The sequence below is a fragment of the Streptomyces olivochromogenes genome, from assembly GCF_021538895.1.
Lineage (GTDB): Bacteria > Actinomycetota > Actinomycetes > Streptomycetales > Streptomycetaceae > Streptomyces > Streptomyces olivochromogenes_A.
This window is the reverse complement of record NZ_JADDRL010000009.1, coordinates 1-56,542: the sequence shown is the minus strand read 5'-3', so window position 1 is coordinate 56,542 and position 56,542 is coordinate 1. Positions and strand designations below refer to the sequence as shown.

The window sequence follows — 56,542 nt, the reverse complement described above, 5'->3', positions numbered from 1 at the left end:
TGGCCACCGTAGCAGAGGTACCCCCGGGGGTATGTGGCTGGTGTGGCCGGAAAGATCCACGGGGACCGTCGCGCTCCGTGCCGTTACCGTTCGGTTACGCGTAGGGTCGAAGGACAGGTACAACGGCGGAAGGGGCCAGGCCATGGCGCAGGAAGTACGTGGCGTGATCGCACCGGGGAAGGACCAGCCGGTGCGGATCGAGACGATCGTCGTACCCGATCCCGGACCGGGTGAGGCCGTCGTCCGTGTCCAGGCCAGCGGCGTCTGCCATACCGACCTGCACTACAAACAGGGCGGCATCACCGACGAGTTCCCCTTCCTGCTCGGCCACGAGGCGTCCGGCGTGGTGGAGTCGGTCGGCGCGGGCGTCACCGACGTCGCGCCCGGGGACTTCGTGATCCTCAACTGGCGTGCGGTGTGCGGTCAGTGCCGTGCCTGTCTGCGCGGGCGTCCCTGGTACTGCTTCGACACCCACAACGCCAAGCAGCGGATGACCCTCGCCTCGACCGGGCAGGAACTCGCCCCGGCCCTGGGCATCGGCGCCTTCGCCGACAAGACCCTGGTCGCCGCCGGACAGTGCACCAAGGTCGATCCGGCCGTCTCGCCCGCTGTGGCCGGCCTGCTCGGCTGCGGCGTGATGGCCGGTATCGGCGCCGCGATCAACACGGGCGGCGTCGGGCGCGGTGACACGGTCGCCGTCATCGGCTGCGGCGGCGTCGGCGGCGCGGCCGTCGCCGGGGCGAACCTCGCCGGCGCGGCGAAGATCATCGCCGTCGACATCGACGAACGGAAGCTGGAGACGGCGCGCACCCTGGGCGCCACCCACACCGTCAACTCCAAGGAGACGGACCCGATCGAGGCCGTCCGCGAGCTGACCGGCGGCTTCGGCGCCGACGTCGTCATCGAGGCCGTCGGCCGCCCGGAGACCTACCGGCAGGCCTTCTACGCCCGTGACCTCGCCGGCACGGTCGTCCTGGTCGGCGTGCCCACCCCCGAGATGAAGCTCGAACTCCCGCTCCTCGACGTCTTCGGCCGCGGCGGCGCCCTGAAGTCCTCCTGGTACGGCGACTGCCTGCCGTCCCGCGACTTCCCCATGCTGATCGACCTGCACCTGCAAGGACGCCTGGACCTGGGGGCGTTCGTGACCGAGACCATCGCGCTCGACGAGGTGGAGAAGGCGTTCGAGCGGATGCACCAGGGCGACGTCCTGCGCTCGGTGGTGGTGCTCTGATGACCACGCGCATCGAACGCCTCGTCACCTCCGGGCGGTTCACGCTCGACGGCGGCAGCTGGGAGGTCGACAACAACGTGTGGATCGTCGGCGACGAGCGCGAGGTCATCGTCATCGACGCCGCGCACGACGCGCAGGCCATCGCCGAGGCCGTCGACGACCGCCGGCTCACCGCGATCGTGTGCACCCACGCCCACAACGACCACATCGACGCCGCGCCCGCCCTCGCGGACCTCACCGGCGCCACGATCTGGCTGCACCCCGCCGACCTGCCGCTGTGGAAGATGACCCACCCGGACCGGGAACCCGACGCCCATCTGGCCGACGGCCAGGTCATCGAGGCGCCCGGCCTCGACCTGACCGTGCTGCACACCCCCGGCCACTCGCCCGGCGCGGTCTGCCTGCACGACCCGGGCCTCGGCGCCGTCTTCACCGGCGACACCCTCTTCAAGGGCGGCCCCGGCGCCACCGGCCGCTCCTACTCCCACTTCCCGACGATCATCGACTCCATCCGCGACCGCCTGCTCACCCTCCCGCCCGAGACGAAGGTCCTCACCGGCCACGGCGACGCGACCACCATCGGCGACGAGGCACCCCACCTTCAGGAGTGGATCACCCGCGGCCACTGAGCCGGAGAAGCCGGAAGAACCGGTCGGGAGGGACCCGGGCGTCGGACCTCGCCGGTAAAGGTGACAGAAGATGTCCGGCTTTCCCGTCACCGTGGACGGCGACAGCAGTCGCAGCAGTACGGGAGGTCGGACATGTCAGGGCCGCTGGAGGGCAGGATCGCGCTGGTCGCCGGGGCGACGCGCGGAGCGGGACGCGGGATCGCGGTGGAGCTCGGCGCGGCCGGCGCCACCGTCTACGTCACCGGGCGCAGCACCCGCGCCCGCCGCTCGGAATACGACCGCCCCGAGACCATCGAGGACACCGCCGACCTCGTCACCGCAGCCGGCGGCCAGGGCATCGCCGTACCCGTGGACCACCTCCGGGCGTCCGAGGTACGGGCCCTCGTGGACCGTATCGCGGACGAACAGGGCCGCCTGGACGTCCTGGTCAACGACATCTGGGGCGGCGAGAAGCTCTTCCAGTGGGACACCCCGGTCTGGGAGCACGACCTGGACAACGGGCTCCGGCTGCTCCGGCTCGCGGTCGAGACCCACGCGATCACCAGCCACCACGCCCTGCCGCTGCTCCTGCGGCACCCCGGCGGCCTGGTCGTCGAGGTCACCGACGGAACCGCCGACTACAACCGCGACACCTACCGGGTGAACCTCTTCTACGACCTCGCCAAGTCCTCCGTCCTGCGCATGGCCTTCGCCCTCGGCCACGAAATCGGCCCGCGCGGCGCCACCGCCGTGGCCCTCACCCCCGGCTGGCTGCGCTCGGAGCTCATGCTCGACGCCTACGGGGTGCGCGAGGACAACTGGCACGACGCGCTCGCCCGCGAACCGCACTTCGCCATCTCCGAGACCCCGCACTACGTCGGCCGCGCCGTCGCCGCCCTGGCCGCCGACCCGGACCTGGCCCGCTTCAACGGCCGCTCCCTGTCCAGCGGCCAACTGGCCCGGGTGTACGGCTTCACGGACCTGGACGGCAGCCGCCCGGACGCCTGGCGCTACCTGGTCGAGGTGCAGGACGCGGGCAAACCGGCGGACGTCACCGGCTACCGCTGACTCACGCCGACGGCAGCGGCCAGCGCGCCGAGTGCCCGGGAGGCAGCGCCAGGTCCTCGCGTACGGCCGCGTAATAGCCCTCGCGGCCGGCGCGCTGGCGCTCCAGCAGCACCTGCCAGGCCTCCGGATCCCGCCGCCCGTCGCGCAGGAACCGCTCCATGTCCATCAGCGTCACGACCCATACCCGCGCCTTCTCCACCACCCGAGGGCTGCCGAGCAGCAGCAGCGCCTCCCCGGAGGGATCCCGGGCGACGGTGGCCTCGGCCAGCAGCGGCTCCGCCTCCTCGGGCGTGAGCGGGTGCGGGTGCGGATCGTTGCCGAGGTGCGCGGCGACCCGGTAGGCCAGCGTGACCGACTTCTTCAACGTCCGCGCGTAGTCCGCGTACACCGTGAGCCGCCGCTCCTCCCAGCGCGCCACCCGCTCACGCCGGTCCCTGGCCTGATCACTGCGCAGGACCGCCAGATACGACCCGAGCGCGCCGATCACGACACCGATGAGGGCGGGCAGTTGCTGTATGAGCGCGGACATGTCCGCACGCTATCGGCCCGGTTGACGGTCACAAAGCCGCCGACGCCGCCGCGAGCGCGTCGAGGACCCGCCGTGTGTCGGCATCCGTGGTCCGCCAGTTGCTGAAGGCCGCCCGCAGCGCGGGCACCCCGTCGTACACCGTCGGCGTCAGGAAGGCCTCGCCGGAGGCGGCGACGGCGTCGGCCAGGGAGTCCACCCGCTCCCGCGTGGGCTCCTCGGCGAGCGTGAAACAGACGACGTTGAGGCGGACCGGGGCCAGCAGCCGAAGAGCCGGAAGGTCGGCGATGTCCTCGCCGAGGCCCCGGGCCAGGGCGACATCGCGCTCGACGATCTCGCGGTGCCCGTCCCGGCCGTACGCGACGAGGGAGAACCAGGCCGGCAGGGCGCGCAGCCGACGGGAGTTCTCCGGGGTCAGGTGGAGGAAGTCGGGTTCCCCGCCGCTGGGCAGGCCGAGGTACGGCGAGGCGTTGTGGAACACCGCGACCTGCAGGTCCCGGCGCCGGGTGAACTGGACGGCCGCGTCGTAGGGCACGTTGAGCCACTTGTGCAGGTCGACGCAGATCGAGTCGGCCAGGTCGAGCCCCGCCACCAGGTGCGCGTGCGCGGGGGAGAGGGCGGCGAAGGCGCCGAACGCGGCGTCCACGTGTAGCCAGAAGTCGTACCGCTCCTTCAGGGCCGCGATCGCCCGCAGATCGTCGAAGTCGACGGTGTTCACCGTGCCCGCGTTCGCCACGACGATCGCGGGCCGGCCGTCCAGCCCGGCCAGCGCGGCGTCCAGCGCGGCCACGTCGACGGCCTCGCGGTTGCCCGGCAGCAGCGGCACCCGGCGCAGCCGGTCCCGGCCCATGCCGAGCACGGACAGGGCCTTGGGCACGCTGGAGTGCGGGCTGCCGGACAGCACGTCGACGGGCCCGAGCGCGGCGGCGCCCGCCCGCGAGACGTCCACGCCCAGCCGCTCGCCCAGCCACTCACGGGCGATGGCGAGCCCCACGGTGTTGGAGACGGTCGCCCCGGTGACGAACGCCCCGCTGTGCTCGGCGTCCAGCCCGAACAGCTCGCGCAGCCAGGCCAGCGTCTCCCGTTCCAGCGCCGCCGCGGAGGAGCCCGCGGCGCCGGACAGGTTCTGGTCGTACGCGGACGTCAGCCAGTCCCCGGTGATCGACGCCGGTGTCGCTCCGCCGGTGACGAAACCGAGGTAGCGGGGACCGGCCGAGCCGGAGAACCCCGGCGCCCACCGCTTTGCGAACCGCGCGAGGGCACCGTCGGCGCCCGCGCCCTCGACCGGGAGGGGAGCGCGGCCAAGATCCCCGCCGGGCCGGGCGACCGGGCGGGCGGCCAGGCCGGTCAGCTCACCGGCGGCGAAGTCACGGGCGGACTGCAGGAGTTCGGGAAGCCGGGCGAGATCGTCGGCGAGTGTGCGGTGCATGAGCCGCAGCGTACGGCGGCGGGACCGTGGAACGCCTGGTCCACTTGAGGGAAACTGGACCAATGGAAACCGGCTTCGTCGCCGCGCTCGGCGGCTGGCGCAGCCAGGAGGGCCCGCTGGCCCGGTCCCTGGCCGCGGCCGTCCGGGAGGCGGTGGTCGACGGCCGGCTCCCGGCCGGCACCGGGCTGCCGTCCGAACGGGAACTCGCCCGCGCCCTGGGGATCAGCCGCGGGACCGTGGTGACCGCGCTGGCCCTGCTGCGCGACGACGGCTGGCTGCACACCCGCCACGGCAGCGGCAGCGTCGTGCGCCTGCCCGCCCGCCTCACCGAACGCACCACCCCCTGGTCCCTGGACCGCGGCGGGGCGGGCGACGCCGACCTCGACCTGACCCTCGCCGTCACGGCCGCGCCGCACGAGGCCTACCTCGCCGCCCTGGCCCGCGCCGCCGAACGCAGCGCGCCCCTGCTCGTCGACTCCGGTGTCGCCACGGCGGGACTGCCCCGGCTGCGCGAACTCCTCGCCGACCGCTGCACCCGGGAGGGCCTCGCGACCCGCCCCGAGCAGATCCTCGTCACCTCAGGCGCACAGGCCGCGCTCACCCTGCTCCTGGACCACCTGCACACCGACCGCCGGGCACCGGTCGCGGTGGAGAGCCCGACCTACCCCGGCGCCCTCGCCCTCCTGCACGCCCGCCGGGCCCGGCTGCTGTCCGTACCCGTCACTACGCGCACCGGCTGGGACATCGAGCGCTTCGAGGCGGCCGTACGCCGACGACGCCCCCAACTCGCCTACCTCATCCCGGACTTCCACAACCCGACCGGCGCGCACATGGACGCGGCCACGCGTCGGCGGACCGCCGAACTCGCCGACCGGCACGGGGTGACGCTCCTCGTCGACGAGACGATGCGCGACCTCGACCTCAGGCCGCAGCCCGGCACCGAACCCCCGCTGTCCGGCCCGCGGGTGATCCGGATCGGCTCGGCGAGCAAGACCCTGTGGAGCGGGCTGCGGGTCGGCTGGATCCGGGCGAGCGAGGATCTCGTACGGCAGTTGCGGCGCAACCCCCTGCAAGGGCAGCTCTCCCCGCCGCCGTTGGAGCAGCTGATCGCGGCCGAGCTGTACGGCGACGCCCTTGAGGCGCTGCTCGCCGACCGCCGGGAGCGGCTGCGCGTCCAGCGCGACCACCTGGCCGGGCTGCTCGCCGGGACCGGGTGGACGTACACCGTCCCGGACGGGGGCCTGTCGCTCTGGGTGCGCCTCGGCGACCGCACGACGGCCACCCGGCTCGCGGCCGAGGTCGCCCGACGCGGCCTCGCGGTGACCCCGGGCCCGCTCTTCGCCGCCGACCGCACGACCCTGACCCACCACCTGCGCCTGCCGTTCACCGCGACACCGGAGGTGCTGACCAGGGCGGTGGATATCCTGCGCGAGTCCGGAAGTTAACCGTTTCGTCACAGCCTCGACCGCACCTACAACCGACTCCCCCGCGGACCTGTCTAGTTGTCGCAGACCGTCAGAACCGCGAAAGGGAGACACCCGCGATGGGGGACATACGCAGACGAGGCGCGATCGCGCTCGGCATCACGGGCCTGGTGGCACCGCTCGGGCTCGCGCTCACCGCCACCCCGGCCCAGGCCGCGAGTTGCACCACACAGGCCGGGCCGTACCAGAAGCAGGTCGAGAAGTTCCTCGGCCGCCCGGTCGACGGCAGGCAGTCCAGCGCCGACTGCAGGGCCATCCAGGCCTTCCAGAACAAGCACGGCATCACGCCGGCCATCGGCTACGCGGGACCCGTCACCTGGGGCGTGATGGACCTCATGAACAAGCAGAAGGCCGTCGGGAACAACCCGAACAAGGCTGGCAAGTGCCCGGTCAACAAGGGCCGGATCGCCTGTGTGAACCTCACCCTCCAGCTGAGCTGGATCCAGGACGGCGACCGGCTCGTCTACGGGCCGGTGCCGGTCCGCACGGGCCGCAACGGGTTCGAGACGCGCACCGGCCTGAAGAAGATCTACTGGCGCGACATCGACCACGTGTCGAACCTGTACCACGTGCCCATGCCCTACAGCCAGTTCTTCGACGGCGGCCAGGCCTTCCACTCGGTCAACCTCAGCATGTGGAACCCGCCGGGCTCGCACGGCTGCGTCAACATGACGACCAAGGACGCCAAGAAGTACTGGTCGCTCCTGAAGACCGGCGACGACGTCTTCGTGTACGGCCGCAAGCCGGGCACCTGAGCCGCGAACTCCCCTGCCCTCCGCGCCCTATTGACGTGATGAGCAACACGGTCCGAGATGTCCGTATCGCTCCTACTTACTCACGTCGTCTTCACGACGATCGGCATATGCTTCACAGCATGTCCACCACTGTTGAAGCCGTACCCGAGCGATCGGCCGCGGAGGTCAACGACGAGATCCGGGCCCTGTGGCTCCGGTCGGGCGGGACACTGAGCGTCGAGCAGCGCGAGGAGTACCGGCGGCTCGTCCTGGAGTGGGCCGCGGCGGCCCCGCAGTCCTCGAAGGCGGCCTGAGCGCCGCCTTCTCCCCGGGCGCTCAACGCCCTGCGAGCGTCCCGGGCAGCGGCTGCTCGAACCAGACCACCTTGCCGGTGCTCAGCCGCGTCGCTCCCCAGCGGAGCGTGAGCGTGTCGACCAGGAACAGTCCCCGGCCGCCCTCGTCGCTCGGCCGCGCGTGCCGCATCCTCGGCACCAGCGGCGAGTCGTCGCCCACCTCGCAGCGCAGCACGTCCGTGCGCACGAGCCGCAGCGTGATCGGCCGGGTCGCGTAGCGTACGGCGTTCGCCACCACCTCGCCGACCAGCAGCTCCGTCGTCTCCAGCAGCTCGTCCAGCGCCCAGCGCCGCAGGGTCCTGCGGGTCAGCCGACGGGCCTGCCCGGCGGTCTGCGGATGCGGGGCCAGGTACCAGTAGGCGACCGTCTCCGGCTCGATGCCCACGAGCCGGGCCGCGAGCAGCGCGATGTCGTCCTCCCGGTGTCCCGATCCGCGGTCGCCGAGCGCCGCGTCGCACAGCGCCTGAAGCGGGGGCGGGCCGGAGCCGGTCATCGCGGTGCGCAGCCGGCCGCGCAGCTCTTCCACTCCCGTCAGCACGTCCGCACCCCGGGACTCGACGAGACCGTCGGTGTACAGCAGCAGGGTCGCTCCGGCGGGCGCGGGCAGCTCGGTGGACTCGAAATCGCCGCCGCCGACGCCGATCGGGACCCCGGGCGGGATCCGCAGGATCTCCGCGCCGCCGTCCGGGTGCAGGAGCAGCGGGGGCGGGTGGCCGGCGTTGGCCACCAGGAGCCGGTGCAGGACCGGGTCGTACAGGGCGTACAGACAGGTCGCAAGGTGCCGGCCGCCGAGCCGTTCCGCCTGCTCGTCGAGGTGGTGCAGGACCTCGTCCGGGGGCAGGTCGAGCGCGGCGAGGGTCTCCACGATGGTGCGCAGCTGGCCCATGATCGCGGCCGAGGTCACGGAGTGGCCCATCACGTCGCCGATGACCAGCGCCACACGGTTGCCGGCCAGCTGGATCACGTCGTACCAATCACCGCCGACCCGGGCGGTCCGCGAGGCCGCCAGATAGCGGTTGGCCAGCCGCACCCCGGTCGGCTCGGGCAGCGCCGCCGGGAGCATCGTGCGCTGCAGGGCGTCCGCGACGGAGGCCTCACGTCCGTACAGCAGCGCCTTGTCCATGCCCAGGGCGGTGTGCGTGGCGAGCTGGGAGGCGACGAGCAGGTCGTCGCCGGTGAACGGCGGCCGGTCGGGGCCCCGGATCAGGACGACACTGCCCATGACCTGGCGGCGGCCGACCAGCGGGACGATGATCAGCCGCTGTCCGGGCGGCACCGTGCCGGCGGCACCCGCCGCCCCCAGCAGCTGGGCCACCGCGGCGCCGGCCCCGGGTGCGCCGCCGAACACCGGCCGCCCGTCCCGCAGCAACTCGGCGAGCGGCCCGGCGAGGGCCGGCTGCGCGGCCGAGGCGGCCGGTGGTCCGGGAACGCCGTCGGCCGGGCGCCCGGGTGGGGGCCGGTCCGTGTCGTGCGGGCGCAGGACGACCGGGCCGGGCGGGAGCTCGTCGCCCACCGGCAGGGGGTCGCAGAGGTGCACGACGATCCGGTCGGCGAAGTCCGGCACGGCCGCCCGGCGCAGCTCCCGCAGCGTCTCGTCGAGGCCCATGCCGCGGCCGATGCGCCGCGTGGCCGCGTCGAGGTAGCGGAGCCGGTCGGTCTGCGGCCCGGGGGCGTCGCGCGGCCCGTCGCTCCACGGATGCCCGACGGGTCCGTCAGGGGCTCCGAGGTGCCGTGTCACGTGTCGCGCTTCCGTCTGCAGCGCAGGAAGATCTGCTCCTCCGGCTGCACGTCCAGGCTCGCCGGCGCGTAGGTGTACGAGGACTCGTCGACGATTCCGAAGCCGCCCGCCTCGACCACCGCGCACAGGTCCTCGCGCAGATAGCCGGAGACCCGGATGGTGCTGCCGATGAACGGGATCCCGAAGTCGTCCACGTCGGCCTCCACCATCGACAGCGCGAAGAGGCCGCCGGGCGTCAGCAGGTGCGCGATGGTGTCCAGGGCGAGGGGGATCTCCGCGCGCGGCAGCATGAGCAGGGAGAAGAACGCCGTGACCGCGTCGAAGCGGCCGAGGTCGCGGGGGCCGCCCGGACGCAGGTCGGCGATGTCCATCTGGTGGAACTCGGCCCCGGGGACGTTCTCCCGGGCCAGCGCCAGCATCCCGCCCGACAGATCGACGCCGACGACCTGGAAGCCCGCCTGCGCCAGCTGGCGCGAGGTCGGCAGCCCGGTGCCGCAGCCGAGGTCGAGCACGCGGGATCCGGCCGGCAGCGACTTCACGAGCCAGTCGGTGGCGGCGATCTGCCCGTCCTTGTGCGGGAAGGCCTCGTCGTACCGGTCGCCGATGACGTCGAACGCCTCGGCCTGACCGGTGCGGTCGATCCGCAGGTCCCCGTAACCTTGCCTGCCGTTCGGGCTGTTCACGAATAATCTCCCCTTTGGAGACCTCATGGTGCGATTTTTTCACAAGTCGCAGGGCCGTGGAACGCCCGCCAGGGCCGAAGCGCCAGGTGCCGGATCGATCACCAAGGGTAGTGCGCGCCGGGTGTGGATCAACCCCAGGTGGCCGAGTAGTACCGCTGGTACGCCCGGCGGTCCTGCTCCGAGCGGATGTAGCGCGTGGCGACCAGCGCGATCAGGCTGCCCGCGATCAACAGCAGTCCGGGCCCGACGTTCCGCGTGTCGGTGATCCGGGACAGCAACGTCTCGCCGTCCGACGTGCTGGTGACCGGGGCCGAGGAGCCGGGGGAGGCCGCGCTGGGCGCGACGGCGCCCTTGGTGGGCGCGGCGGACGGCGCGGGAGCGGCGGCGCCGTTCTGGCCCTGGGCGCCGTTCTGCGCCGAGACGATCAGCCGGACGCCGAGCGCGGTCATCGCCTTGGTCACCGGCTGGAAGAACGTCGTACCGCCCGCGGTGCAGTCACCGCTGCCGCCCGAGGTCACGCCCAGCGCGACGCCCTCGGAGAAGAGCGGCCCCCCGCTGTCGCCGGGTTCGGCGCACACATTGGTCTGGATGAGCCCGGTGACGGTGCCCTCCGGGTAGTTCACGGTCGCGTTGAGCCCGGTCACCTGGCCGTCGTGCAGCCCGCTCGTGCTGCCGGAGCGGAACACCCGCTGCCCGACCGTCGGATCGGCGGCCCCGGTGATGCGTACGCCGTTGCCCTTGCCGATGGCGACCACGTCGGCCCCGTCACCGGCCTTCCCGGAGTTGTACTGGATGAGCGAGAAGTCGGCGCCGGGGAAGTTGGTGTTGACTGTCGTGCCAAGCTGCTGGTTGCCCTGGTTGTCGGCGAACCAGATGGAGCCGGCGGGCCCGCAGTGACCGGCGGTGAGGATGAAGTCGCCCTGCCCGTTGGTGACGTTGAAGCCGGCCGAGCAGCGCCCGCCGGTCGACAGGATCGGCTGGGCGCCGTTCAGCCGCGTGGTGAACCTGCCCTGGGTGCGCTCCATGTGCACGAAGGTGCCGATGCCGTTCGCGGTCCGGGACATCCGCGACCAGTCGTCGGCCGAGACCGTCTTGTCGGCCTGCACCACGACCTGGTTGGTGCGGTAGTCCACCGCCCAGGCCGTGCCCGCCACCCGGGGCGCCGAACGCAGCGTGGCGGTGGCCGCCTTGAGCTCGTTCATGCTGTGCGGGACGAGCTTCGGCTCCGCCCCGGCCCGCCGCACCGTCTCGGCGGCCTGCCGGTCGGTGACCGCGACGACCGGACGGCCGCCGGCCCCGATCCAGCTGCCCGCCGTACGCGCCGTACCCAGTTGCGACACCAGGGAGGTTCCGGTGCCTCCCGCCGTCGCCGCCGAACTGAAGGGGACGGCGGACGTGCCGGGAGTCTCGCTCGCCATGGCCTGGGTGACCATGACGCCTCCCAGCAGGAGTCCGCCGACCGCCGCCAGCTGTGTCACTCGCCGGACGACCCGTCGTCGTGCGTGCCTCATGCATGGCTCCCGAACCCCGAACGCGCGGCATCAACACCGCGGGGCCCTCCGGTGGTTGAGCGCCCTTCCCTCCATACGTGGCACGAGGCGACGGCGTTCACCGCCGGGCGGATCTTCTCGGGTTCCGTCAGGACTTGCGGGCCACCCCGCCGAACATGGCGACCTCCTCCGGCAGCGCGGCGTCGGCGTCCTCGGGCCGCCAGCGTGAGCAGGACAGCACGCCCGGCTCCAGCAGGTCGAGGCCGTCGAAGAACCGGGCGACGTCCTCGGGGGTGCGCTGGGTGAGCTTGGGCGTGCCGTGCTCGTTCCAGAACTTGACCGCCTCGTCCACGTCCGGCATCGACGGGCTGGTGATGGTGTGCGACAGCACCAGGTGGCTGCCCGACGGCAGCCGGTCCACCAGCCGCCGCACCAGACCGTACGGGTCCTCGTCGTTGCCGATGAAGATGACGACGCCGAGCAGTATCAGGGCCACCGGTTGGCTGAAGTCCAGGGACTTCGAGGCGTGTTCGATGATCGCGTCGACGTTGCGGAGGTCCTCGTCGAGGTAGTCGGTACTGCCCTCGGGGGTGCTGGTGAGCAGGGCGCGGGCGTGCGCGAGGACGAGCGGGTCGTTGTCGACGTACACGATCCGGGAGTCCGGCGCGACGCGCTGGGCGACCTCGTGGGTGTTGTCGGCGGTGGGCAGACCGGTGCCGATGTCCAGGAACTGGCGGATGCCGAGGTCGCCGGCCAGGTGCCGCACGGCCCGGCCCAGGAACAGCCGGTCCGCGCGCGCGTACTCGCCGATGCCCGGGTGCAGTTGCCGGATCTGGTCGCCGGCCGCGCGGTCGACCTCGTAGTTGTCCTTGCCGCCGAGCCAGTAGTTCCAGATACGGGCCGTGTGCGGCTGGCCGGTGTTGATGCGGGCGCGCAGCGACGCGGCGACGTCGTTGGTGGCTGCCGGGTTGTCGGTCACGGGTCGGCTCCTGGTGCCTGGGGGAGGTGCGGGGTCAACAGGCAATTTAGACGGCCGAGTTGATCTCCGCCGCCGGACCGGGGATTTCCGTCGCCCGGGCGAGCCGGGACCAGCTGTCCGCGTCGCCCCAGACCGACTCTGCGCCCACGTAGGGACGCAGCAGCGCGGTGAGCGCCGGGTCCCCGTGGCCGCCCAGTTCGTCGGAGGCGATCTTGCGGGCGATGCCGGCCAGGAAGTCGGCGATCTGCACCCGCGCGTCCAGCCGCGAGTGCACCAGCCGCAGCCCGCCGAGGGCGACGCCCTCGCGCCGCGCCCGCTCCTCGATCCAGGCGATCCGCTCCGGGGTCAGCATGTTCTGCCGGTCGTGCACCAGCGAGACCCGGTCGCCTTCGGCGCTCCAGTGGGCGGCCGTGCGCACGATGGCCGGGAAGAGGGGATTGAGCACGGGAATCAGCGTCGGCCCGTCCGCCAGCCGGGCCCGGTAGGAGTCCGCGCGCGGCCGGGCCGCGGCCAGCCGCCGCACGGTGGCCGCCGCCGGCGCGGCGGAACGCGTCCGGCACAGGGCGTCCACGGCCCGGAAGAACGCGTCCACGGCCGGCTCACCGTCCTCGCGCACGCGCAGCAGGCGATTGGCGACCGCCAGGAACTCCCGCCACCGCGGCTCCCCGAAGGTCCCCGGCCCGTCCCGGAACAGGGTCACGGCGTCCGCCGGGTCGCCGAGCAGCACGCCGACGGCCCGGTCCACCACGAAGAACGCCTTCTCGGTCAGATGCACATGGGCGCGCCCGTGGATCGGCCCGGCGGGGTCCAGCAGCCACTCCAGCACCGCCCGGTGCTTCTCCCGCAGCAGATGGTTGGCCTTGTACTCCTCGGCGGGCGAGCGGATCCGGTCCCGTATCTCCTGTACGCACGCGGCCGCGACGTCCGGCGGCAGCCGCACGCTCGCGTGCGCGAACACGTCGGTGTTCCCGCCCATGAGGTTCTCGCCGTCCGACCCCGACTCGTCACAGGCGACCTCCAGCGGACGATCCTTTGCCCCCAGCCCCGCCGCCCGCACCCCGTCCGCCCGATTCCGGCTCACTCCGCAGCCCCCTATCTTGACCCTCATGACCAGCATCCCGCACGAGACGACCGGTGAACCGAATCCCCTGCGCGTTCTCACCCTCGACCGGCTGCGACGTCGTACGAGCATGAAATGGCGCACCTACCCCGACGACGTGCTCCCCCTGTGGGTCGCCGAGATGGACGTGCCGCTCGCCCCCGCCGTGATCCACGCGCTCACGGACGCGCTCGACCTCGGGGACACCGGCTACCCGGCCGGCACCGGCTACGCCGAGGCGCTGGCCGCGTTCGCCGCCAAGCGATGGAACTGGGACGGGATCACCGTGGAGCGCACGGCGATCGTGCCTGACGTGATGCTGGGCGTCGTCGAGATGCTCAGGCTGGTCACCGGGCCGGGCGACCCGGTGGTCGTCAACTCGCCGGTGTATCCGCCGTTCTACCAGTTCATCGCGCACATGGACCGGCGGGTGGTCCAGGCGCCGCTCGGCGCGGACCTGCGCCTGGACCTCGGCGTGCTGGACGCCGCGTTCCGGGGCGCCGTCGCCGGCGGCGGGCGGGCCGCGTACCTGCTGTGCAGCCCGCACAACCCCACCGGAACCCTGCACACCGCCGAGGAACTGGCCGCCGTCGCCGCCCTCGCCGGACGGTACGGCGTGCGGGTCGTGGCCGACGAGATCCATGCCCCGGTGGTCGCCGCCGGCGTCTGTTTCGTGCCGTACCTGAGCCTGCCCGGCGCCCAGAGCGGCCTGTCGCTGATGTCGGCGTCCAAGGCCTGGAACCTGGCCGGGCTGAAGGCCGCGCTCGCCCTCGCCGGACCCGACGCCGCCGCCGACCTCGCGCGCCTGCCCGAGGAGGTCAGCCACGGCCCGAGCCACCTCGGCGTCATCGCCCACACCGCCGCGCTGACCGACGCCGGGGGCTGGCTGGACGCCCTGCTGGCCGGCCTCGACGACAACCGGCGGCTGCTCGCCGACCTGCTGTCCACCCAGCTGCCCGCCGTCCGTCACCGGCCGGCCGAGGCCACCTACCTCGAATGGCTCGACTGCCGCGACCTCGGCCTCGGGGACGACCCGGCCGAGGTCTTCCTGAAGCGCGGCCGGGTCGCGCTCAGCTCAGGGATCCGGTTCGGCACCGGCGGGGAGGGACACGTACGCCTGAATCTGGCGACGTCCCCGGAGGTGCTCACGGAGGGCGTACGGCGAATGGCCGTGGCCCTCCGCTGACCGCCCTGTCATGGACACGGGGGCCGGCTGTCATCATGGGCCCATGCGCGTGCTGATGCCGGTCCCCGACCGCGACTTCGACGTGACCGAGGTGGCCGTGCCCTGGCGGCTGCTCACCGAGGCCGGGCACGAGGTGGTCTTCGCCACCGAACGTGCCGGAACCCGGCCCGCGGCCGACCCACGGCTGCTCACCGGTGTGCTCTTCGGGCAGCTGGGCGCGGCGGACGAACCCAAACAGTGGTACGAACAGCTCACCGAGGCACCGGAGTTCACCGCCACGACCGCCTGGGCCGACCTCGCCGTGGAGGAATTCGACGGACTGCTGCTGCCGGGCGGACACGCGCCCGGCATGCGCCAGTACCTGGGCTCCGGGGAACTGCGCCGCCAGGTCGCCCGGTTCTGGGCGCTCGGCCGGCCGGTCGGCGCGATCTGCCACGGCGTGCTGGTCCTGGCCCGCACGGCGGACCCGGGGACCGGCCGCAGCGTCCTGGCCGGGCGCCGTACGACCTGTCTGCCCAAGTACATGGAGCGCACCGCCTACCTGAGCACGGCCTGGCGCCTCGGCCGCTACTACCGCACCTATCCGGCCTACGTCGAGGACGAGGTGAGGTCCGTCCTCGACCGGCCGGACGCGCAGTTCGCGCGCGGGCCGAGGGAACTCACCCGGCGCGGCACGGCCAGCGACGACACGTATGCCTTCGTCGTCGAGGACGGCGGCTATCTGTCGGCGCGCTGGCCCGGGGACGCGTATCTCTTCGCCCGCCGCTTCCTGGACCTGCTCGGACAGCGGGCGGCCTCCTAGACTGCCGCGCATGGACGACATGCCGCTGGACCGGCTCGGAGCCGGCAAGTACCTGCTGGTCACCAGTTTCCGCAAGGACGGAACTCCCGTCCCCACCCCGGTCTGGGTGGTGCGGGACGGGGACACCCTCGGTGTCTGGACGACCGCCGACTCCTGGAAGGTCAAGCGGATCCGCCGCCGCGCCGACGTCCTGGTCGGCCCCTGCGACCTGCGGGGCAATCCGACGGGCGAGCCCCGCCCGGCCACCGCCGAGCTCGTGGACGCGGCCACCACCACCCGCTACCGCGACCTCATCGCCCGCAAGTACGGCATCGTGGGCCGCCTCACTCTGTGGGGCAGCCGGCTGCGGCGCGGGCTGGAGGGCACCGTCGGCATCCGGGTGACACTGAAGCCCTGAGGGAGCCGTAGCTCCCTCAGGGCTTCGTCTTCAGGACCTCAGGGCTCCGTCGTTACGACGCGTTCAGCACGGTGCCGTTCAGCTCCAGGCCGCCGGGCCGCGGCTCGCCCGCGTCGTCGAGCTGCCGGAAGCGCACGGACTCCGTCGGCTCGTCGACCCGGTCCGTGACGCTCGGCACGGTGACGTCGGCGCTCGTCCTGCCCGCCGGGACGTTCACCCACAGCCAGAGGCCGTCCACCTTGGACAAGGGCCGCTCGGGGTTCGGCGACGCGCCCGTGATGTCCCGCAGCCAGGCCGGGTCGACGTCCTTGGTGGACAGTTCCGGACCGGTGGGAGGAGCGACGGCGAAGGACGTGCTGAGGTCGACGTCGGCGCTCTCGGACAGGGACACCCGCCACTTCAGGGGCTTGCCCTCGGTCACCCGGTCGGCCAGCGGGGTCACGCTCACCTTGGGCGCCGGGTCGTCGTTGCGCACGTAGATCCCGCCGCGGTAGGAGCCGACGACGGCACCCTTCACCGCCTTGACCAGGATGTCGTACTGCAGGTCGGAGCCGTAGCGGGTGTCGCCCTTCACCTTGACCGGCACGTCGATGTCGTGGCCGGCGGGCCGCACCGTCACCAGCCGGTCCTTCGTCCGCCCGGTGACCGGGTCGATGACGTACACGCGGACCTGTCCGCTGCCGTGGCCGGACACCTGGACGGGCACGTGGTACGTGTGCACGCCCGAGTTGCCCTCGTCGACCTTGGCCCGGCCGACGTCGACGCGCGGCAGCGCGGCCTCGTGCACCGCCGGGGTGCCGGGGCGCCAGCCCCAGGCGTCCATGAGCCAGGCCTGCCCCTTGCGGGAACGCGGCGTCAGCTCCAGGGACTTGACGTGACGCAGGTCGAAGCCGGCCCGGGTGGCCGCCGTGAGCGGCACCCGCACCTCGCGCGCCCAGTAGGCCGCGTTGCGCTCGCTGCCCGGGAGCCCGTCGACGCGGACCCGGCCGAGGGCGGCCCGGTGGCCGGCGGCGTCGGTGACGGACACGTCCAGCTGCGTGCCGGACGAGTTGGGCGGAACGAACACGCGCAGCGCCAGCTTCTCGGCACCGGCCAGGGAGACCGGCTCGGCCGACTTCATCCGCATCGCCGTGCCGGGGGAGGTCCAGCGCAGCGCGACGGCGTGCCGGCCGGCCTCACGATCGGTCTCCCACGTCGCGAAGTGCGGCGAGGAACCCTTGGCGCCCTGGCCCAGGCATGCCACGGACGGGCGCGGGTCGACCGCCGAGCACAGCCGGCCGCCGGTCACGGTCACGTTGCCGTCCGGCAGGAACCCGGCACCGCGCTTCGCGCCCACGGCGTGGCTGAGCACGCGCGCGGGGTCCGCCGACGGGGCCCGTCGTGCCGAACCGTCGAGCAGCGGACGCACCCGGTCGTCACCGGCGACGAACAGCCGGGCGGCGGCCGCGATGTAGGTGGACCCCGCCTTGTGCTGCTGGTCGGCGGTCAGCCGGACGGCGGTGCCCTTCGAGCACACCGGGTCCCGGTGCTGCGGGTCGCTCCAGAAGTCGTCGTCCGCGGGGGCCTGCGCCTGCCCCGGAGTCCACTCGGTGTTGAAGAAGTTGTGGTTGGCGCCGACGACGTAGACGGCGCTGTGCAGGGCGGTACCCCGGCTCACGCCGCGCGTACCGTCGACGTACACCTCGCCCTGGAGGTCGGAGACGTCGCCGTCGCAGCCCGGCAGGATCGTCATCGACGGCACGTCGGGCACCGGGTTCTGACCGAAGACGGTGGGGCCGATGAGGACGGTGCCCTTGATGTGCCAGCGCACGGGGCCGTGGTAGCCGTCCTGGTCGGCGGGCGGCGGGTACAGGCTGTCCAGCGCGGCCCGGTTCACGCCCTCGCCGCCGCGGGAGTGCCCGATCAGCATGACGCGGGACAGGTCGGCGGGCGGCGCGTCGCGTACGACGGCCGGTGCCGTGGCGGGGTGGGCGGCCCAGTCGGCCCACTGGGCCAGGTGCAGCCGCACCAGCGACGAGCGGGCCTGCGCGCCGCCGTCCTCGGCGGCGAAGTCCTGGCCGTTGATGCCGTTGGCCGAGATCGACACCGTCATGTAGCCCTGGGAGGCCAGGAGTTTCTGGTCGCGCAGATAGCCGCGGTGGCTCGGGATCGGCTTCGTCCCGGCCGGGCAGGGCCAGTCACCGTTCACGTCGCCGTGCTCGACGTAGCAGGTGGAGTGGCGGCCGTGCAGGAACAGCGCGAGCGGCCGCTTGCCCGTGGCTCCCTTGGGCGCCACCACCACGGCGCGCATCTCGACCGGAGCGGAGAACCCGGGCAGGCGCACGGACTTGAGGTTGTACTCACCGGTCACCGTGCGGTACGAGCCCGGCTTGCCGGGGTCCACGGCATTGGCGGGGAGCGGCGCGGGCGGACGGGCGGCGGAGCCGAGACCGCTCGCGGAGTTGTCCGCCGCGGCGCGTCCCGACTTGTCCAGCCGGTGCCCGCCGGACCAGACTTCCAGGCTCTTCAGGCTGGCCGCGATGCCGCTGCGGCCCTGCGACCGGAGGTCGCCGAGGGCGAGCCGGAACGTGTGCCCGTCCTTCGCCGGCACCGGGATCCCCAACAGGTCACCCTGGGAACGGAATTCGACGCGGGCGTCCCCCATGGGGACGGGCGCGTCCGAGCGCCACTCAAGGCGCGGCGCGTCGGCCTTCCCGGCGATGTGCCAGCCGGGTGGCAGGTTCCCGTCCGTAGCCGCCGCGAGCGGCCTTGTCTCGGACGGTTGTTGCGCCTGCGCCAGTCCTGACGAACCTCCCGTCACCGCGAGCACCGCTGCGGCGGTGACCCATATTCGCCGGGCACGGACCACTGTTGACCCTCCTTGCACCGCGAGTGAGGACGTCCCCGGACGGCCCAGGGGTCCCCTCGCGCCCCGGAGGACGGGAAGGAGAGGGTGTGGGTTGCCTGTGAAGAAGGAAGATCGCGAAGAATGGCCAAGACCGGTGGGGCGGCGGTCGGTTGAGGACGAACGGCTAGGCCGACCGGCCCGGCACGGGGGTGGCCTGGTGGTAGTACAGCCGCCGGCCGTCGGGCCCTTCGGCGCGCCTGCGCCAGAGCGAACTGCGACGGGCGTGGCGTCCGCCGAACGCGGTCTCGTAGGTGAGGCGCAGCTCGCCCGCGATCGCCTCGTTCACCTCGTCCGCATCACGACTCACGGGCGGCGGTCTCCGTCAGGTCCAGGCCCGGTACGGCTCGTCGAGCAGCTGGAAGACCGGCTCGCCCCGGACGGGGTCCTTGGCCGTGGACAGCCGGACGCGGTCCCCACTGTGGATGCCCACCGGCGGACCCATGACCCGGCCGCGTACGACGAACCCCTCGGCCATCTCGACGAGCGACACGTTGCGCGCGGCGGGCGTGTTGCGGTGCACCACCGTGGAGTGGCGGACCGTACCCACCCCCTCGCTGCGCTCCGTGCGCAGTTCGCTGCCCTGGCACACCGGGCAGAGCAGCCGGTGGTACATGGCGGTGCCGCACCAGGCGCAGCGCTGGTAGAGGATGGCGTCCTTGGCGCTCTCGGGGGCGGGGGCGAGGACGCCCGTGGCGAAACCGCTCGTGGGGTGAGCGGCGCTCACTGTGTGGTGGTACACGCTGGTCAACTCCCTGGGCTCGGCCGGTTTCCCGCGTGCCGGCGCGAGCCGTGCACGCATGTGCCCGGTTGTCGTGCCGCCGTGCACGCCGTCAGAGTATGGCACTCAGTGCCACTCGTAAAGGCACTCCGTACCCGGAATTTTCAGTCGCGGCCGAGCGCGGACTCGATCTCCTGCACCAGCCGCCACAGCGGGGCCCCGCGCCGGAAGGCGAGGACGACCACGTCCTCGGGACGCTCGGGCCGCATCAAGGCGAGCGGGGGGATGCCGGGCCGGTCCGACGCAGGGGCGACCGGCCGGTCCGGCGGGCGGGTCTCGGGCCGGTCCGATGCGGGGGTGCCGGACCCGGCGGGGTCGGGCGGCCGGCCGAAGACGGACTGCACATGGCCGAGCGCGTGGTCCACCTCGGTGCCGGCGTCGCCCTGGCCGTCCGAACGCAGCCAGGAGCGCAGCGCGTTGTTGTGCGCCGCGACGACCGCGGCCGCGATCACGTCGGCCCGCAGCGTCCCGTCGGGCCGGCCGGCGAAGCGCCCGCGCAGATACTCGGCGAGCGCCCGCTCGTAGCGCCACACCACCGACAGCTCGTACGCGCGCAGGCCCGGCACCTTCTTGGTGAGCCGGTAGCGCTGCACGGAGAAGGTGGGGTTCTCGGCGTACATCCGCAGCACCAGCCGGGCCGCGTCGCACACCCGCCGCACCGGCTCGTGCTCCGCGCCGCTCGCGGCCAGGAAGGCGGTCATGTCGGCGAGGCAGCGCTCGTGGTCGGGGAAGACCACGTCCTCCTTCGACGGGAAGTACCGGAAGAAGGAGCGCCGCCCGACCCCCGCGAGCGCCACGATGTCGTCGACGGTGGTCTGCTCGTAGCCGCGTTCGAGGAACAACCGGAAAGCGGCGGCGACCAGGGCGTCCCGCATGGGCGGCTTCGCGGCCGCGGCCGCGCTGGTGGAGCTCATGAACGCGAACGTAGCACCCCGGACCGTACCGTGTGGCACTCAGTGCACACTCGAAAGGGAACGGAGTGCTCTCCGGCCCGCCGGCGACGGGCGCGACACCCCGACGTAACCTTTCCGCACCCGGTGGAGACGCCGGCAGCCCCGCCCATGACACCGGCCACCGCCGCCCGAGGAGAACCGCATGCCCGCCGCCCGCCCGCGCGTCCTCTACGTCACCGACCTGGCGTACCCGGCCCGCGGGCGCCGCTACTGCGACGAGGACATCTTCCTGACCTCCCGGCTGCGCGCCCACTTCGACCTGGCCCTGTGCCATCCGCTCGACGCGGCCGCGCTCATGGACGGGTTCGACGCCGTCGTCGTCCGCAACAGCGGGCCGGTCCTGGCGTACCAGGAGGAGTACGACGCCTTCCGCGCCCGTGCGCTGGCCAGGGGTACGCGGGTGTACAACCCGCTCTCCGGCCGGGCGGACATGGCCGGCAAGCGGTACCTCCTCGACCTGACCGCGGCGGGCTTCCCGGTCATCCCCACCGTCGACCGCCCGCAGGACCTGCCCCGCCTCCCGGAGGCCGAGCGCTATGTGGTCAAGCCCAAGCTCGGCGCCGACTCGATAGGACTGCGATTCGTCCCCGCCGAGGGGCTGGGCGACCTCATCGACGGGAGTGTCCTGGTCCAGCCGTGCGTCGACTTCGCGTACGAGGTGTCGTTCTACTTCGTCGACCACGACTTCCAGTACGCCCTGTACGCCCCGGACCCGGGGCAGCGCTGGCGGCTGGAGCCGTACGCACCCACCGCCGAGGACCTGCACTTCGCCCGCCGCTTCATCGACTGGAACGCCCTCGGCCACGGCATCCAGCGCGTCGACGCCTGCCGCGCCCCCGACGGCGCCCTGCTCCTGGTCGAGCTGGAGGACCTCAACCCGTACCTGTCCCTGGACGCCCTCCCGGCGGAGACCCGGGACGAGTTCGTCACCGCGATGACCCAGTCCCTGCACCGCTTCCTGGGCGCGGAGCCCGGCCCGGCCCGACGGTGATCCGTTCGGTCGCCGCACACGCCTCGGGGCCCCCTTGGCGAGCCCGGCGGGAGCGGACTGTCAACCACGCGGTGCGGATACCAAGTTGAGCAAGCCGTATGTGCCGAAGGCGCCCTGGGCCACATCATGGACCCATGGGGGACGCCACGAGTCCGAGGCCGGACGGCAACGGAACAGGAACGGGTGCGGGGTACGAACCCGACGTCACCGTCGGAACGGATCTGCTCGACTTCCGAGCCGGACGGTTCCACGGGGACGTGGTGGGCAAGAAGGTGGAGCACCACCATCACACGCCCACCGGTACCCGGGCGCTTCGGTCCCTGCCGGCTCCGGTGCGCGGATTCGTCGGCCGCCGGCGTGAAGTGGACGCGCTGCTGCGCGCCCTCGACCCCGTCGCGTCCGCGAGAGGCGCCGTCCTCGTCTCCGCCGTCGCGGGGCTCGGTGGGATCGGCAAGACCGCCCTGGCCCTCCAGGCGGCACACGAGGCACAACACCGCGGGCTGTTCCCGGCCGGGGTCGTCTTCCTCGACCTGCACGGATACGACGACGTCCCCGTGACGCCGGACCAGGCACTGGAGCAGTTGCTCCGGGCCCTCGGTGTGCCGCGCGACCAGATCCCGGTCAGTGCCGACGCCCGCGCCGGGCTGTACCGCTCCGTACTGGCCGAGCTGGCCGAGGAACTCGGCGCCCTGCTGATCGTGGCGGACAACGCCTCCCGGTCGGCACAGGTGGCGCCCTTGATGCCGGGCCACCCGCGCCACCGTGTCCTGGTGACGTCCCGCGAAACCCTGTCCCAGCTCGGCGCACAGATGCTCCACCTCGGGGTACTCCCCCCGGAGGTCGCGGTGGAGGCGTTGGACACCGCGCTCAGGACAGCCGACCCGACCGACTCGCGCATACGACTGGAAGCCTACGAGGCGGGACGCCTGAGCGCTCTGTGCGGCCGCCTGCCCCTGGCACTGCACATCGCGGCAGCCCTGCTCGTCAATGATCCCGGCAAGCCGGTGGCCGAGCTCGCGGACGAACTCGCCGACGCGACGCATCTCATCGACCACTTGGACGACGGAGAGCGTGCCATGAGGGCTGCCTTCGACATGTCCTACCGTCGCCTGCCGGAAGTCCCCGCCCGGCTGCTGAGGCTGCTTGCCCTCGCCCCGGGGCCGGAGGCCGGACTGGAGGCCCTCACCGCGCTCAGTGGCTCCGCTCCCGCACGACGCGACCTCGACGTGCTCGTCAGAGCCCATCTGATCGAGACCGGAAGCCGCCGCGGACGGTGGCACATGCACGATCTCGTCCGGGCCTACGGCGTTGCGCAGGCCCAGGAGGACGCGATCGCGAAAGCGGACGCACAGGCCGCCAGGGCCCGGCTCCTCAGCCGGTACAACGCGCGCGTCGTCGACGCTCACGCCCATCTCAAGCCCGTCAACGGGAAGATCCGGCCGAGCGGCTTCACCGACCGGGACGAGGCGCTGGCCTGGCTGGACGCGGAGCGCGCGCAGCTCGTGGCCGCCGCCCAGTGGTCCGCCGATCCGGAGCACGCGGACTCGGGAGTGCGTCTGGCGCTGAGCCTGTGTCACTACCTCGGCTGGCGGCGCGCCTTCGACGACGCCGCACTGGTGTACCACTACGCCATCGAGGGAGCGCGCCTGCTCGGTGACAGCCGCCGCGAGGGGATGGCCTTCGACAACCTCGGGATCGCCCTTCGCCACTTGCGGCGCAACGAAGAGGCCATCGCGGCGCACCGCAGTGCCCTGGAGGTCTTCGGTGCCCTCGGTTCCCGACCGGGCCAGGGCAGGGCGCGGTACAACCTGGGCAACGCGTTGTTGAGGGCCAGGAGGTTCGGCCAGGCTCTCGAAGCCTTCGAAGAGGCAGGCGCTCTGCTCGACGCGCCGGGATCGGCGCATGACTCGGCCCTCGCCCAGAACGGTCTGGGCACTGCCTACATGTTGATGGGCCGCTGCGACGAGGCGTTGCGCCACATCGCCCGCGCCCATGACGCGTCCCGGGAAATGGGGGACACCTGCCTCGAAGCGGATTCCGTCAACAACCGAGGGCGCGCCTGGCGTGGACTCACCCGCTTCGACGTGGCGCGGGAGGACCACCTCCGGGCTGTGGGCCTGTTCCGCTCGCTCGGCCGCGCCGAGGGTGTGGCGACCGCGCAGAACGACCTGGCCATCACGCTGCGGGTGATGGGCCGTGCCGCTGAGGCCGTCCACCAGCACACCGAGGCGTTGAGGGCACTGAGGCGGCAGGGGGAGCGATACCGCGAGGCCAACGTCCTCAACGATCTGGGCAGCAGCTTGCGGGCGGCGGGGCGCCCGGACGAGGCCGCCGACTGCCACCAGGGCGCGCTGGCACTTTTCCGCGACGTGTTCTCGGACGTGTACGGGCAGGCGTGCTCGCTCGACCGCCACGCGGCGGCCGTGCTGGACACCGGGGACACCGAACGCGCTCGGCGGTCGTGGCACGAATCTGCCCGTTTGTACCGGGAGGCCGGTGCCGATGAGGAAGCGGGGGCGGCCTTGCGGCAGGCCGGGGCCGTGAGCGGGGCCGTCTCGGCGGCGCGTAGCCGGGAGGCGGCCGATGACTGAGCTGGCAGAGACCGCGACAGTCGTGTTCATGCAACCCATCACGTTGTGCAATCTGGACTGTTCGTACTGCTACCTGCCGCATCGAGCGGCCAGCAGGCGCATGTCGCCGGACGTGGCGGACGCCGTGGCACGGGCTGTTCTGGCCTGGTCGGACGAGCACCCGGTGCGTGTGGTCTGGCACGGTGGGGAACCGCTCGCCGTGGGCACCCGTGCTTTCCGGGAGTTGATCGACCGCTTCCGATCGGGCCGTCACCGCGTGAGCCATGCGGTGCAGACCAATGCGACCCTCATCGACGACGCATGGTGCGAGGTGTTCTCCCGTCACCGGATCCGCGTGTCGGTCAGCCTGGACGGCCCTCAGCGGTTCAACCGCGCCCGGACCACCCGGGGCGGCCAAGAGAGCTTCGACCTCGCTCTGCGGGGCATCGGGGCACTGCGCGACCACCGGATCCCTTTCGCGGCGATAGCGGTGGTCGAGAACCCTGATGCGGACAGAGCGGGGGAACTCTACGACTGGTTCGTCGAGTTGGGGTGCCGTTCCCTCGGCGTCAACATCGCGGAACGCAAGGGAACCCATGCGGTGCCCCAGGTGGACGACGAGCGTGTGACTGCCTTCTGGTCGGCCCTCCTGGCCCGCTGGAGGGACGACCGGAGGATGCACATACGTGAGTTCGACCACGTGTTCCGGTACCTCGCGGCCGAGTTGAGTGGTCGGGCGCGGGAGAGGACACGGGCACTCCACGACCCGATGCCCATGATCACCTGGGACGGTGAGGTCAACGTACTGGGGCCGGATCTGGCGGGTTTCTCCTCCCCCCGCCTCGGCCCCTTCACCGTCGGCAACGTCGCCGACGCGGAACTCACCGAACTCGTGCGGCGGGCGTCCGACGTCGGGTGGGTGCGGGAGGCCCTGACCGGCCTGGCCGCCTGCCGAACCACCTGCGACCACTACACCTATTGTCTGGGCGGTCAGCCGGCGAACAAGTACTTCGAGACCGGCCGTTTCGACGTCACGGAAACGGCGTACTGCCGCAACAGCAGAAAGCGACTCATGGAAGGACTGATCCGCGGTGTCTGACGAGTTCGAGTCCGGTGAGGATCTTCGCGAGCGCCTCAAGGCCCATCGAGCCGAGTTGTCGCTGTTGCTGGCGCAGGCGAGTCCCGACGCGTCGTGCGTCTCGTCCACCGACGCCACCCGGCGGGCCGATGTTCTGGTCTCGGCCGGCTCGGAGGGCGCCGATGGATGGTCCGACGGGTCGCCCGAAGACCTGCTGGACGAACAGGAAGACGAGGACGACGAAAACTAGGGGCCTGTACCACTGCCTGATCGCAGCCCGCTCAGTTCGCGTTGCCCTGGCGCGTCCGGTTCCTGTCGGGGGAGTGGGCACGCGCGCTGTCGAGGGCGCGCGGGCGCAGCGGCTGAACCGGAGGGCGGTCGGGCTCGTATCTCTCCCCGGGGATCGCGGAAGGAGAAGAGTGTGTCGACACCGTCCGACCCGGAGCAGCCGGACCACGGCCCGGTCCTCGAACCCATTCATGTCCTGCGCCCCCGCCGCTTCGACGGCCTCGCGGAGCTGATGCGGGAGATGCAGCAAGACGCGGAAGGCCATGAAGCGGTCGCCCCGGCCGGGCGGCGCGCGGCTGCCGAGGAGGAGACCCAGGAGCTTCCTTCCGTCCCCGGTGCCCCGCGCGTGACACCGGGCGGTCGCGGCCGAGCCGGCTCGCGTCCAGCCGGCTCCCGCCCCGCGGGTTCCCGTCGCGCCGGCTCGGATGCCGCCGCCGACGGTCCGCTCGGCTTCGGCCCGGGGCTGCGCCGCGCCGGTGTCGCCGTCGCCGTGACCGCGGCCGCGCTGGTCGGCTTCAGCAGCGCCCTGCTGCTGCCCGGCCGCGGCGACGCCGCCACGGTCAGCCGTTCCGGTGGCACGGCCACCACCGCCCCCGACACGACCGACCCGGCTACGACCGGACCGACCGCGACCGACCCCGCCGCGACCGGCTCCACCACGCCGAGCGCCTCCGCGCCCACGGCCGGCGCCGGCACAGCCGATCCGGACGGTGCCGGGACCCTCCGCGAGGGCAACACCGGCCCCGAGGTCGTCGAACTCCAGCAACGCCTGCTGCGCGTCCCGGACGTCTACCGGGACGGTTCCACCGACGGCCGCTACGACGCCACGCTCACCGAGGCCGTGGCCCGGTACCAGCTCTGGTACGGCATCAGCGGTGACGAGACCGGCGTCTACGGAGACGACACCCGCCGGAGCCTGGAGTCCCGGACGAGCGTCGGCGACGGCTGACGGGAGGGGAGCGGGCAGCGGCGCCGTGTGGTGAGGTGGTGCGCAGGGACGGACGGCGCGGACGGGAGCGGTGCGGGCATGGCGGTCGCGGACGAGTTCACGGACCGGCTGGACCCCGAGATGTGCGTGGTGACGGCCGCGGCGCACGGTGAGCGGGCCGGCTGTCTGGTCGGGTTCGCCTCGCAGTGCTCCATCCGGCCGGTGCGGTTCGTGGTCTGGCTGTCCACGGTGAACCGGACGTACCGGGTGGCCCTGGCCGCCGACCGCCTCGCCGTGCACCTGCTGACCCGCGACCAGTTCGCGCTGGCCGCCCTGTTCGGCGGGGAGACCGGGGACCGCGGAGTCGACAAGTTCGCGCGGGCGCGCTGGTCCGAGCGGCCCGGCGGCGCGGTCGTGCTGGCGGACGCGGCGGCCTGGTTCGTCGGCACCGTCGCCTCCCGCGCCGACGGCGGCGACCACGTCGGCTTCGTACTGGACCCCGTGGAGTGGGGCGGGCAGGGCGAGGGCCCGCTGCTGAGGCTCGCCGACGCCCGTCGCATCGACCCTGGTCACCCCGTGGAGTGATGGATTCCGCCTGGGCTCGAACGCCCGGCAAGGTCTGGGAAAAGCAGGTGGGGAGCGCTCTCGACGCCGGTGACGATGGGCAGCTACCGTACGGCTCCCCGCCGCCCCGTTCCGAAGGCGTACCGATGAGCGGCTCCCGCATCCCCGGCCTCGTGCTGCCCGCCGTGTTCCTGCTGACCCTCGTCGTGGGCCTGTGCTGGTACTGGCGGCACCGCGACGACGACTGAATCCCCGGGTCCGGCCCCTTCGACTGCCGCGGCTACTCCGCCGCCTCGGGCATCCGAATGTCCACCACGCAGACGTCGTCCCGCCGTTCGCCCTCCAGCATGGCGGCGAGCAGCGCCTCCAGGGAGCCGGGTCCGTCGGCGTCGTGGCCGACAGCGGCCTCCGCCAGGCGGGCGAGGCCGCCGTCGAGGCCCTCGCCGGGCCGTTCGACCAGCCCGTCGGTGTACAGCAGCAGCCGGTCACCGGGTTCCAGCACGCACGCGGCCGACTCGAAGACCGGGGACGCGGTCGCGCCGAGCAGCATGCCGTCGGGGCGGTCGAGGTAGCGGACCTCGCCGCGGCGCAGGAGCAGCGGGGCGAGGTGGCCCGCCTGGGCCCACTCCAGCCGGTGCGCGCGGGGGTCGTACCGGGCCAGGATCAAGGTGGCGGTGGTGTTGCTGTCCCGGGAGTGCAGCAGCAGCGAGTTGAGCCGGGCGAGCGCGCCGGTCAGCGAGGACCCCGTGCTGACCATGCCCTTCGCGGTGAACCGGAGCTGGGCCATGGTGGCGACGGCGTCGATGCCGTGACCGGCGACGTCGCCGACCACGAACAGCGCGGACTCGTCGGGCAGTTCGACGGCGCTGAACCAGTCGCCGCCGACGTGGATCTCCGACTGGGCGGGCAGGTAGGCGACTTCGACCCGCAGCCCGGCGAGCCGGATCGGTTTGCTGGGCAGCGGCAGCAGTGCGTGCTGCAGCCGGGTGGCCATCGCCCGCTCGGCCTGCAGCACCCCGCGTTGCAGCAGGATCGCCCGCTCGCTCTCGACCAGCGCGAGCTCCGCGCTGCGCTGCGCGGTGAGGTCCTGGACGAAGCCGTGCACCTCGACGGGCGTCCCGTCGGCGTCCGCGACCGCCTCCGCGACGGCCCGCAGATGCCGGACACCCGGGCCGGACGCGGTCCGGAAGGGTACGTCGAACGGCCGCCCCTCGCGGACGAGTTGGGCTATCGCCCGGGACAGCGCGGGCGCGTCCGCGGGCAGCGCCAGGTCCGGCAGCTGGTCGAGGCGGACCGGGCCGCGTGCCGGGTCCCGGTCCAGCAGCGCGTACGCCTGGGACGACCACGTGACCTCGTCGGTGGCCAGATTCCAGTTCGCCCAGCCCAGGTTGCCCAGCCGTTGCACATCGGCGAGCCGTTGCTCCTGCCGGTCCGAGGGGTCGTGGCGGATCCAGGTGACCAGCAGCCCCTCGCCCAACCGCGTCGCCCGCACCGAGTACGTGGCGGTCCGGGGCACCCCGGCCACGTCCTCCTGGTACGCGAACGGCTCGCCCTCGTACGGCTCCGAGCCGATGAGCGCGTCCAGATACCCCTGCCACAGCGGCTCGCCCGCGACGGACGGATAGCATTCGAGTATCCGCAGGCCGACCAGCTCGCGCCCGCTGCGGCCGAGGACGTCGACGGCCTCCGGGGTGGCGGCGTCGATGCGGTAGTCCTCCACCTCTCCCGACGCGCCCCGCAGCGGGGCCAGCAGGACCGTCGCGCCCGGCAGCGCGTCGAACATCGCCTGCACCGCGGTGGGGAGGGCTCCAGGGGTGACGTCCTGGACCGCGTCGAAGGCGCGCAGCCGGCCGGCGCAGAGCCGGGCGGCGGCGCGCAGGAGTATGCGCTCGCGCGGGGTGAAGCGTCCCTCGCAGCGCCGCAGGACGCCGAAGGCCAGGGTGGACCGGTCGCCCGTGGGCACCGGCAGCCAGGCCCGCGACCGCCACCGCTCGGGCGGGTTCCCGATCAGCAGATGACGTCGGCGGTCCGCGGTGAAGTCCTCCAGCCAGCGCGGCTCCTGTGCCTCCAGGACCTCCAGCGGGGTGACCCCGCTCAGCGGCGGCACCTGGCGCCACTGGGCCGCGAGGGTCTCGTCGATGCCGGAGTGGCCGACCAGTTCGAGTCCGCCGTCGGGTCGGCGCTCGTAGAACATCACGGCGTCCGCGCCCACTTCGGGCCCGATGTGGGCCAGCAGGCAGTCGGCGAGTTCCCGCGGCGAGCCGACCCGCAGCAGGGCCTTGCCCAGGCGGGCGAGCGCGTCGGCGTCGGCTTGGGTGCCGGTGGCCGTGGCTTCCCAGGGGGTGCCCCCCGTGGCCCGGCTCGCGCCGGCGTCCTGCGGGGCGGTCGCCGCGGGCCGTCCGGAGCCGGCCTCGGCCGCCGCGTCGGCGAGGTCCCCGCCGCCGGCGTTGGGCTCCAGCGGCGGCATCAGGGCGCCGAGCGTCAGCCAGCACTCCTCGATCAAGGTGCGGTGCCCGGTCTCGGCGCGCGCGACGAGTTCCTCGTGGGCGGCGTCCGGGGAGGAGCCGGTGAGGGCCATCAGCGCGCCCTTGGCCCGCTCCAGCACGGCCGAGGTCGCCGCGAGGTCCCGCAGCCGGTCCATCTCGGCGCGCTGCCTCGCCACGACTTTGGCCAGGGCCGCCAGGTCGGCGACGTCGCCGGTCTCCGCGGAAGACGCGGGCTCACTCGTCACGCGTTGAGCATCGCACACCAGGCCCGGTCCGATCAGACCCCCGCGGAATCGAATACGGACCGAATACGGACCGAATACGGACGGCTCGGCGACGCAGGTCGGGCGGTGTCCGGGACGGTGTCCGGGGTGCTGTCCGGGAAGGTGTCCCGGGCGGTGGTCTCAGCGTCCGGTGCTGTGCCCGACGAGGGCCTCGGTGACCACCCGGACGCTGCGCGCGATGTGCTGCAACTGCAGGACCTCGGCCGCGTACAGCTTGATCGTGTGCTCGATGACCGACTCGGGCAGGCCGAGCAGGGGCAGTTCGGCCCGCGCGGTCTGCAGGGCGGTGCGCGCGATCCGGATCTCCTGCTGGACCTGGATCTGCGCGTGCCGGGCGAGCAGCACGGGGTGGCGGATCAGCGCCGGATAGCTGGCGTAGCGGGCCGGTACCAGCTCGCGCAGCCACTTGGCCGCCGAGCGCTCCCAGTCGAAGCTGCCGGGGGACTTGACCTGGCAGGGCCAGTCCTGGCTGATGCGCGTGGTCGTCAGGGTCATGATCATCGCTTCCGGGTCTGTGACGTCGTGCGGGGTGGTCCGACGGGTGGGGGCGGCCCCGGTCTAGGGGATGACCGGGGCCGCCCCGGGCGGGGCCGCTCGGGCGGCGCCCGACGGAACACCCCTGGCACCGACGCGGGTAGGAGACGGCGGCTGGGGGTGTCCGTGTGTGAGCCCCGGGCGGCGGAGCCGGCGCGGCTGGAGGGGCTGCGTGCGCATGGGCGGTCCGTCGGCTTTCTCGGGGCGGTGCGAGCGGTGAGTCCTTGGGTGCGGAACGTGCCCGGAGTGGGCCGGGTGCGATCCGTGAGCAGTATTTATATATGCCGTCCGCTTTGCAAGACGTATGAAAACATTCATGCGCGATCTGCGTTGAATGATCCCGTTACGAGGCCGAGGGGCCGTAAGAGGGGGAAACCGCCGATTCGGCGGCCGGTCAGTCCTTCAGGAAGAACTGGTGCTGCTCGGCCACCTGCTCGTACTCCTCCAGGCGGGCCTGGGTGCGCTCGGGGTCGGCGTCGGTCATGGCCTGCAGCAACGCGGCGGACATGACGCCGGGCGCGGCGTAGGAGTCGAAGACCAGGCGGGAGCCGGTGCCGGTGGCGAAGGTGATGTCGGCCTCGTCGGCCAGCGGTCCGAGCGCCAGATCGGTCACCAGGGCGACCTTCAGGCCCGCGCCGCGCGCCACCCGGATCGCGGTGAGCGTCTCCTGCGCGTGCCGCGGCATCCCGAACGCCAGCACCCAGGTGCCGCCGGCCTCGCGGGACTGCAGCAGCGCGTCGTAGGCGACACTGCCGCCCCGGGTCACCAGCCGTACGTCGGGGTGGATACGGCGGGCGGCGTAGGCGAAGTACTCGGCGAGCGATACGGAGATGCGCAGGCCGAGCACGGTCAGCGGGGCCGAGCGGGACAGCTCGTGGCCGACGTGGATCACCCGGTCGGGGTCGGCGAAGTCCCGCCGCAGGTTCTCCAGGTTCGCGATCTCGGCGTCGACCGCCGCCTGCAGTTCGTTGCTGATGTTCTCCTCGGCCGTGCCCGGACCGCCGGAGAGCGTCTTGAGCGCGATCGACTGGAGCCGCTCGCGCAGCGCGGGGTAGCCGCTGAAGCCGACCGCAGCGGCGAACCGGGTCACCGAGGGCTGGCTCACGCCGACCCGCTCCGCGAGATCGGTGATCGACAGGAAGGCGGCCTCGGTGATGTTCTCGATCAGGTACTGGGCGATGCGCCGCTGCCCAGGAGACAGTCGCGGCCCGTCGAAGAGCTCTCTGAGCTGGGAGGTCGGGGCGGCTTCCGACGCCGGCGCGGCCTTGCCCGAGGTGATCGCGGACGCCTGTGCGCGTGCCTGCTGCGGCGATGACACCGAAGCGCCTCCTTTGTCTCCCACGATGATTCAACATAGCTCACGGACCGTGGTGACCAGGGGCTGTGCGACCAGGCACGGTCCTCGCGGGACCGAACGCCGGGCGCACGGTGACCGACCGGGAACGCGTCAGTTCACCGCTGATAGATCGTGATCGAATGACCGACCTCATCGATCGGACGACTCGTGTGGATCAATTCGGCAAGCCCGCCGCGCGCCTTGGCGACCCAGGAGTCCGACACGACCAGCAGCCCGTGCACCGTGTCCGCCGGCACCTTGCGCGGATCGCGCGCACGGATGCCGTAGTACGACGGCACGCCACTGCCCTTGTAGACGAGCCAGATCCGCTCGCCCGGATACCGCTGCCGGAGCCGGTCGGCCAGCCGGCCCAGGTCCTGGCCCCAGTCCACGTTGGAGTCGTGCAGCCGCAGATGGGTCTTCTCCGGTCCGCCGAACGCCTCATTGGAGTACGGCAGATAGTACGGGAACGTGCGCAGGGAACTGATGGCGACGAACAACAGAAGCCCTCCCGTGACCAACGGGCCCCACCGCCACCGCACGGCGAGCACGCAGGCGCCGCCGACCGCGAGGAACATCGGCACGAACACCGCGTACCGCGTACCGAAGTCCCGCGACCCGGTCATCGCCGCGGCCAGCAGCACGGCCGGCGCCACCAGCACGTACGGCGCCGCGGGCCGCAGCCGCCGCAGCGCCACGACCGCGACGGCGCCCGCCACCCACAGCGCGAGCATGCCGAGCGGCGTCTTCACCAGCAGGGCGGCCGGGAGGTAGTACCAGAGCGAGCCGGTGTAGAGCCGGCCGAACAGATAGCCCTGCCACGGGTAGTCCTCGAAGCCGAACTGGACCCGCATGCCGTCCTGGAAGGCCCCCGGGAACGGCAGCAGTCCGGCCAGGCGCCCGCGCAGCCCGTGCACGGCCGGCACGGGCTCGGCGGGCGTGAACCGCAGCAGCGGGTCGACCGCGAGATACGTGGCCCATACGACGGCGATCGCGACCAGTGCCACGACGCCCGCGCCCGCGAGCCCGAGCAGCAGCGTCCTGCGGCGCTCGGCCCGCCCGTCCGGCCGGCGGGCGTGCCACACCGAGAGCAGGGCCAGCGCCATCAGCACCGGAATCGCGGGCAGCGCGCTCATCTTGGTCGCCACGGCCGCCCCGAGCGCCACCCCGGCGAGCGGCAGGTACAGCCGGGGCCTGAGACGGGCCCGCCGGGCGAGCCAGGCCGAGGTCAGCACGAACCCGGCCGCCGGTACGTCCAGTGTGGCGAGCGAGCCCTGGGCGATCACGTCGGGGGAGAAGGCGTACAGCGCCAGCGCCACGAGCCCCGCCAGGGTGCCGGCGATCTCGCGCGCGAACGCCAGGACGACCAGCCCGAACAGCAGCGTCAGCGCGATCATCGGCAGGCGGGCCCACAGCATCAGCCGCCACGGGTCGTTGCCGGACTCGTACAGCAGATGCCGCCCGACCTGCCCCTGGCTGCCCTGGAACGAGGCGTCGTAGTGCGGATCGGCCACCGCCAGCCCGGCCATGATCACGAGCTTGCCCAGCGGCGGGTGCTCGGGGTTGTAGCGCAGGCGGTGCTCACGCAGGTAGTCGGTGGCCGTGGCGACGTACACGGGTTCGTCGACGGTGGGCGTCTGCTGGACGGCGGTGGTCACCATGGCGACCGCCATCTGGGTGAGCAGCACCACCACGAGCAGCGGCGCCAGCCACCGCCGGTGGCGCCGCAGTTCGCCGTACAGGCGCGCGGACCCGCTCGCCCGCCGCGCCGGCCGTCCGCCCGTGTCCCGGACCTCGGGTTCGAGGACCGGCTGTTGTTCCCGCGCCATCATCCGCCCTGCGCCGACGGCCGCCGTGCGGTGCCGGGAGCGATCAGGAGCCACGTCATGGCTTCACTGTCGCATCACTCCCGCCACCAGGCGCGTCATCGCTCCACGAGTCGTACCGGCAGACCCTCCGCCGTACACACCGGTACGGCCCGCGGGGTGCCGGAGTTCACCGCGACCACGGCGAACCGGCCGCGCGGCGTCCTACGACCCGGCGACCGCGTCCGGCGTGACCGTCACGTCCCCTCGGGGAGCCCCCGTCGACGAGACTGGTGGCAGGCCTGGCGACCACCGAAGCGAAGGGCTGAGACCACGTGAGTGTCCCCGTGTACCTCCCGTACCAGCGCGGCCCGTTGCACGACCTGCCGGACACCCCTCGGGCGTACGACGCCGTCCTCGCCGACGTCACCGAGCAGGCCCTGGCCCGCATGACGCCGCAGGGCAACCTCGAACATCCCGACGCCCATCTCGACATCGGCGACACCTCTCTCGGCGTCACCTCCCTGCTGGCCCTGGCCTGGCGGCGCGGCAAGGATCCGCGGCTGCCGGACGCCGTGCGCCGCGGCCTCGCCTTCCACCTGCGCGAGCGCGTCCATACCGAGGACAACCCCGGCTACCCCAATCTCAGGGTCCGCGACTCCGGCCTCCCGTACGCCCGTTACGTCCTCAAGGCCGGCGCCCACCCCATCGGCGACTGGCCCAGCACGGTGTGGGCGCTGCTCCAGGCGGTCGACCTCCTGGACGCGGCCGACGGCCTGCTCGACGACGAACAGCGCACGGAACTGCTCGCACTCGCGCGCGGATACTGGCGCTGGCTGACCGAGGCGACCTTCTTCAACCCGCAGCGGGCGGGCAACCAGGCGATCGGCGATCGGCTGTGTCGTCGGCGGTCTGCTGCTCGCCCGTCATCTGCCATGGGAACAGGGCGAGTCGACGTGCTCGCGAGCGCTCGCCCTGTACACCGAGGAGATCCGCGCCCACCGCGTGCGCGACCGGGGCGCCCTGCTGCCGCCGGAACACGGAGGCGCGTACGACAACAACTACGGGCCGATCTCCCTGTCCTTCCTCGCCCAGGCCCATCGCGTCAGCGGCGAGGAGGTCTTCGCCGAGGACGGCGACGCCCTGGCCCGCTACATCGACGCGCGCCTGACGGGCGGCGGCTTCGACCTCGGCGGCCCCCGCTACAGCGAACAGCACTGCGGCTTCGAGTCGGTCCTTGGCCTGCGCTACTTCAGCGGCCGCATCGGCTCCGACCTGGGCCGCTACCGGGGCGACACCCGCTGGGGCCGGCACGCGGCCCAGCCGGACGGGGGAGTGGACGGTCACTTCGCCTGGATGCTGTTCTGGCAGATCCAGGACACCTCGCACTGGCACCGCACGCCGTCCGCCGCGCCCGCGCGGCACCAACTGCGCGCGGGCACGGTCTCGGTGGCCTTCGACGACCGGATGACGCCGTCGCTGATCGAGGCGGGCGGCACGTACTACCTGCCCGCCGCGGTCGACCGGCAGCACGGCTTCGGCCCGGTCGCCGACGGCTTCCTGCTGTGCCGGCCCATGGGCGAGGTCCGGGTCCGGGACGCGCGCGCCGAGGGGCTCACGGCCAAGCTGGTCACCCAGCCGGTCGTCGACCGCGACCACGTACTGCGCCATGTGCGCTCCCTGTACGTCACGGACGGCACCCGCCTGTGGGTGACGGTCGCCGTGCAGCGGCTCGCCGGCGCGCCGTACCTGCTGGCCGGGCTGCCCTACGCCGCGGACGACGGCGACCGGGTGCGCAGGACGGCCGAGGGCGACGTCGTGTCGGCGGGCGGGCTGCGGCTGACGCACCCGGCCGAACAGGGTGCCGACCGCTTCGACGCCCGCCGCGCACTCACCCAGGAACAGGCGGCGTTCGCGCTCGCCGACGATCCCCGCGGCTACGGCAACCCGGACGAGGGCTGGCGCCATCTGGTCACCTCGACGGCGTACGAGGCCGATCCCGCTCCGGGCGCACCGGAGGGCCTGCACGTGTTCGCCGTACGGTACGGGCCGGGTGGCCCCTTCGCGCCCGCCTTCGCCGGCGGCGCGGAGGGCCTGACCGTGCGGACCGACGCCTTCACGGCCGTGATCGGGGACGCGGCGGGCGACGCCCACGGCGTGCCCGAACTGACCCTGCGCGGCCGGGAGTAGGCCCGCTCACCAGGGCAGGCCGAGCAGTCCTACTCCGGGACCCCGACCACCTCACCCACGCCCCCACCGTCCCACACGAGGCCGACGAGGAAGCCGTCGAGCGCCGCGCGCAGCGCGGGGTCCGCGAACTCCCGTACGTCGTCACAGGATTCCCCGGCCCACAAGTGCGGTTTGTAGGAGCCGGTGGTGCTCACCTCGGCCGACGCGGGTTCCACCCAGCGCAGGCTAGCCGGTCGCGCGAAGGCGCCGGCCGGGATTTTCCGTCCCGTACGGGGCGGGCAGCGCCGACGCGGGTACCACCAGGTCCGCCCGCCGCCGGGTCGTCGCGACCAGGTCGGCGTTGCGCTGGTCCGTGCCCAGCACCCAGGCCACCGCCGCCCCGTGCTCCTTGCCGAACTCCTCGTGCCGGGCGACGAGCCGCCGGATCCGCTCGTCCTCGTCGATCTCGCAGAACCACACCTCGTCCAGGCACGGCCGCACCCGCGCCCAGGAACCCGACTCCAGCAGCAGGTAGTTGCCCTCCGTGAGCACCAGCCGGGCCGTGGGCGGCACCGGGATCGCCCCCGCGAGCGGCTGCTCCAGCACCCGCTCGAATCCCGGCGCGTACACCACCTCGCCGGTCTCCTCGCGCAGCCGCCGCAGCAGCGCCGCGTACCCGGCGGCGTCGAAGGTGTCGGGGGCGCCCTTGCGGTCCCGCGCGCCCAGCCGGTCCAGTTCGACGTCGGCGAGGTGGAAGCCGTCCATCGGGACGTGCGCCACCCAGGGCGCCCCGGTGCCGTTCAGTTCGCGCGCCAGCTGCTCGGCGAGGGTTGTCTTGCCCGAGCCGGGGCCGCCGGCGATGCCGAGGATCGCGCGCCGGCCGCCCCCGGCGAGGGAGCGGGCGCGCGCGAGCAGATCGTCGAATGTCAGGGGCACACAGCAGAGTGTGTCACCGGTTGCCCGGCGCGGTTGTGGCGTTCGCCACCCACTGGATGCCGTCCGGAGGGGAAGTGTGCAGGGTATGAGTGAGCTCGGCCTGCCCGACACCATCCTGGCCTGTCTGTTCGACCTCGACAGGGTCGTCACCAAGACCGCCGTCGTGCACGCGGCCGCCTGGAAGGAGACGTTCGACGCCTTCCTGCGCGCGTACGAGGGCGAAGGCGCCCGCCCGTTCGACGCGGTCGCCGACTACGACGAGTATGTCGACGGACGCCCACGCGCCGACGGGGTGCGCACCTTCCTCGCCTCCCGTGGCATCCACCTGCCCGAGGGTGCCCCCGACGACCCGCCCGACGCCCGCACCGTCCACGGCGTCGGCAACCGCAAGAACGACCTGCTCCTCGCCAAGATCCGCACCGGCGGCGTCGAGGCCTACGAGGGCACCCTGCGCTACCTGGAGGCCGTCCGCGCACACGGTCTGCGCACGGCGATCGTCTCCTCCAGCGCCAACTGCCGCGACGTCCTGCGCGCCGTGGGCGCCGAGCACTTCTTCGACGTACGCGTCGACGGCCTGGTCGCCGCCGAACGTGGGCTGCCGGGCAAGCCGCACCCCGACACCTTCCTGGCCGCCGCCCGCGACCTGGGCGTCGAGGCGGGACGGGCCGCCGTGTTCGAGGACGCGCTGGCCGGCATGGACGCGGGCCGCGCGGGCCGCTTCGGGTACGTCGTCGGGATCGACCGCGTCGGACAGGCCGACGCGCTGCACGCGCACGGCGCGGACGTGGTCGTCGCGGACCTCGCCGAACTGGGAGGCAAGCGGTGATCACCCACCGGTCGTACGCCGTCGAGCCGTGGACCGTGCGCGAGACGGAACTCGGCCTCGACGTGCTGGCGCAGAGCGAGTCCGTGTTCGCCCTGTCCAACGGCCATGTCGGCTGGCGCGGCAACCTCGACGAGGGCGAACCGCACGGCCTGCCCGGCAGCTACCTCAACGGCGTGCACGAACGGCACCCGCTGCCGTACGCCGAGGCCGGCTACGGCTATCCGGAGTCGGGCCAGACCGTCATCAACGTCACCAACGGCAAGATCCTGCGGCTCCTGGTCGACGACGAACCCTTCGACCTGCGCTACGGCCGGCTCGTTGCGCACGAGCGCGTCCTGGACCTGCGGCGCGGTGTCCTGGAACGGACCTGCGAGTGGACCTCGCCCGCCGGTTCGACGGTACGGGTGCGCTCGACGCGGCTCGTCTCGCTCACCCAGCGGGCGGTGGCCGCCGTGGCCTACGAGGTGGAGGCCGTCGGCGGCCGGGCCCGGGTGGTGATCCAGTCCGAACTGGTCGCCAACGAGCAGCTCCCCGAGTCCGACGGCGACCCGCGGGCGGCGCTGGCGCTCCAGTCCCCGCTGGAGCCGGAGGACCACTTCGCCGCCGGACACCGGCTGCGGCTCGTGCACCGCACCCGGCGCAGCGGCCTGCGGGTGGCCGTCGCCGCCGACCACGTGATCAGCGGCCCGGAACGGACCACGGCGCGCGGCGAGAGCGACACGGACGTGGCCCGGCTGACCGTCACCTCGGTCCTGGAGCCGGGGCAGCGGCTGCGGGTGGAGAAGCTGGTCGCCCACGGCTGGTCCGGCACCCGCTCGCTGCCCGCGATGGCCGACCAGGTCGACGCCGCCCTCGCCGCCGCGGCGCACGACGGCTGGCAGGGGCTTCTCGCCGAACAGCGCGCCTACCTGGACGAGTTCTGGGCCCGCGCGGACGTCGAGGTGGACGGCGACGAGGAGATCCAGCAGGCCGTCCGCTTCGCCCTCTTCCATGTGCTGCAGGCGGGCGCCCGCGCCGAGCAGCGGGCGATTCCGGCCAAGGGCCTGACCGGCTCCGGGTACGACGGGCACGCGTTCTGGGACACCGAGATGTTCGTGCTCCCCGTCCTCACCTACACCGCGCCCGAGGCCGTCGCCGAGGCGCTGCGCTGGCGCTTCAACACCCTGGACGAGGCCCGTGAACGCGCGGCCCAGCTCGGCCTGGGCGGCGCCGCGTTCCCCTGGCGCACCATCGAGGGCTCGGAAGGGTCGGCGTACTGGCCGGCCGGCACCGCCGCCTTCCATGTGAACGCCGACATAGCCGACGCCGTGGTGCGCTACGTGGACGCCACGGGGGACGAGCTCTTCGAGCGTGAGACCGGCGTCGAGCTCCTGGTGGAGACGGCCCGCCTGTGGCGTTCCCTCGGGCACCACGACCATCACGGTGCCTTCCACATCGACGGTGTCACGGGTCCCGACGAGTACAGCGCCGTCGCCGACGACAACACGTACACGAACCTGATGGCCCGCGCGAACCTGCTGGCCGCCGCCGACGCCGTCGAACGCCATCCCCGGCAGGCGGAGCGGCTCGGCGTCGACGAGGAGGAGAGTGCCGCCTGGCGGGACGCCGCCGAGGCCATGCACGTCCCGTACAACCGGGAGCTCGGCGTGCACGAACAGCACACCGGCTTCACCCGCTACCAGCGCTGGGACTTCGCCGGCACCCGCGCCGACCAGTACCCGCTGCTGCTGCACTTCCCCTACTTCGACCTCTACCGCAAGCAGGTCGTCAAGCAGGCCGACCTGGTGCTCGCCATGTACACCTGCGGCGCCTTCTTCGACGAGGAGCACATCGCCCGCAACTTCGCCTACTACGAGCCGCTGACCGTGCGCGACTCCTCTCTGTCGGCCTGCTGCCAGGCCGTCGTCGCCGCGCAGGCGGGTCATCTGCGGCTCGCCCACGCCTACGCGGCCGAGGCCGCGCTGATGGACCTGGAGGACCTGGAGCACAACACCCGCGACGGGCTGCACATCGCGTCGCTGGCCGGTACCTGGATGGCGCTGGTGGCGGGCTTCGGCGGACTGCGCGCGAACGGCGGCGGGCTGCGGTTCGCGCCCCGGCTGCCGGAGCGGCTCAGCCGGCTGGCCTTCAGCCTCCGGCTGCGCGGGCGCTGCCTGCGGGTGGAGATCCACGCCGACAAGGCCACGTACACGCTCCTGGACGGCCCGCCGCTGACGATCCATCACCACGGCGAACCACTGACGGTCCGCACCGACGGCCCGGCCGTCCGGGCGGTACCGCCGCCCGTGCCGTGCCCGGCGCCCGCGCAGCCGCCGCACCGGGGCCCGCAGGGCCGCTGATCGGGCTGATTTGCCGGACGGTCGGGACAGCGCGGTCGGTCAGGAGGGCACGTCCGGTCAGGACAGCAGGCCGGTCAGCAGTCCGATCAGGTCGTCCGTCGCGTCCGCGGCGCTCAGGGCCGCCAGCGCGCCGAGGGCGAGGACGGCCGCGGCGGCGGACCACAGGCGCGGGGGCGGGGCCGTCTGCAGGGCCGCGATCCGGCGGGTGACGGCGCGGTCCGTGAAGTTCAGCGCGCACGCGGTCCGGGCCCGGCCGGCGGTGAGGGCGGCCCGGGCCAGGGTGCGGGCGGTGGCCGCGCGGTCGCCCACGGCGGCCGCGGCCTGCTCGTCCGCCCAGCGCTCGACCAGGAAGGCGACCGTGCGGCGGACCGGTACGAGCAGCGGGTTGGCCGCGGCGGCGAGGGCGGCCGCGGTCACCAGCAGGCCGTGCCGGTGCGCCAGATGGGCGCGTTCATGGGCGAGCAGGATGCGGCGTTCCGCCGGTCGCAGTGCGCCCAGCATGGCGGAGGTGACCAGGATCCGTCCCGGCCTGCCGGGGATGGCGAACGCCCGGGGCACGTCGGACGCGGCGACGATCAACTCGGTGTCCGCCGGCTGCCCCTCGGCCAGCCGGCGCAGCGCGCGCCGTGTGGCGCGTTCGGCACGCAGGGCCCGGTGCACTCGGCAGGCGACGACCACGAGCGCCAGACAGGCCGCGATCCCGATCGCCTCGGGCACCGGATCGACGGGTTGCCGGCCGTCCTGCCGGGCCTGAGCCACCACCGGCGGGGCCTCACCGACCAGCGCGGTGGTCAGCAGCACGAGCGACCAGGTGGTGGCCGCCGCGGTCAGGGCGGCGGCACAGGTCAGGACGCGGGCGGCGAGGGCCGGGGCCACCCGTCTGCCGATCAACGGGCTGACGGCGGGCAGCAGCAGCGACAGCAGCAGCGGGCTGTAGACGTCGAATCTCATGGACGGCCTCCGCCGAGCAGGTCGCGCAGGGCCCGCTCCTCGTCGGGGCTCAAGCCGGACACGAACTGCTGCAGGGCGGCGATCGGGTCCGGGCCGCGGTCCAGGGCTTCGTGCATCGCCGCGGCGGTCAGCTCGGCCGCGTTCTTCGCGGGCCGGTAGGCGCCGCGCCGCCCGGCGGCGTCACGCAGGACGAGTCCTTTGTCGTACAGCCGCTTGAGGATGGTGTGCACCGTGTTGTACGCGAGCCCGCCGGCGATCTCCGTCTGGATCTCGGCCGGCGTCAGCGGGCGCTCGGTCGCCCAGAGTGTGGCCAGCACTTCGCTCTCAAGTTCCCCGGCGCTGCGCCGCTCCGCTCTGCCGCGGGACTCTGTGCCAGCCATGCCCCAACCTTACAGCGCGTAGGGCCGCCGACCGCATGGGTGTGGCTGCGCTGTGCAGGCATCCAATTCAGGCTATTTTGTGCATGTTTTTCCGGCCCTGGATCGCTCGCCGACTCCGGCGCTCGGTACTACAAGCTGTAGGGTGGCGGACCCTACGGGCTGTAGTGGAGGAGGGTGGATGATGACCGGCGGTGCGAACGTCTCCCTCGCCTGCCTTCCAGCGGCGCGCTCATGACGACCCCGCCGACGACCCCGCCCGGCCTCGCGGCCGCCCTCGGCCGCAGGCGGGCCTACTGGCACGCGGGCGTCTGCCTCGTCGTCCTCGTGGGCCTGGCCTATCTGGCCCGGCGGCACTGGCCGGCGCTCCACACCGGGGCCGTCCGGCTGGCCGTCGCCGACCAGGGCTGGCTGCTGGCGGGCGCCGCGGCGGCGGTCGGGACCTGGGCGGCCTCGGCGGTGGCTCAGCAGGGCGCGGTCGTCCGGCGGCTGCCCGGCGGGCGGCTGGTCGCCGCGCAGTTCGCGGCCGGCGCCGCCAACCACGTCCTGCCCGCGGGGCTCGGCGCGGGCGCGGTGAACCTGCGGTTCCTGATGCGCTGCGGGCTGCCGGCCGCCCGCTCGGCCAGCGCGCTCGCGGTCAAGGCCACCGCCGGGGGCGTCGTCCGCGGGGTGCTGATCGCGGTGCTCGCCCCGGCCTGCCCCGGGCTGCTGCGGATCCCGAACCTGTCCGCCGGCGCGCCGGTCGCCGTCCTCGTGCTGGCCGTCCTCGTGGTCGTCCTGGTCAGGAGCCGGCTGTGGCCCCGGTGCCGACGGGCCCTCGCGACCGTGCTGGCCGACATCCGTGCCGTGCACGCGAGTCCGCCGCGCGCGGCGGCGCTGTGGGGCGGTTCGGCGGCCTTCACCGCGCTGCACTCCCTGGTGCTGATCACCGTCACCCAGGCGGTCGAACTGCCCCTGTCCCCGGCCCGGGTGACACTCCTGTACCTGGCCGCCAGCAGCGCCGCGGCCCTGCTGCCCACCCCGGGCGGTATCGGCTCCCTCGACGCGGCGCTCGCCCTCGCGTTCACCGCCGCCGGAGCGCCCGCCGCGGCGGCCGCTTCCGCCGTGCTCGGCTACCGCCTGCTGACCGTGTGGCTGCCGCTGGTGCCGGGCCTGGTGGTGCTCGGGGTACTGGTTCGCCGCAAGGCGCTTTGACCGGGCCGCGTTTCCCGGCCGCCCGCGCCAGGTAGGAGTTGCTTGTCCGGCCGACGACGTACCAGGGGGAGTGCCATGGCGGGAACCGACGGCGACGGCCGACTGGGCGAGCAGTTCTTCACGCCCGTGACTTCGTCCTTCACCGAGTTCCTGGCCGCGCACCGGCCGCGACTGCTGCCCACCGCAAGCCCGTTGCCGGACGGGACCCGTGCCGCCCCCGACCGCTTCCCGCACGGCACCACGGTCCTCGCCCTCGCCCACCGCGACGGCGTGCTGATCGCCGGCGACCGCCGGGCCACCATGGGCAACCTCATCGCCCAGCGCGACCTGGAGAAGGTGTACCCCGCCGACGACCACACGGCGGTGGCCTTCGCCGGCACCGTCGGCCTCGCCCTGGACATGGTCAAGCTCTACCAGGTCGAGCTGACGCACTTCGAGAAGATCGAGGGCATTCCCATGACCCTCGACGCCAAGGCGACCCGCCTCGCCGCGCTGATCCGGCAGAACCTCGGCCAGGCCATGCAGGGCCTGGCCGTGGTCCCGTTGCTCGTCGGCTACGACACCCGCGCCCGCGCGTCCGACGGCGAGCGGGGCCGCATCTTCGGCTTCGACGTCGCCGGCGGTCTGTACGAGAAGGCGGACTTCCACGCCGAGGGCTCCGGTTCCCCGTACGCCCGCGGCGCGCTGAAGAAGCTGTACCGGCCCGGGATGTCCCGGCGCGAGGCCGCGCTGGCCGCGCTCCAGGCGCTGTACGACGCCGCCGACGACGACTCGGCCACCGGCGGCCCCGACATCAACCGCCGGATCTTCCCGCTGATCTCGGTCATCACCGACGCCGGCTTCGAACGACTGCCCCAGGCGGAGGTCGAGGAACTCAGTCGCGAGATGGTCGAGCAGCGCCGCAACCGCCCGGACGGGCCGCACGCGGCACCGTGAGGCGATGCGCGCAACGTCCGGTCCGTCACCCGGGACGCGACCGACCGGGCTCCCGGGACGCGCTCCCCTCGACCGGCGCGTCGGGATCGGGTGTTCCTGTGGCCGAGGGGACGAACCGGCTCGGCATCCACCAGGCCGCCGCGCACAGCCAGGCCCCGAGCCAGCCGACGGCGAACAGCCAGCCGCCGATCACGTCGGTGAACCAGTGCACGCCCAGATAGACACGGGTCAGCCCGACCAGCGCGCCCCAGCAGCCGACGGCCCAGCACAGGCCCGCCTTGCCGCGCGGGGCGCGCAGACATATCGCGAGGATGACCAGCCCGGCGGTGATGGCCGACGTGGTGGTGTGGCCGGAGGGATACGCCCAGCCGGAGGCGTGCGTCCGCCAGTCGGACTCCGGCGGGCGGGGCCGGGCGATCAGCGTCATCACGCCGTACCGCACGGCCTGTCCGACGGCCAGGCAGGCCACGCCGAACAGCACGGCGACCAGCCGCTGCGCCCGGGTGCGCCCCGCGAGGAGCGCGGCCAGCAGCACCAGCGTGTACGGGACGACGCCCGTCCCGGTGGCGGTGATCCCGCGGGCCAAGGCCACGGCGACCTCCGGGCGGTGGCCGAGGGACCAGCTCAGCGGGCCGTCGTCCACAAATCCCGCCGAGCCCTGGGCGCCGGCCACGATCATGGCCAGCACCCCGAACGCCGTCCAGGCGCCGAGGCCGACGCTGCCCGCGAGTTCCGCGAGCCGCTTGCGGGTCATGGCGGTGCGCCCTCCGTTCGACTACATGCATGTAGACGGTCCACTGAAGTGTAGACGGTCGGAGGGTGTCGATCGTTCCCGGCTCGTGTCCTGTCGTGGTCGCCTCTCGGTCGGCCGACTACGCCGCTGTGGTCATGATGGTCGTCGAAGGTGAGGAACGCTCACTGGCGCAGCCGCAGGTCCTTGCGCCACTTCGCGATCTGCTTCTCCGGATCGCCGGTGTACGACCACGGGGTCCGTGTCGCCCGGCGGCCCTGGAGCCGCAGCAGCGCCGCGGCGATGTCCGTGGCGCCCGCCTGGCAGGCCGCGTGGGTGAGGTGGTTGAGGTCCCGCAGCTCGCCCGGGGCGACCGGGGCGTCGCCGCGGCCGGCGATCCAGCGCTGCCAGGTGCGGCGTACGTCGCTGACGGCACCGTCGTGGCTCCAGTGCTGGCTCACGCCCACCGCCGCGTGCTGCCCTTGGGCGCCGTCGAGGACGTACCGGAACTCCTCGACCCGGGCGTACTGCACCAGGACCGGCAGCGCGCAGCCCGGCGGGGCCACGCCCGCCGCGTCGCGCGCGAAGTCGTACATGAGGCCGTGCGTGCCGTGCCAGCGGGAGGAGTAGTAGTGCAGCACCTGGAGGTGGCCCTCCACGCTGTAGGGGTCGCGCCGGTGCAACTCGTCCCACCAGCGCGCCAGTTCCTGCCGGCGCACGCCCGAGGGGTACAGGCGCGCCACCGAGATCAGGGAGATCCAGGGCGTAGGGTCCTCCGGCCAGGCCTCGGCGGCCCGCAGACAGGCCAGTACCGCCGCGTCGATGCGGTCCCGGTCGATCGGTATGCCCCGGCCCGCCGCGATGGCCAGGGTGAAGGCCCGGGCCGTCTCCGTCGCGGCCCGCAGCACCAGCGCGTCGGCACTGCGGGGCTCGGCGGCCAGCCAGGTCTCCGAGGTCGTACTGGTCGCGCACGCCTGCGCCAGCAGTCGCATCCGGTGCCCCCGGGAGACCCAGTCGGCACCGGTGGCCCGCAGCAGGTCCCGCGGACCCTGCCAGCGGCCGATCACGATGTCCTGGCGGGCCGAGGTCAGGGGCCCGTCCCCGCAGTCGGGGTCGAAGTCGGGCGTGAAGCGGTCTCGCGCCATCGGGGTCTCCCTCAGAAGTCGGTGGGGAGACCCTCGTGGGCACGGGCCCGCTCGGCCACGTGGCCGTCGGGGACGTAGTCGGCCGTGATGGCGCGGGTGGCGTCGAGCTTGGCGGGCCGGTAGTAGTCGCTGCCCCGCCGCCAGTACCAGAACATCGGGATCAGCCCGAGCGCCAGGCCGCCGATGCCGATCGAGATCGCGGCGTCGCTCAGCTCGCCCAGCGACTCGACGAAGATCCAGAACATGAACACCGAGCCGAACAGCGGCCACAGTCCGCCGAGGACGAAGTCGGCGGCCGACTTCAGCAGCATCTTGCGGTAGGCGACGACCACCGCCAGACCCGCGAGGCCGTAGTAGACGGCGATCTGCAGGCCGATCGCCGAGATGGCGTCGGAGAGGATGTCGCCCACCGTGCCGAGGGCGTTGGAGGCGATGAACATCACCAGCGCCACCCCGCCGACCACGGCGATGGCGACCCAGGGCGTGTTCCAGGTGCGGTGCACCCGGCCCAGCGCGGACGGCATCGTACGGTCGCGGCCCATCGCGAACAGCGACCGCGTGACCTGGATGAGCGTGGTCTCCAGGGTGGCGATGGTGGACAGCATCACGGCGACGATCAAGAGCTTGCCGCCCCAGCCGGGCCAGACCTCCTCGCCGAGCACGGCCAGCACGTTGGCGTCGTTCTCCTCGATCTGCTTCGAGGACAGGATGACGTTCACCGCGATCGTGAACACCTCGAACAGCAGGAAGACGATGCCCACGCCGATCAGTCCCGCGAGACCGGTCGTCCGGCGGCTGTTGCGGGTCTCCTCACTGAGGTTGCTGGTGACGTCCCAACCCCAGTAGTAGAAGGCGGCGATGAGCGCGCCCGAGGCGAAGCCGGCCATCCCGTCGAAGTGCCCGAAGCCCAGCCAGGACCAGTCGAAGGCGCGGGCGTCGCCCGTGTGGAAGAGGGCCAGCACCGCGAACAGCAGCAGGATCGCCAGCTCCACGCCGGACATCAGCAGCTGCGCGCGTACGGTGAGCCGGGCGCCGCCGAGGACCACGGCCAGCATGATGAGGAACCAGGCCGCGCCCACCGCCGTCGACAGGGCGGTGTCGTCGGCGAGTTTGTCGTCGAAGAGGGCGAGCGTCATGGAACCCGCGGGCAGCGAACCGGCTACCATGAAGATGGTCGCGGAGACCACCAGTGCCCAGCCGCTGACGAAGCCCAGGAAGGGGTGCAGCGTGCGCCCCACCCACGAGTAACTCGCGCCCGCGTTCACGTCGATCCGGCCCAGATAGCTGAACGCCAGCGCGATGCCCAGCATGGGTATCGCGCAGTACAGCAGCGCCGCCGGGCTGGCCAGTCCCACCGCGCCGACCAGCACCGCGGTGGTTGCGGCCAGCGAGTACGCCGGTGCGCTGCCCGCGACGGCCATGACCACGGTGTCGAACATGCCGAGGGCGTTGGCCTGCAGCCCTCTGCCCCTGTTGTTGCTCATGGTTGTGCTGCTTTCGATCGTGCACGCGCACGGGCGGCCAGGCCCGAAGGCGTACGAGGTGGGGGGTGCGGGACCCGCCTCGAACCCGTAGAGGGTTGGCCTCGGGTCAGGGACCGGTCAGGGGAAGGCAAGGATCGGCGCACACCGATCAGCCCTGCGTCGGCAGTCGGTCACACCGTGTGTGGGTGTGATGATAGCGGGACTCATTGATCTTTCAAGATTGACCGCCCGGTAATCTCCCCGGCCGCCCGGGCACCGGCAACTGCCGCGTCGGTCGCGGCGTTTGCGGAGCCGGGCGGCCGGGGAGAGGGCGCCGCACGGGGTCAGTCGAGGCGGTTGATCTGCCGCAGTTTGTTGGTGGCGTCCAGGGCGGCGACCTTGTACGACTCGGCGAGCGTCGGGTAGTTGAAGACGGCGTCGACGAGGTAGTCGACCGTACCGCCGCAACCCATCACGGACTGGCCGATGTGGATGAGCTCGGTGGCGCCCGTACCGAAGCAGTGCACGCCGAGCAGCGTGCGGTCCTCGGGGGAGACCAACAGCTTGAGCATGCCGTGGGAGTCGCCGATGATCTGTCCCCGGGCCAGTTCCCGGTAGCGGGCGATGCCGACCTCGAACGGCACGCAGTCCTCGGTGAGCTGGTCCTCGGTCCGGCCCACGAAGCTGATCTCCGGGATGGTGTAGATCCCGATCGGCTGGAGGTTGTGCATCTGCCCGACCGGCTCGCCGCAGGCGTGGAACGCGGCCGCGCGGCCCTGCTCCATCGAGGTCGCGGCCAGCGCAGGGAAGCCGATCACGTCGCCGACGGCGTAGATGTGCGGGACCTCGGTGCGGTAGTGCTCGTCCACCTTGATCCGGCCGCGCGGGTCCGCGGTCAGCCCGGCCTTGTCCAGGTCGAGTTCGTCGGTGAGACCCTGGCGGCCCGCCGAGTACATGACGGTGTCGGCGGGGATCTTCTTTCCGCTCTCCAGGATGGTCAGGGTGCCGCGGGGATGGCGCTCGACGGCGGCCACGGTCTCGCCGAAGCGGAAGGTGACGGCGAGGTCCCGCAGTTGGTACTTGAGCGACTCGACGACCTCGACGTCGCACAGGTCCAGCATGCCCGGGCGCCGCTCGACGACCGTCACCTTGCTGCCCAGGGCGGCGAACATGCTGGCGTACTCCATGCCGATGACGCCGGCGCCGACGATCACCATCGACCGGGGGACCTTCTCCAGCGTGAGTACGTTGTCCGAGTCCATGATCGTCCGGCCGTCGAACGCGACGGTGTCCGGGCGGGCCGGGCGGGTGCCGGTGGCGATGACGATGTGGCGTGCGGTCAGCAGCCGTTCCTGGCCGCTCACTTCGCGCAGGGCGACGGTGTTCGGGTCGACGAAGCGGCCCGTGCCGGCGTAGAGGGCCACGTGGTTGCGGGACAGCTGGCTGCGGATGACGTCGACCTCCCGGCCGACCACGTGCTGGGTGCGGGAGGTCAGGTCGGAGACGGTGATGTCCTCCTTCAGGCGGTAGCTCTGCCCGTACAGATCGCGCTGGGTGAGACCGCTGAGGTACAGCACCGCCTCGCGCAGTGTCTTGGACGGGATGGTGCCGGTGTGAATGGAGACGCCGCCGACCATGTCGGGGCGATCGACGACGGCGGCGCGACGGCCGAGTTTGGCGGCGGCGATGGCGGCCTTCTGTCCACCGGGGCCGGATCCTATGACGAGCATGTCGAAATCGAAGTCGGGCACCCTCGGGAGTCTGTCAGCCGACGCCTCCCTCCGTAAGGCCGACGGGGAAACGGGCACCGGAGGCGGCGGAAGCGTTCCCCATGATTACGGTGAGCGACCGACACCCACGCCGGCCGGAAAGCCCCCGGTCCGCGCCTGTGCCGCCCCTGCCGTGCCGGCGCCCCCGTGCCGGTGCCGTCCCGGGCGGGCACCGGCAGACCACGATCTTCCGTCCGCCCCGGGCGGTCTTGCAGCTCAGGGCGGGTTCCGCGCTGCCTAAGGCAGGAGTTTCTCCACGGCGAGCGCGCCCTCGGCGTCCAGCTTGCGGCGGGCCCATTCCAGGTTGGCCGGTGTGATGTCCCTGCCCGCGGCGAGCACCAGGTCCTCCGGGGCGACGACGCCGGGGGCGGAGTGGAGCAGGGAGTCCGGGGTGGCGCGGTCGTCGGACGGCCGGGACGCTTCGGGTTGTGACGTCGACATGATGCCTCCTCCTCGGGCCCAGGTGCCCGCACCGGAACGGGTGCCGCGAGTCCGGGCCCACTCTCACCATTCCCCGCCTGAGCCCGCCCTGCATCCGGAGGGGCCGCCAGGCCCCGGAGACGATCACTTCACCGTGCCGCGGCGAAAGCTTCGCTCCTAAGCTGTAAGGAGCCCGCATCCCCGCCCCGGGAGGCTGCCGCGATGACCACCACCGAGATGCCCCGGAACCAGGAGGCCCCCGAGCCCCCCGGCCACTCCCGCTACCTGCCGATCGCCGAGCACGGACTGATCGGCGACCTGCGCACCGTGGCCCTGGTCGGAAGCAACGGCACCATCGACTGGTACTGCTGCCCGTCCTTCGACGCCCCCAGCGTCTTCGGGGCCATCCTGGACGCCGACCGCGGCGGCCGCTTCGAGCTCGCCGCCTCCGTAGCGGCCCGGACCAAGCAGTTCTACTTCCCGGACACGAACGTACTGATCACCAGGTTCTTCACCGAGGAAGGCGTCGGCGAGGTCCAGGACTTCATGCCGGTGGCCGGGAACCCCCTGCAGCCCGCGGAATCCGCCGAGGCCGACCGGCACCGGCTGATCCGCCGCGTCCTGTGCGTCCGGGGCACCGTTCCCTTCCGGGTCCTGGTGGCACCGCGCTTCAACTACGGCGCCGACCCCCACTCGCTGAACACGCAGGGCGACATGATCGTGTTCGAGTCCCGGCAGTACTCCCTCTCGCTCACCTCCACCGTGGCCATGGAGTGCGACGGCACCGACGCCCGCGCCGACTTCAAACTCACCGAGGGCGAGTCCGCGGTGTTCGCCCTCGACCGGGCCGCCGACGCCCTGATTCCGCGCGGCTGCGCCCACGCCGAGGCCGAGCACGAGTTCCAGGCCACGGTCGCCTACTGGCGCCGCTGGCTGCACCAGTCCCGCTACGTCGGCCGGTGGCGGGAGATGGTGCACCGCTCCGCCCTCACCCTGAAGCTGCTCACCTACGCCCCGACCGGCGCCATCGTCGCCGCGCCGACCACGAGCCTGCCCGAACAGCTCGGCGGCGAACGCAACTGGGACTACCGCTACGTGTGGATCCGCGACGCCGCGTTCTGCGTGTACGCGCTGCTGCGGCTCGGCTTCACCGGGGAGGCCCGGGCCTTCATGCAGTTCCTGGCCACCCACATCAGCCCCGGCGACGGCTCGCCCTCCGGGCCGCTGCAGATCATGTACGGCATCGACGGCCGCACCGACCTGCCCGAACGCGAGCTCCCCCACCTGGAGGGCCACCAGGGATCCGCCCCGGTCCGGGTCGGCAACGCCGCCGCCGACCAGCTCCAGCTCGACATCTACGGCGCCCTGATCGACTCGATCTACCTCTACGACAAGTGGGCCGAACCCATCTCCAGCGACCAGTGGGACGACGTGTGCCAGCTGGTGGACTGGGTCGTCGACCACTGGGACCAGCCGGACGAGGGCGTGTGGGAGACCCGCGGCGGCCGCAAGAACTTCCTGTACTCGCGCCTGATGTGCTGGGTGGCGATCGAGCGGGCCATCCGCGTGGCCACCCGGCGGGGCCTGCCGGCCGACCACCGCCGCTGGCGGCAGTGCCGCGACACCATCTACCGGTGGATCATGGAGCGCGGCTGGTCGCCGGTGCGTCACGCCTTCGTGCAGCACGAGGGCAGCGAGGTCCTCGACGCCTCCGTGCTGATGATGCCGATGGCGAAGTTCGTCGCCCCGACCGACCCGAAGTGGCTGTCCACCCTGGACGCCCTGACCGAGGACCTGGTCTCCGACTCCCTCGTCTACCGGTACGACCCGCAGGCCAGCCCCGACGGACTGCGCGGCGACGAGGGCACGTTCTCCATCTGCTCCTTCTGGTACGTCGAGGCACTGGTGCGCGCCGGACGGCTGGAGGAGGCCCGGCTGGCCTTCGAGAAGATGCTCACCTACGCCAACCATCTCGGCCTGTACGCCGAGGAGATCGGCCGCACCGGGGAGCAACAGGGCAACTTCCCACAGGCGTTCACCCACCTGGCGCTCATCAGCGCCGCCTTCAACCTGGACCGGGCCCTCGGTTAGCCCCGCACACCGTCGCGCGACGCGCGGCCGTCAGGCGAAGCGGGAGCTGGGCACCGGTCCGGACGAGGTCAGGCGGGCGCGGTCGCCGCGCAGCCAGGTGCCGCGCACGGTCGCGGCGAACGCGGCGAACGCCTCGTCCGAGTCGTCCGGGCCGGTGCCGTCGCCCTCGTCCGTGTCCGGCTCCGCCCCCGTGATCTCGGCGGCGAGCTCCGGCTCGGGGCGGTCGTCGGCCGGTGCCCGCTCGACTCCTCCGTCTGCGGCGCCGCGCAGTTGCTCGCCCCAGGGCGCCACCACGGACTGGTGGAGCAGGGTGACGCTGTCGGCGGTGACGACCGGAGCGTCGGTCCAGGAACTCGCGTGCTCGTGCAGCACCTGGCCGGGGGCGCGCTCGAAGAGCTGCCCGAGGATCTCGGGGCCGTCGGCCGCGCCGGCCACCTCGTTCAGGTCGTACGCGACGACGAGCGTGTCCTCGCGGCCGGGCGCGAAGGGCTCCGCCGGCAGGTCAAGCAGCTCGGCGGCGGCCAGGCTGAGGATCCGCGAGTCACGGTCGGGGAGCAGCGACACCGACCGCGGGCGCGCCTCGGTGGCCTCCAGCAGCGTCCGCAGCCGCAGCAGGCCGCGCAGGCACTGTCCCGGTGTGTCCTGCAGGTAGGCGTACCGGCCGGTCATGCCCGAGTCGAAGCCGTACGGGGAGAGCGTGCCCAGCACCGTCCCGCCGAGCACGTACTGCCAGCCCCGCAGATCGGTCGGGTCCAGCGCGCTCGCCCCGTCGAGGGCGGCCGCGCGCTCCAGCATGCGGTTCTGCCGGGCCCGGGTGGGCAGCCACATCTCGTCCTCGGGGTCCGGCAGCAGGGCGTGCTGGCGCCGGGCCAGGCCGAGGTCGCCCGACATGATCGCGTTGAACACCAGCAGATAGCGGTCCGGCCAGTCGGTGAAGTCGGCCTCGTGCCGGGCCAGTTCCTCGACGGCCTCGCGGTGACGGCCCTCACGCTCGTAGGCCGACACCAGCTCCCGTACGACCCCGAGGCGGCCCGGGTTGCCGCGCAGCACCTCGCGCAGGGCGGGCACCGCCAGGTAGGACAGGCCGCGTTCGACGCAGGCGTATCCGAAGTCGAAGAGCGCCTGGGCGTGTTCGGGGCGCTCGGCCAGCGCGGCGGCGGCCTGCTGGAGGTCGTCGAAGCCCGCGGTCCGCGCGGCCCGGCCGACCACGAGGGCGACCTCGCCCAGGGGCTGGTCCTCGCCGGCGACCCGCAACTGCCGCAGGGCGCCCGGGATGTCCCCGGAGTCCAGGCACTCCCAGGCTTCAAGGAGATCGGGGGACTTCGGGCGGCGTTTCCTGCGCGAGAACATGCCGGAGATCATCACCGATTCCCGGACGGATCCTCAACAGCTTTCTTCCGCCGGCCGTCGGCCGGCTCAGGACAGCGGCTGTTCCGCCCAGATGACCTTGCCCGCCGGGGTGTAGCGGGTGCCCCAGCGGTCGGCGAGCTGCGCGACGAGGAACAGGCCGCGTCCGCCCTCGTCGGTGGTCGCCGCGTACCGCAGGTGCGGCGAGGTCGTGCTGCCGTCGGACACCTCGCAGATCAGGCTGCGGTCGCGCAGCAGCCGGACCCGGATGGGCTCGCGGCCGTAGCGGATGGCGTTGGTGACCAGCTCGCTGAGGATCAGTTCGGTGGTGAACGTGAGCTCCTCCAGTTCCCACTCGGCCAGCTGCCGGTTCACCGCGGCCCGGAGCTGCGAGACGGCCGCCGGATCGGCCGGCACCGGCCACTCGGCGACCCGGTCGGCGCCGAGCGAGCGGGTGCGGGCGACGAGCAGGGCGACGTCGTCGCTGGGCCGGGCCGGGAGCAGTTCCAGGACGGCCCGGCAGGTGTCCTCGGGCGAGTCGGCGGCCCGCGCCAGCGCGGAGCGCAGCAGCTCCAGGCCGTCGTCGATGTCCCGCTCCCGGTCCTCGATCAGCCCGTCGGTGTACAGGACGAGGCGGCTGCCCTCCTTCAGCTCCAGATCGGCCGTCTCGTACGGCAGCCCGCCGAGGCCCAGCGGCGGACCCGCCGGCACCTCGGGGAACTCGACGCTGCCGTCGGGGCGGACCACGGCGGGCGGCGGATGGCCGGCCCGGGCGACGGCACAGCGCCGGGAGACCGGATCGTAGATCGCGTACAGGCAGGTCGCGCCGGTGACCGCCGTGGCGCCGTCGGCGGGGGTCTCGTCCTGGTCGATACGGCCGACCAGCTCGTCGAGGAGACCGAGGAGCTCGTCGGGCCGCAGGTCCAGCGAGGAGAAGTTGTGCACCGCCGTGCGCAGCCGGCCCATGGTGGCGGCGGCGTGCAGCCCGTGCCCCACCACGTCGCCCACGACGAGGGCGACCCGGGATCCGGACAGCGGCAGTACGTCGAACCAGTCGCCGCCCACCCCGGCCTGCGCGGGCAGATAGCGGTAGGCGATCTCCAGGGCGCTCTGGTCGGGCAGCTTGCGGGGCAGCAGGCTGCGCTGCAGGGTCACCGCCATGCCGTGCTCGCGGGTGTAGCGGCGGGCGTTGTCGATGGACACCGCGGCGCGGGCGACCAGCTCCTCGGCCAGGGCCAGATCCTCGGCGTCGAACGGCTCGGGCTTCTGCGAGCGATAGAAGTTGGCCACGCCCAGGATCAGGCTGCCCGCGCGCAGCGGCACGGTGATCAGCGAGTGGATCCCGAACTCGACCACCTGTTCGGTGCGGTCGAGGTCCTGGGCGAGCCAGCCCGGCGCCTCGCCCAGCCGCGGCTCGACCACGGACACCCCGGTGTGCAGACTGCGGAACTGCGGGGAGGTCGGCACGAAGCGGATGCGTTCGCCCAACGGGTAGAGCGGGGCGTCCCCGCGGATGCCGCCGACGGCCGCGCGGCGCAAGGACTCCCCGGGTTGCGGCTCCTCCCCGTGCAGCACGGCGTCGAACAGGTCCACGGTGAGGAAGTCCGCGAACCGGGGCACGGCCAGCTGCGCCAGTTCCTCGGCGGTCCGGGTCACGTCGAGGCTGGTGCCGATGGCGACACCGGCGTCGTAGAGCATGTTCAGGCGTTCGCGCGCCACCTCCGCCCGGCCGGACAGGGCGCGCAGTTCCGTGGAGTCGCGGAGCGTGGTGACGCTGCCCGGCGGGCCGCCGCGCAGGTCCGTGGGCCGCTGGTTGATCGCCAGCAGCCGGTCCTTGACCAGGTGCACCTCGTCGGTGGCGACGCGGCCCGAGGCCAGCAGGTCGGCGGTGTCGTCGTCCAGGCCGAGCCGGCGCACATCCTGCCGCTCCGCGTCCTCGGGCAGGTCCAGCAGGCGCTGCGCCTCGTCGTTGGCGAGCAGCAGCCGGCCCTCGCCGCTGACGATGAGCACGCCTTCCCGCACGGAGTGCAGCACCGCGTCGTGGTGCTCGTACATCCGTGTCATCTCGTGCGGGCCGAGGCCGTGCGTCTGGCGCAACAGGCGTCTGCTCACCAGCGCCGTTCCCGCGGTGGCCAGGGCGAGGGCCGCCGCGGCGGCGGCCAGCAGGAGCGGCAGCTGCTGTTCGGCGGTGCCGCCCACGTGCTCGGTGGTGATGCCGGACGACACCAGTCCCACGACGTTCCCCTGGGCGTCCTTGACCGGCACCACGACCTGGACCAGCGGGCCCAGGGTCCCGTTGACCTCCTCGACGACGGTGTGCCCCGCCTGTGCGGGGGCGATGGTCCCGACGAACTTCTTGCCGATCCGGTCCGGTTTGGGGTGCGTGTAGCGGATCCCGTCGGTGTTCATCACGACGACGAAGTCCACCCCGGACGCCTTGCGCGCCGCCTCGGCCTTCGGCTGGAGCACGGCCGTCGGATCCGGGCTGCGCAGCGCCGCCACCGTGCCCGGCGCGTGGGCGAAGGTCTCGGCGACGGCGAGGGAGCGGTTGCGGGCCTCCTGGTTGGTGTCGTGGCGCACCTGCAGCACCTGGGCCACCACCGCCGACACGACGAGCAACAGCACGATGACCACTTGCAGCACGAACACCTGTCCGGCGACGCTGCGGCCGCTCACCGCCGACCACAGCCTCCCGGCCCTTGTGCGGCGCGGCCCGGTTCCGTCCTGCTGCCGCCGCTCGTGCGGTGCGTGCGGATCCCCGGGACGACGGGGCGGCCGAGTCTCGGACCGGCCCAACAGTCGGACCATGTGCCCATGTCTACACTGCCCGGCCCCCGGAGGCGAGAGGCGTCGCAGGAGGTGACCGGCGGTGGTCGCGCCGATGCGTGGCGACCTCATTGCCCGGAGGGGCACCCGGTGCGCCGGGTGGCGAGCAGGAGAGCCACGTCGTCGGGCCGGTCGACGGCGTGCCGGGCCGTCGAGGTGAGCCGGTCGGCGACGCCCGCGAGGGAACGGGCGCTCCGCCGCCCGGCGGCCGTACGGGCCTGTTCCAGGGCCAGCCGCAGCGCGCTGATCCCCTCGTCGATGTCGGTGCCGGGCCGCTCGACCAGCCCGTCGGTGTACAGGGCGAGGATCGCCCCCGGCTCCAGCCGCAGCTGCGCCACCGGATACTGGGCGAGCGGGTCCACCCCGAGGACGACACCCCCGGGAATGTCCAGGACGCGGGTTCGGCCGTCCGGGGCGCTCAACAGCGGCGGCGGATGCCCGGCGCGGGCGACCTGGGCCCGGCCGGTCGCGGGGTCGAGCCGCAGGTAGCAGCAGCTGGCGAACTGTCCCGGATCGAGGTCGATGAGCAGCCGGTTCGTGCCGCTCATGACCTCGTCGGGAGGGTGGTCGCCGAGCGCGAAGGCGCGTACGGCGCTGCGCAGCTGGCCCATGGTGGCCGCCGCCTGCACGCCGTGCCCCTGGACGTCGCCGATGACCAGCGCCAGACCGTCCCCGGCCTCGACGACGTCGTACCAGTCCCCGCCCACGTCCATGCCCTGGGTGCCGGGCAGATAGCGGCCGGCGGTCTCCACCTGCGGATGCGCGGACAGCCGCCGGGGGAGCAGGGCCTGCTGCAGGCCGCGGGCGAGGGCGGCCTCGGTGTCGTAGCGCTGCGCCTTCTCCATCGCGTGCGCGATCAGCCCGGCGAGCGCGGTCAGGAGCGTGCGTTCCTCCGTGCTGAAACCCCGGTTGCGGTCGAAGCCGAGGATGCAGGAGCCGACCGGCCGCCCGGAGGCGATCAGCGGCAGGAAGGCGCGGGCGCCCTCGATCGCGTCCAGCGGGATGCCCGGATAGGCGGTGGCCAGCTGCCGCATGGAGTCGAAGAACAGGGAGCGGCCGGTGGTGAGGGTCTCCACACCGGGCAGATGGGCGTCGAGGCCGACGCCGTCGAAGGGGGCGAGGAATCCCTGCGGGAAACCGGTCTCCCAGGCCAGGTACAGGTGCCGGTCCTGCAGCAGGTAGATGGCCAGTCGGCGGCCGTCGAACGCGGGCAGCAGCTCCTGGGTGACGACCGCCGACACCTGGCGGGCGGTGACCGCGTCGGTCAGCGCGATGGCCAGGGCGATGGGCCGGTACAGCGGCGCCAACGAGGGAGCGGCGGACACGGGGTGGCCGGCTTCGGGAGCGGCGGTCGGCGTCAGGCCGGCGTCGGGCAGCTCGGCGGGGACGTCCATACGGTTCGCGGGCGCGACGGTGCAGGTGAGGATGTCCGGGCCCGGGTGGAACGACAGGTCCAGCCAGTCGCCCTCGCCGGGCGCGTCGCGGTCGGCGGCCGGGTGCCGGGCGTGGAATTTCACGGGTTGCAGGGACAGCAGGGCACCGCGCAGGTGGTCGTCGTACGGGGGCCGGCCCAGCCACGGCAGCGCCTCGTCGACGGGCAGGCCGAGGAGCCGCGAACGCTCCAGGCCCATCAGCCGTGCCGCGGCCGGGTTGGCGTAGACGATCAGACCCAGCCGGTCGACACAGAACACCCCTTGCGGGAGCTGGTCGGCGGCGCCGTCGGCGGAGGGCGCC

At 72.9% G+C, this 56,542-nt stretch carries 47 protein-coding genes and 1 pseudogene; 21 read left to right on the top strand and 27 right to left on the bottom strand.

Annotated elements, in window-relative coordinates; all coding sequences use genetic code 11:
• Window positions 1-142: 142 nt before the first annotated feature.
• The 3 genes from IPZ69_RS06600 (at window position 143) to IPZ69_RS06590 (ending at window position 2,907) form a co-directional block, all read left to right on the top strand.
• Entirely contained in the window at window positions 143-1,231 is a 1,089-nt protein-coding gene (locus tag IPZ69_RS06600; RefSeq protein ID WP_235453045.1) for an S-(hydroxymethyl)mycothiol dehydrogenase, read from the top strand.
• Window positions 1,231-1,860, top strand: a complete 630-nt coding sequence (locus IPZ69_RS06595; RefSeq protein ID WP_235453044.1) for an MBL fold metallo-hydrolase — start codon at window positions 1,231-1,233, stop codon at window positions 1,858-1,860. Before IPZ69_RS06600 ends, IPZ69_RS06595 begins: the two co-directional genes overlap by 1 nt.
• Window positions 1,861-1,992: 132 nt before the next feature.
• Complete coding sequence (locus tag IPZ69_RS06590) at window positions 1,993-2,907, top strand: SDR family oxidoreductase (RefSeq protein ID WP_235453043.1); 915 nt, start codon at window positions 1,993-1,995, stop codon at window positions 2,905-2,907.
• A 1-nt stretch (window position 2,908) separates the two neighbouring features.
• On the opposite strand, the gene IPZ69_RS06585 is transcribed toward IPZ69_RS06590, so the two are convergent.
• Complete coding sequence (locus IPZ69_RS06585) at window positions 2,909-3,436, bottom strand: hypothetical protein (RefSeq protein ID WP_235453042.1); 528 nt, start codon at window positions 3,434-3,436, stop codon at window positions 2,909-2,911.
• Window positions 3,437-3,464: 28 nt separating this feature from the next.
• Complete coding sequence (locus tag IPZ69_RS06580) at window positions 3,465-4,862, bottom strand: pyridoxal phosphate-dependent decarboxylase family protein (protein ID WP_235453041.1); 1,398 nt, start codon at window positions 4,860-4,862, stop codon at window positions 3,465-3,467.
• A 62-nt stretch (window positions 4,863-4,924) separates the two neighbouring features.
• On the opposite strand from IPZ69_RS06580, the gene IPZ69_RS06575 reads away from it, so the two are divergent.
• From IPZ69_RS06575 to IPZ69_RS06565, 3 genes are all read left to right on the top strand, one after another.
• Entirely contained in the window at window positions 4,925-6,307 is a 1,383-nt protein-coding gene (locus IPZ69_RS06575; protein WP_235453040.1) for an aminotransferase-like domain-containing protein, read from the top strand.
• A 98-nt stretch (window positions 6,308-6,405) separates the two neighbouring features.
• Window positions 6,406-7,101, top strand: a complete 696-nt coding sequence (locus IPZ69_RS06570; RefSeq protein ID WP_235453039.1) for a L,D-transpeptidase family protein — start codon at window positions 6,406-6,408, stop codon at window positions 7,099-7,101.
• Between the two features lie 107 nt (window positions 7,102-7,208).
• Window positions 7,209-7,394 carry a hypothetical protein gene (locus tag IPZ69_RS06565; RefSeq protein WP_235453038.1) on the top strand — a complete coding sequence of 62 codons (186 nt, stop codon included), beginning with the start codon at window positions 7,209-7,211 and terminating at the stop codon, window positions 7,392-7,394.
• Window positions 7,395-7,416: 22 nt separating this feature from the next.
• Here IPZ69_RS06565 and IPZ69_RS06560 read toward each other — a convergent pair whose 3' ends face one another.
• The 5 genes from IPZ69_RS06560 to IPZ69_RS06540 all read right to left on the bottom strand — a co-directional run bounded on the left by IPZ69_RS06560 (window position 7,417) and on the right by IPZ69_RS06540 (window position 13,431).
• Window positions 7,417-9,171 carry a SpoIIE family protein phosphatase gene (locus IPZ69_RS06560; protein WP_308407431.1) on the bottom strand — a complete coding sequence of 585 codons (1,755 nt, stop codon included), beginning with the start codon at window positions 9,169-9,171 and terminating at the stop codon, window positions 7,417-7,419.
• Window positions 9,168-9,881, bottom strand: coding sequence for a class I SAM-dependent DNA methyltransferase (locus IPZ69_RS06555; protein ID WP_235453037.1), 714 nt, complete (start codon window positions 9,879-9,881; stop codon window positions 9,168-9,170). Before IPZ69_RS06555 ends, IPZ69_RS06560 begins: the two co-directional genes overlap by 4 nt.
• A 101-nt stretch (window positions 9,882-9,982) precedes the next feature.
• On the bottom strand, window positions 9,983-11,365 hold the full coding sequence (locus IPZ69_RS06550; RefSeq protein ID WP_235453036.1) for a S1 family peptidase: 1,383 nt from the start codon (window positions 11,363-11,365) through the stop codon (window positions 9,983-9,985).
• A gap of 127 nt (window positions 11,366-11,492) precedes the next feature.
• Window positions 11,493-12,323 carry an SAM-dependent methyltransferase gene (locus tag IPZ69_RS06545; RefSeq protein WP_235453035.1) on the bottom strand — a complete coding sequence of 277 codons (831 nt, stop codon included), beginning with the start codon at window positions 12,321-12,323 and terminating at the stop codon, window positions 11,493-11,495.
• A 46-nt stretch (window positions 12,324-12,369) separates the two neighbouring features.
• Window positions 12,370-13,431, bottom strand: coding sequence for a hypothetical protein (locus IPZ69_RS06540; protein ID WP_235453034.1), 1,062 nt, complete (start codon window positions 13,429-13,431; stop codon window positions 12,370-12,372).
• On the opposite strand from IPZ69_RS06540, the gene IPZ69_RS06535 reads away from it, so the two are divergent.
• The 3 genes from IPZ69_RS06535 to IPZ69_RS06525 are packed head-to-tail and all read left to right on the top strand — an operon-like array spanning window position 13,430 to window position 15,807.
• Window positions 13,430-14,608, top strand: coding sequence for a MalY/PatB family protein (locus IPZ69_RS06535; protein WP_235453033.1), 1,179 nt, complete (start codon window positions 13,430-13,432; stop codon window positions 14,606-14,608). The two genes, IPZ69_RS06540 and IPZ69_RS06535, sit on opposite strands and share 2 nt — an antisense overlap.
• 43 nt (window positions 14,609-14,651) lie before the next feature.
• Complete coding sequence (locus tag IPZ69_RS06530) at window positions 14,652-15,410, top strand: type 1 glutamine amidotransferase domain-containing protein (protein ID WP_235453032.1); 759 nt, start codon at window positions 14,652-14,654, stop codon at window positions 15,408-15,410.
• Window positions 15,411-15,420: 10 nt separating this feature from the next.
• Window positions 15,421-15,807 carry a PPOX class F420-dependent oxidoreductase gene (locus IPZ69_RS06525; protein WP_235453031.1) on the top strand — a complete coding sequence of 129 codons (387 nt, stop codon included), beginning with the start codon at window positions 15,421-15,423 and terminating at the stop codon, window positions 15,805-15,807.
• A gap of 52 nt (window positions 15,808-15,859) precedes the next feature.
• Here IPZ69_RS06525 and IPZ69_RS06520 read toward each other — a convergent pair whose 3' ends face one another.
• The 4 genes from IPZ69_RS06520 to IPZ69_RS06505 all read right to left on the bottom strand — a co-directional run bounded on the left by IPZ69_RS06520 (window position 15,860) and on the right by IPZ69_RS06505 (window position 20,386).
• Entirely contained in the window at window positions 15,860-18,655 is a 2,796-nt protein-coding gene (locus IPZ69_RS06520; protein ID WP_235453030.1) for a hypothetical protein, read from the bottom strand.
• Window positions 18,656-18,818: 163 nt separating this feature from the next.
• Entirely contained in the window at window positions 18,819-19,001 is a 183-nt protein-coding gene (locus IPZ69_RS06515) for a hypothetical protein (protein ID WP_374292889.1), read from the bottom strand.
• 15 nt (window positions 19,002-19,016) lie between these two features.
• The gene (locus IPZ69_RS06510) at window positions 19,017-19,433 is read right to left on the bottom strand and encodes a Zn-ribbon domain-containing OB-fold protein (protein ID WP_235453029.1); all 417 of its coding nucleotides are present in this window, start codon (window positions 19,431-19,433) and stop codon (window positions 19,017-19,019) included.
• 143 nt (window positions 19,434-19,576) lie between these two features.
• Entirely contained in the window at window positions 19,577-20,386 is an 810-nt protein-coding gene (locus IPZ69_RS06505; protein WP_235453028.1) for a TetR family transcriptional regulator, read from the bottom strand.
• 181 nt (window positions 20,387-20,567) lie between these two features.
• Here IPZ69_RS06505 and IPZ69_RS06500 point away from each other — a divergent pair, with 181 nt between their 5' ends.
• The 6 genes from IPZ69_RS06500 to IPZ69_RS06475 all read left to right on the top strand — a co-directional run bounded on the left by IPZ69_RS06500 (window position 20,568) and on the right by IPZ69_RS06475 (window position 26,865).
• Window positions 20,568-21,416, top strand: coding sequence for a hypothetical protein (locus IPZ69_RS06500; RefSeq protein WP_235453027.1), 849 nt, complete (start codon window positions 20,568-20,570; stop codon window positions 21,414-21,416).
• Between the two features lie 134 nt (window positions 21,417-21,550).
• A complete protein-coding gene (locus IPZ69_RS06495) occupies window positions 21,551-24,007 on the top strand; it encodes a tetratricopeptide repeat protein (protein WP_235453026.1) in 2,457 nt (818 codons plus the stop codon).
• Window positions 24,000-25,085: a cyclophane-forming radical SAM peptide maturase AmcB gene (gene amcB / locus IPZ69_RS06490; protein ID WP_235453025.1), complete on the top strand. Its 1,086-nt coding sequence runs from the start codon at window positions 24,000-24,002 to the stop codon at window positions 25,083-25,085. The genes IPZ69_RS06495 and amcB overlap by 8 nt, the downstream gene beginning before the upstream one ends.
• Entirely contained in the window at window positions 25,078-25,314 is a 237-nt protein-coding gene (locus tag IPZ69_RS06485) for a hypothetical protein (RefSeq protein WP_235453024.1), read from the top strand. Before amcB ends, IPZ69_RS06485 begins: the two co-directional genes overlap by 8 nt.
• A 171-nt stretch (window positions 25,315-25,485) precedes the next feature.
• Entirely contained in the window at window positions 25,486-26,301 is an 816-nt protein-coding gene (locus tag IPZ69_RS06480; protein ID WP_235453023.1) for a peptidoglycan-binding domain-containing protein, read from the top strand.
• Between the two features lie 78 nt (window positions 26,302-26,379).
• Window positions 26,380-26,865: a flavin reductase family protein gene (locus IPZ69_RS06475; RefSeq protein WP_235453022.1), complete on the top strand. Its 486-nt coding sequence runs from the start codon at window positions 26,380-26,382 to the stop codon at window positions 26,863-26,865.
• A 259-nt stretch (window positions 26,866-27,124) separates the two neighbouring features.
• On the opposite strand, the gene IPZ69_RS06470 is transcribed toward IPZ69_RS06475, so the two are convergent.
• From IPZ69_RS06470 to IPZ69_RS06455, 4 genes are all read right to left on the bottom strand, one after another.
• Window positions 27,125-29,485: a SpoIIE family protein phosphatase gene (locus IPZ69_RS06470; protein ID WP_235453106.1), complete on the bottom strand. Its 2,361-nt coding sequence runs from the start codon at window positions 29,483-29,485 to the stop codon at window positions 27,125-27,127.
• A 249-nt stretch (window positions 29,486-29,734) separates the two neighbouring features.
• A complete protein-coding gene (locus IPZ69_RS06465; protein WP_235453021.1) occupies window positions 29,735-30,115 on the bottom strand; it encodes a hypothetical protein in 381 nt (126 codons plus the stop codon).
• 427 nt (window positions 30,116-30,542) lie between these two features.
• Window positions 30,543-31,466 (bottom strand): MurR/RpiR family transcriptional regulator, encoded by a 924-nt coding sequence (locus tag IPZ69_RS06460; RefSeq protein ID WP_235453020.1) that lies wholly within the window; start codon window positions 31,464-31,466, stop codon window positions 30,543-30,545.
• Between the two features lie 134 nt (window positions 31,467-31,600).
• Entirely contained in the window at window positions 31,601-33,316 is a 1,716-nt protein-coding gene (locus IPZ69_RS06455; protein WP_235453105.1) for a phospholipid carrier-dependent glycosyltransferase, read from the bottom strand.
• A gap of 320 nt (window positions 33,317-33,636) precedes the next feature.
• Here IPZ69_RS06455 and IPZ69_RS06450 point away from each other — a divergent pair.
• Window positions 33,637-35,479 (top strand): annotated as a pseudogene (locus tag IPZ69_RS06450) (hypothetical protein).
• A gap of 29 nt (window positions 35,480-35,508) precedes the next feature.
• On the opposite strand, the gene IPZ69_RS06445 reads toward IPZ69_RS06450, so the two are convergent.
• Both IPZ69_RS06445 and IPZ69_RS06440 read right to left on the bottom strand, forming a co-directional pair.
• Window positions 35,509-35,694, bottom strand: coding sequence for a hypothetical protein (locus IPZ69_RS06445; protein ID WP_235453019.1), 186 nt, complete (start codon window positions 35,692-35,694; stop codon window positions 35,509-35,511).
• Window positions 35,695-35,704: 10 nt separating this feature from the next.
• On the bottom strand, window positions 35,705-36,394 hold the full coding sequence (locus tag IPZ69_RS06440; RefSeq protein ID WP_235453018.1) for a nucleoside/nucleotide kinase family protein: 690 nt from the start codon (window positions 36,392-36,394) through the stop codon (window positions 35,705-35,707).
• An 85-nt stretch (window positions 36,395-36,479) separates the two neighbouring features.
• Between IPZ69_RS06440 and IPZ69_RS06435 the strand changes: the two genes are divergently transcribed.
• Window positions 36,480-37,220 (top strand): beta-phosphoglucomutase family hydrolase, encoded by a 741-nt coding sequence (locus tag IPZ69_RS06435; protein WP_235453017.1) that lies wholly within the window; start codon window positions 36,480-36,482, stop codon window positions 37,218-37,220.
• A complete protein-coding gene (locus IPZ69_RS06430; protein ID WP_235453016.1) occupies window positions 37,217-39,559 on the top strand; it encodes a glycoside hydrolase family 65 protein in 2,343 nt (780 codons plus the stop codon). Before IPZ69_RS06435 ends, IPZ69_RS06430 begins: the two co-directional genes overlap by 4 nt.
• Window positions 39,560-39,616: 57 nt before the next feature.
• Here the strand turns inward: IPZ69_RS06430 and IPZ69_RS06425 are convergent, their stop codons facing one another.
• Window positions 39,617-40,510 (bottom strand): M48 family metalloprotease, encoded by an 894-nt coding sequence (locus IPZ69_RS06425; protein ID WP_235453015.1) that lies wholly within the window; start codon window positions 40,508-40,510, stop codon window positions 39,617-39,619.
• On the bottom strand, window positions 40,507-40,890 hold the full coding sequence (locus IPZ69_RS06420) for a BlaI/MecI/CopY family transcriptional regulator (protein WP_235453014.1): 384 nt from the start codon (window positions 40,888-40,890) through the stop codon (window positions 40,507-40,509). Before IPZ69_RS06420 ends, IPZ69_RS06425 begins: the two co-directional genes overlap by 4 nt.
• Window positions 40,891-41,121: 231 nt before the next feature.
• On the opposite strand from IPZ69_RS06420, the gene IPZ69_RS06415 reads away from it, so the two are divergent.
• Both IPZ69_RS06415 and prcB read left to right on the top strand, forming a co-directional pair.
• Window positions 41,122-42,081 carry a lysylphosphatidylglycerol synthase domain-containing protein gene (locus IPZ69_RS06415; protein WP_235453013.1) on the top strand — a complete coding sequence of 320 codons (960 nt, stop codon included), beginning with the start codon at window positions 41,122-41,124 and terminating at the stop codon, window positions 42,079-42,081.
• 75 nt (window positions 42,082-42,156) lie between these two features.
• A complete protein-coding gene (prcB, locus tag IPZ69_RS06410; RefSeq protein WP_235453012.1) occupies window positions 42,157-43,017 on the top strand; it encodes a proteasome subunit beta in 861 nt (286 codons plus the stop codon).
• A gap of 25 nt (window positions 43,018-43,042) precedes the next feature.
• Here the strand turns inward: prcB and IPZ69_RS06405 are convergent, their stop codons facing one another.
• The 5 genes from IPZ69_RS06405 to IPZ69_RS06385 form a co-directional block, all read right to left on the bottom strand.
• Window positions 43,043-43,771, bottom strand: a complete 729-nt coding sequence (locus tag IPZ69_RS06405; protein ID WP_235453011.1) for a phosphatase PAP2 family protein — start codon at window positions 43,769-43,771, stop codon at window positions 43,043-43,045.
• 161 nt (window positions 43,772-43,932) lie between these two features.
• Window positions 43,933-44,892 (bottom strand): hypothetical protein, encoded by a 960-nt coding sequence (locus IPZ69_RS06400; RefSeq protein ID WP_235453010.1) that lies wholly within the window; start codon window positions 44,890-44,892, stop codon window positions 43,933-43,935.
• An 11-nt stretch (window positions 44,893-44,903) separates the two neighbouring features.
• A complete protein-coding gene (locus IPZ69_RS06395; protein ID WP_235453009.1) occupies window positions 44,904-46,376 on the bottom strand; it encodes an APC family permease in 1,473 nt (490 codons plus the stop codon).
• A gap of 323 nt (window positions 46,377-46,699) precedes the next feature.
• Window positions 46,700-48,085 (bottom strand): Si-specific NAD(P)(+) transhydrogenase, encoded by a 1,386-nt coding sequence (gene sthA / locus IPZ69_RS06390; protein WP_268834299.1) that lies wholly within the window; start codon window positions 48,083-48,085, stop codon window positions 46,700-46,702.
• A gap of 276 nt (window positions 48,086-48,361) precedes the next feature.
• Window positions 48,362-48,565 (bottom strand): hypothetical protein, encoded by a 204-nt coding sequence (locus tag IPZ69_RS06385; protein WP_235453007.1) that lies wholly within the window; start codon window positions 48,563-48,565, stop codon window positions 48,362-48,364.
• A 201-nt stretch (window positions 48,566-48,766) separates the two neighbouring features.
• On the opposite strand from IPZ69_RS06385, the gene IPZ69_RS06380 reads away from it, so the two are divergent.
• Window positions 48,767-50,635: a glycoside hydrolase family 15 protein gene (locus IPZ69_RS06380; RefSeq protein WP_235453006.1), complete on the top strand. Its 1,869-nt coding sequence runs from the start codon at window positions 48,767-48,769 to the stop codon at window positions 50,633-50,635.
• A gap of 30 nt (window positions 50,636-50,665) precedes the next feature.
• Here the strand turns inward: IPZ69_RS06380 and IPZ69_RS06375 are convergent, their stop codons facing one another.
• The 3 genes from IPZ69_RS06375 to IPZ69_RS06365 form a co-directional block, all read right to left on the bottom strand.
• A complete protein-coding gene (locus IPZ69_RS06375) occupies window positions 50,666-51,985 on the bottom strand; it encodes a hypothetical protein (RefSeq protein WP_235453005.1) in 1,320 nt (439 codons plus the stop codon).
• 66 nt (window positions 51,986-52,051) lie between these two features.
• Entirely contained in the window at window positions 52,052-54,790 is a 2,739-nt protein-coding gene (locus tag IPZ69_RS06370) for a SpoIIE family protein phosphatase/ATP-binding protein (protein WP_235453004.1), read from the bottom strand.
• A gap of 86 nt (window positions 54,791-54,876) precedes the next feature.
• The coding region (locus tag IPZ69_RS06365) for a SpoIIE family protein phosphatase (protein ID WP_235453003.1) at window positions 54,877-56,542 on the bottom strand (1,666 nt) is incomplete at its 5' end.

What these genes read in the sequence shown, in the direction of transcription:
- IPZ69_RS06600 (WP_235453045.1), top strand. Translation starts at nt 143, where the DNA reads ATGGCGCAGGAAGTACGTGGCGTGATCGCACCGGGGAAGGACCAGCCG.
- IPZ69_RS06595 (WP_235453044.1), top strand. Translation starts at nt 1,231, where the DNA reads ATGACCACGCGCATCGAACGCCTCGTCACCTCCGGGCGGTTCACGCTC.
- IPZ69_RS06590 (WP_235453043.1), top strand. Translation starts at nt 1,993, where the DNA reads ATGTCAGGGCCGCTGGAGGGCAGGATCGCGCTGGTCGCCGGGGCGACG.
- IPZ69_RS06585 (WP_235453042.1), bottom strand. Translation starts at nt 3,436, where the DNA reads ATGTCCGCGCTCATACAGCAACTGCCCGCCCTCATCGGTGTCGTGATC.
- IPZ69_RS06580 (WP_235453041.1), bottom strand. Translation starts at nt 4,862, where the DNA reads ATGCACCGCACACTCGCCGACGATCTCGCCCGGCTTCCCGAACTCCTG.
- IPZ69_RS06575 (WP_235453040.1), top strand. Translation starts at nt 4,925, where the DNA reads ATGGAAACCGGCTTCGTCGCCGCGCTCGGCGGCTGGCGCAGCCAGGAG.
- IPZ69_RS06570 (WP_235453039.1), top strand. Translation starts at nt 6,406, where the DNA reads ATGGGGGACATACGCAGACGAGGCGCGATCGCGCTCGGCATCACGGGC.
- IPZ69_RS06565 (WP_235453038.1), top strand. Translation starts at nt 7,209, where the DNA reads ATGCTTCACAGCATGTCCACCACTGTTGAAGCCGTACCCGAGCGATCG.
- IPZ69_RS06555 (WP_235453037.1), bottom strand. Translation starts at nt 9,881, where the DNA reads ATGAGGTCTCCAAAGGGGAGATTATTCGTGAACAGCCCGAACGGCAGG.
- IPZ69_RS06550 (WP_235453036.1), bottom strand. Translation starts at nt 11,365, where the DNA reads ATGAGGCACGCACGACGACGGGTCGTCCGGCGAGTGACACAGCTGGCG.
- IPZ69_RS06535 (WP_235453033.1), top strand. Translation starts at nt 13,430, where the DNA reads ATGACCAGCATCCCGCACGAGACGACCGGTGAACCGAATCCCCTGCGC.
- IPZ69_RS06540 (WP_235453034.1), bottom strand. Translation starts at nt 13,431, where the DNA reads ATGAGGGTCAAGATAGGGGGCTGCGGAGTGAGCCGGAATCGGGCGGAC.
- IPZ69_RS06530 (WP_235453032.1), top strand. Translation starts at nt 14,652, where the DNA reads ATGCGCGTGCTGATGCCGGTCCCCGACCGCGACTTCGACGTGACCGAG.
- IPZ69_RS06525 (WP_235453031.1), top strand. Translation starts at nt 15,421, where the DNA reads ATGGACGACATGCCGCTGGACCGGCTCGGAGCCGGCAAGTACCTGCTG.
- IPZ69_RS06505 (WP_235453028.1), bottom strand. Translation starts at nt 20,386, where the DNA reads ATGAGCTCCACCAGCGCGGCCGCGGCCGCGAAGCCGCCCATGCGGGAC.
- IPZ69_RS06500 (WP_235453027.1), top strand. Translation starts at nt 20,568, where the DNA reads ATGCCCGCCGCCCGCCCGCGCGTCCTCTACGTCACCGACCTGGCGTAC.
- IPZ69_RS06495 (WP_235453026.1), top strand. Translation starts at nt 21,551, where the DNA reads ATGGGGGACGCCACGAGTCCGAGGCCGGACGGCAACGGAACAGGAACG.
- amcB (WP_235453025.1), top strand. Translation starts at nt 24,000, where the DNA reads ATGACTGAGCTGGCAGAGACCGCGACAGTCGTGTTCATGCAACCCATC.
- IPZ69_RS06475 (WP_235453022.1), top strand. Translation starts at nt 26,380, where the DNA reads ATGGCGGTCGCGGACGAGTTCACGGACCGGCTGGACCCCGAGATGTGC.
- IPZ69_RS06470 (WP_235453106.1), bottom strand. Translation starts at nt 29,485, where the DNA reads ATGGACCGGCTGCGGGACCTCGCGGCGACCTCGGCCGTGCTGGAGCGG.
- IPZ69_RS06465 (WP_235453021.1), bottom strand. Translation starts at nt 30,115, where the DNA reads ATGATCATGACCCTGACGACCACGCGCATCAGCCAGGACTGGCCCTGC.
- IPZ69_RS06455 (WP_235453105.1), bottom strand. Translation starts at nt 33,316, where the DNA reads ATGATGGCGCGGGAACAACAGCCGGTCCTCGAACCCGAGGTCCGGGAC.
- IPZ69_RS06435 (WP_235453017.1), top strand. Translation starts at nt 36,480, where the DNA reads ATGAGTGAGCTCGGCCTGCCCGACACCATCCTGGCCTGTCTGTTCGAC.
- IPZ69_RS06425 (WP_235453015.1), bottom strand. Translation starts at nt 40,510, where the DNA reads ATGAGATTCGACGTCTACAGCCCGCTGCTGCTGTCGCTGCTGCTGCCC.
- IPZ69_RS06420 (WP_235453014.1), bottom strand. Translation starts at nt 40,890, where the DNA reads ATGGCTGGCACAGAGTCCCGCGGCAGAGCGGAGCGGCGCAGCGCCGGG.
- IPZ69_RS06415 (WP_235453013.1), top strand. Translation starts at nt 41,122, where the DNA reads ATGACGACCCCGCCGACGACCCCGCCCGGCCTCGCGGCCGCCCTCGGC.
- prcB (WP_235453012.1), top strand. Translation starts at nt 42,157, where the DNA reads ATGGCGGGAACCGACGGCGACGGCCGACTGGGCGAGCAGTTCTTCACG.
- IPZ69_RS06405 (WP_235453011.1), bottom strand. Translation starts at nt 43,771, where the DNA reads ATGACCCGCAAGCGGCTCGCGGAACTCGCGGGCAGCGTCGGCCTCGGC.
- IPZ69_RS06400 (WP_235453010.1), bottom strand. Translation starts at nt 44,892, where the DNA reads ATGGCGCGAGACCGCTTCACGCCCGACTTCGACCCCGACTGCGGGGAC.
- IPZ69_RS06395 (WP_235453009.1), bottom strand. Translation starts at nt 46,376, where the DNA reads ATGAGCAACAACAGGGGCAGAGGGCTGCAGGCCAACGCCCTCGGCATG.
- sthA (WP_268834299.1), bottom strand. Translation starts at nt 48,085, where the DNA reads ATGCTCGTCATAGGATCCGGCCCCGGTGGACAGAAGGCCGCCATCGCC.
- IPZ69_RS06385 (WP_235453007.1), bottom strand. Translation starts at nt 48,565, where the DNA reads ATGTCGACGTCACAACCCGAAGCGTCCCGGCCGTCCGACGACCGCGCC.
- IPZ69_RS06380 (WP_235453006.1), top strand. Translation starts at nt 48,767, where the DNA reads ATGACCACCACCGAGATGCCCCGGAACCAGGAGGCCCCCGAGCCCCCC.
- IPZ69_RS06375 (WP_235453005.1), bottom strand. Translation starts at nt 51,985, where the DNA reads ATGTTCTCGCGCAGGAAACGCCGCCCGAAGTCCCCCGATCTCCTTGAA.
- IPZ69_RS06370 (WP_235453004.1), bottom strand. Translation starts at nt 54,790, where the DNA reads ATGGTCCGACTGTTGGGCCGGTCCGAGACTCGGCCGCCCCGTCGTCCC.